The sequence below is a fragment of the Rothia sp. HMSC076D04 genome (genome assembly GCF_001814645.1).
Taxonomy (GTDB): domain Bacteria; phylum Actinomycetota; class Actinomycetes; order Actinomycetales; family Micrococcaceae; genus Rothia; species Rothia mucilaginosa.
This window is the reverse complement of record NZ_KV817360.1, coordinates 71493-126606: the sequence shown is the minus strand read 5'-3', so window position 1 is coordinate 126606 and position 55114 is coordinate 71493. Positions and strand designations below refer to the sequence as shown.

Annotated in this window: 45 protein-coding genes, 1 tRNA gene and 1 riboswitch; of the genes, 15 read left to right on the top strand and 31 right to left on the bottom strand. The window is 60.6% G+C overall.

Going from position 1 to position 55114, the window contains the following annotated elements; genetic code table 11:
- On the top strand, positions 1-713 hold a 713-nt coding region (locus tag HMPREF2980_RS00850; protein WP_083313490.1), incomplete at its 5' end, for an IS3 family transposase.
- A gap of 166 nt (positions 714-879) precedes the next feature.
- Here the strand turns inward: HMPREF2980_RS00850 and HMPREF2980_RS00845 are convergent.
- The 10 genes from HMPREF2980_RS00845 to clpB all read right to left on the bottom strand — a co-directional run bounded on the left by HMPREF2980_RS00845 (position 880) and on the right by clpB (position 14586).
- Complete coding sequence (locus HMPREF2980_RS00845) at positions 880-2073, bottom strand: bifunctional glycosyltransferase family 2/GtrA family protein (RefSeq protein WP_049346066.1); 1194 nt, start codon at positions 2071-2073, stop codon at positions 880-882.
- Positions 2070-3140 (bottom strand): phosphodiester glycosidase family protein, encoded by a 1071-nt coding sequence (locus HMPREF2980_RS00840; protein WP_070507162.1) that lies wholly within the window; start codon positions 3138-3140, stop codon positions 2070-2072. The genes HMPREF2980_RS00845 and HMPREF2980_RS00840 overlap by 4 nt, the downstream gene beginning before the upstream one ends.
- 319 nt (positions 3141-3459) lie before the next feature.
- Positions 3460-3669 carry a DUF3073 domain-containing protein gene (locus tag HMPREF2980_RS00835; protein WP_005504588.1) on the bottom strand — a complete coding sequence of 70 codons (210 nt, stop codon included), beginning with the start codon at positions 3667-3669 and terminating at the stop codon, positions 3460-3462.
- A gap of 392 nt (positions 3670-4061) precedes the next feature.
- Entirely contained in the window at positions 4062-5768 is a 1707-nt protein-coding gene (locus HMPREF2980_RS00830; RefSeq protein ID WP_070689776.1) for a carbohydrate-binding domain-containing protein, read from the bottom strand.
- Between the two features lie 227 nt (positions 5769-5995).
- Positions 5996-6916 (bottom strand): polyphosphate polymerase domain-containing protein, encoded by a 921-nt coding sequence (locus HMPREF2980_RS00825; protein ID WP_049346069.1) that lies wholly within the window; start codon positions 6914-6916, stop codon positions 5996-5998.
- Positions 6917-7034: 118 nt separating this feature from the next.
- Positions 7035-7757 carry a DUF4956 domain-containing protein gene (locus tag HMPREF2980_RS00820; RefSeq protein WP_070630007.1) on the bottom strand — a complete coding sequence of 241 codons (723 nt, stop codon included), beginning with the start codon at positions 7755-7757 and terminating at the stop codon, positions 7035-7037.
- Between the two features lie 314 nt (positions 7758-8071).
- Positions 8072-9118, bottom strand: a complete 1047-nt coding sequence (locus HMPREF2980_RS00815; protein ID WP_070688704.1) for an excalibur calcium-binding domain-containing protein — start codon at positions 9116-9118, stop codon at positions 8072-8074.
- A gap of 314 nt (positions 9119-9432) precedes the next feature.
- On the bottom strand, positions 9433-10650 hold the full coding sequence (locus tag HMPREF2980_RS00810) for an excalibur calcium-binding domain-containing protein (RefSeq protein ID WP_070689774.1): 1218 nt from the start codon (positions 10648-10650) through the stop codon (positions 9433-9435).
- A 201-nt stretch (positions 10651-10851) separates the two neighbouring features.
- The gene (locus tag HMPREF2980_RS00805) at positions 10852-11820 is read right to left on the bottom strand and encodes a Sir2 family NAD-dependent protein deacetylase (RefSeq protein ID WP_070689772.1); all 969 of its coding nucleotides are present in this window, start codon (positions 11818-11820) and stop codon (positions 10852-10854) included.
- 156 nt (positions 11821-11976) lie between these two features.
- Positions 11977-14586, bottom strand: coding sequence for an ATP-dependent chaperone ClpB (clpB, locus tag HMPREF2980_RS00800; protein ID WP_070689769.1), 2610 nt, complete (start codon positions 14584-14586; stop codon positions 11977-11979).
- A 264-nt stretch (positions 14587-14850) separates the two neighbouring features.
- On the opposite strand from clpB, the gene HMPREF2980_RS00795 reads away from it, so the two are divergent.
- The 4 genes from HMPREF2980_RS00795 (at position 14851) to HMPREF2980_RS00780 (ending at position 18645) form a co-directional block, all read left to right on the top strand.
- The gene (locus HMPREF2980_RS00795; RefSeq protein ID WP_070688667.1) at positions 14851-15534 is read left to right on the top strand and encodes an NAD(P)-dependent oxidoreductase; all 684 of its coding nucleotides are present in this window, start codon (positions 14851-14853) and stop codon (positions 15532-15534) included.
- Positions 15535-15552: 18 nt separating this feature from the next.
- On the top strand, positions 15553-16209 hold the full coding sequence (locus HMPREF2980_RS00790) for an HAD family hydrolase (RefSeq protein WP_049340938.1): 657 nt from the start codon (positions 15553-15555) through the stop codon (positions 16207-16209).
- A gap of 349 nt (positions 16210-16558) precedes the next feature.
- On the top strand, positions 16559-17056 hold the full coding sequence (gene dps, locus HMPREF2980_RS00785) for a DNA starvation/stationary phase protection protein Dps (protein WP_049357285.1): 498 nt from the start codon (positions 16559-16561) through the stop codon (positions 17054-17056).
- Between the two features lie 374 nt (positions 17057-17430).
- Positions 17431-18645 carry a VIT1/CCC1 transporter family protein gene (locus HMPREF2980_RS00780; protein WP_070689767.1) on the top strand — a complete coding sequence of 405 codons (1215 nt, stop codon included), beginning with the start codon at positions 17431-17433 and terminating at the stop codon, positions 18643-18645.
- Between the two features lie 163 nt (positions 18646-18808).
- On the opposite strand, the gene HMPREF2980_RS00775 is transcribed toward HMPREF2980_RS00780, so the two are convergent.
- The 4 genes from HMPREF2980_RS00775 to HMPREF2980_RS00760 form a co-directional block, all read right to left on the bottom strand.
- Positions 18809-19735 (bottom strand): amino acid oxidase, encoded by a 927-nt coding sequence (locus HMPREF2980_RS00775; protein ID WP_070689766.1) that lies wholly within the window; start codon positions 19733-19735, stop codon positions 18809-18811.
- Positions 19736-20094: 359 nt separating this feature from the next.
- Complete coding sequence (gene sucD / locus HMPREF2980_RS00770; protein ID WP_049340934.1) at positions 20095-21012, bottom strand: succinate--CoA ligase subunit alpha; 918 nt, start codon at positions 21010-21012, stop codon at positions 20095-20097.
- 29 nt (positions 21013-21041) lie between these two features.
- Positions 21042-22208 carry an ADP-forming succinate--CoA ligase subunit beta gene (gene sucC, locus HMPREF2980_RS00765; RefSeq protein ID WP_005504561.1) on the bottom strand — a complete coding sequence of 389 codons (1167 nt, stop codon included), beginning with the start codon at positions 22206-22208 and terminating at the stop codon, positions 21042-21044.
- A gap of 459 nt (positions 22209-22667) precedes the next feature.
- Positions 22668-25640, bottom strand: a complete 2973-nt coding sequence (locus HMPREF2980_RS00760) for a UvrD-helicase domain-containing protein (protein ID WP_070689764.1) — start codon at positions 25638-25640, stop codon at positions 22668-22670.
- Between the two features lie 143 nt (positions 25641-25783).
- Here HMPREF2980_RS00760 and HMPREF2980_RS00755 point away from each other — a divergent pair, with 143 nt between their 5' ends.
- A complete protein-coding gene (locus HMPREF2980_RS00755; RefSeq protein ID WP_049348934.1) occupies positions 25784-26641 on the top strand; it encodes a VOC family protein in 858 nt (285 codons plus the stop codon).
- A gap of 110 nt (positions 26642-26751) precedes the next feature.
- Here HMPREF2980_RS00755 and HMPREF2980_RS00750 read toward each other — a convergent pair.
- Positions 26752-26824: transfer RNA gene (locus HMPREF2980_RS00750), tRNA-Arg, on the bottom strand.
- Between the two features lie 119 nt (positions 26825-26943).
- On the opposite strand from HMPREF2980_RS00750, the gene HMPREF2980_RS00745 reads away from it, so the two are divergent.
- Positions 26944-27957, top strand: coding sequence for a DUF4031 domain-containing protein (locus HMPREF2980_RS00745; protein WP_070689762.1), 1014 nt, complete (start codon positions 26944-26946; stop codon positions 27955-27957).
- Between the two features lie 167 nt (positions 27958-28124).
- Here the strand turns inward: HMPREF2980_RS00745 and HMPREF2980_RS00740 are convergent, their stop codons facing one another.
- From HMPREF2980_RS00740 to HMPREF2980_RS00730, 3 genes are all read right to left on the bottom strand, one after another.
- Positions 28125-28814, bottom strand: coding sequence for a C40 family peptidase (locus HMPREF2980_RS00740; protein ID WP_070687141.1), 690 nt, complete (start codon positions 28812-28814; stop codon positions 28125-28127).
- Positions 28815-28974: riboswitch (cyclic di-AMP (ydaO/yuaA leader) on the bottom strand.
- Positions 28975-29595: 621 nt separating this feature from the next.
- Positions 29596-30300: an iron-dependent transcriptional repressor DtxR gene (locus HMPREF2980_RS00735; protein ID WP_049340926.1), complete on the bottom strand. Its 705-nt coding sequence runs from the start codon at positions 30298-30300 to the stop codon at positions 29596-29598.
- A gap of 208 nt (positions 30301-30508) precedes the next feature.
- Positions 30509-31309 carry a DUF3027 domain-containing protein gene (locus tag HMPREF2980_RS00730; RefSeq protein WP_246823619.1) on the bottom strand — a complete coding sequence of 267 codons (801 nt, stop codon included), beginning with the start codon at positions 31307-31309 and terminating at the stop codon, positions 30509-30511.
- A gap of 141 nt (positions 31310-31450) precedes the next feature.
- Between HMPREF2980_RS00730 and HMPREF2980_RS00725 the strand changes: the two genes are divergently transcribed.
- The 4 genes from HMPREF2980_RS00725 to HMPREF2980_RS00710 all read left to right on the top strand — a co-directional run bounded on the left by HMPREF2980_RS00725 (position 31451) and on the right by HMPREF2980_RS00710 (position 34710).
- The gene (locus HMPREF2980_RS00725) at positions 31451-31723 is read left to right on the top strand and encodes a hypothetical protein (RefSeq protein WP_070634936.1); all 273 of its coding nucleotides are present in this window, start codon (positions 31451-31453) and stop codon (positions 31721-31723) included.
- A gap of 74 nt (positions 31724-31797) precedes the next feature.
- A complete protein-coding gene (locus HMPREF2980_RS00720; protein WP_005504528.1) occupies positions 31798-32502 on the top strand; it encodes a response regulator transcription factor in 705 nt (234 codons plus the stop codon).
- A gap of 1 nt (position 32503) precedes the next feature.
- Entirely contained in the window at positions 32504-34003 is a 1500-nt protein-coding gene (locus tag HMPREF2980_RS00715; RefSeq protein ID WP_070689758.1) for a sensor histidine kinase, read from the top strand.
- 416 nt (positions 34004-34419) lie between these two features.
- Complete coding sequence (locus HMPREF2980_RS00710; RefSeq protein ID WP_005504526.1) at positions 34420-34710, top strand: WXG100 family type VII secretion target; 291 nt, start codon at positions 34420-34422, stop codon at positions 34708-34710.
- A 232-nt stretch (positions 34711-34942) separates the two neighbouring features.
- On the opposite strand, the gene HMPREF2980_RS09710 is transcribed toward HMPREF2980_RS00710, so the two are convergent.
- The gene (locus tag HMPREF2980_RS09710; protein ID WP_005504525.1) at positions 34943-36364 is read right to left on the bottom strand and encodes an RNase H family protein; all 1422 of its coding nucleotides are present in this window, start codon (positions 36362-36364) and stop codon (positions 34943-34945) included.
- A 159-nt stretch (positions 36365-36523) separates the two neighbouring features.
- Here HMPREF2980_RS09710 and HMPREF2980_RS00700 point away from each other — a divergent pair, with 159 nt between their 5' ends.
- Positions 36524-37528: a 4'-phosphopantetheinyl transferase family protein gene (locus HMPREF2980_RS00700; RefSeq protein ID WP_070642298.1), complete on the top strand. Its 1005-nt coding sequence runs from the start codon at positions 36524-36526 to the stop codon at positions 37526-37528.
- Positions 37529-37673: 145 nt separating this feature from the next.
- On the opposite strand, the gene HMPREF2980_RS00695 is transcribed toward HMPREF2980_RS00700, so the two are convergent.
- The 7 genes from HMPREF2980_RS00695 to HMPREF2980_RS00665 form a co-directional block, all read right to left on the bottom strand.
- Entirely contained in the window at positions 37674-38777 is a 1104-nt protein-coding gene (locus tag HMPREF2980_RS00695; protein WP_049357307.1) for an isochorismate synthase, read from the bottom strand.
- Between the two features lie 86 nt (positions 38778-38863).
- Positions 38864-39631 carry an SDR family oxidoreductase gene (locus HMPREF2980_RS00690; RefSeq protein WP_070507203.1) on the bottom strand — a complete coding sequence of 256 codons (768 nt, stop codon included), beginning with the start codon at positions 39629-39631 and terminating at the stop codon, positions 38864-38866.
- Positions 39628-40347 (bottom strand): isochorismatase family protein, encoded by a 720-nt coding sequence (locus tag HMPREF2980_RS00685; RefSeq protein ID WP_070689756.1) that lies wholly within the window; start codon positions 40345-40347, stop codon positions 39628-39630. The genes HMPREF2980_RS00690 and HMPREF2980_RS00685 overlap by 4 nt, the downstream gene beginning before the upstream one ends.
- 306 nt (positions 40348-40653) lie before the next feature.
- Positions 40654-42063 carry an FAD-dependent oxidoreductase gene (locus tag HMPREF2980_RS00680; RefSeq protein ID WP_049348951.1) on the bottom strand — a complete coding sequence of 470 codons (1410 nt, stop codon included), beginning with the start codon at positions 42061-42063 and terminating at the stop codon, positions 40654-40656.
- A 207-nt stretch (positions 42064-42270) separates the two neighbouring features.
- Positions 42271-43104, bottom strand: coding sequence for an alpha/beta fold hydrolase (locus tag HMPREF2980_RS00675; protein WP_070689753.1), 834 nt, complete (start codon positions 43102-43104; stop codon positions 42271-42273).
- Between the two features lie 27 nt (positions 43105-43131).
- Positions 43132-44136 (bottom strand): NADP-dependent oxidoreductase, encoded by a 1005-nt coding sequence (locus HMPREF2980_RS00670; RefSeq protein WP_049353947.1) that lies wholly within the window; start codon positions 44134-44136, stop codon positions 43132-43134.
- Between the two features lie 70 nt (positions 44137-44206).
- Positions 44207-44641 carry an Rrf2 family transcriptional regulator gene (locus HMPREF2980_RS00665; protein WP_049353949.1) on the bottom strand — a complete coding sequence of 145 codons (435 nt, stop codon included), beginning with the start codon at positions 44639-44641 and terminating at the stop codon, positions 44207-44209.
- A 224-nt stretch (positions 44642-44865) separates the two neighbouring features.
- Here HMPREF2980_RS00665 and HMPREF2980_RS00660 point away from each other — a divergent pair, with 224 nt between their 5' ends.
- Positions 44866-45393 (top strand): mycothiol transferase, encoded by a 528-nt coding sequence (locus HMPREF2980_RS00660; RefSeq protein WP_070593152.1) that lies wholly within the window; start codon positions 44866-44868, stop codon positions 45391-45393.
- 212 nt (positions 45394-45605) lie between these two features.
- Positions 45606-46967 carry an MFS transporter gene (locus HMPREF2980_RS00655; RefSeq protein ID WP_246824527.1) on the top strand — a complete coding sequence of 454 codons (1362 nt, stop codon included), beginning with the start codon at positions 45606-45608 and terminating at the stop codon, positions 46965-46967.
- Between the two features lie 204 nt (positions 46968-47171).
- Here the strand turns inward: HMPREF2980_RS00655 and rlmC are convergent, their stop codons facing one another.
- The 4 genes from rlmC to HMPREF2980_RS00630 form a co-directional block, all read right to left on the bottom strand.
- A complete protein-coding gene (rlmC, locus tag HMPREF2980_RS00650; protein WP_070689751.1) occupies positions 47172-48305 on the bottom strand; it encodes a 23S rRNA (uracil(747)-C(5))-methyltransferase RlmC in 1134 nt (377 codons plus the stop codon).
- A gap of 208 nt (positions 48306-48513) precedes the next feature.
- Positions 48514-50136, bottom strand: a complete 1623-nt coding sequence (gene groL, locus HMPREF2980_RS00645) for a chaperonin GroEL (RefSeq protein ID WP_005504512.1) — start codon at positions 50134-50136, stop codon at positions 48514-48516.
- Between the two features lie 370 nt (positions 50137-50506).
- A complete protein-coding gene (locus HMPREF2980_RS00635; protein ID WP_049348967.1) occupies positions 50507-51079 on the bottom strand; it encodes a LytR C-terminal domain-containing protein in 573 nt (190 codons plus the stop codon).
- Positions 51080-51340: 261 nt separating this feature from the next.
- Positions 51341-51628: a DUF3263 domain-containing protein gene (locus HMPREF2980_RS00630; RefSeq protein WP_049346119.1), complete on the bottom strand. Its 288-nt coding sequence runs from the start codon at positions 51626-51628 to the stop codon at positions 51341-51343.
- Positions 51629-51797: 169 nt separating this feature from the next.
- On the opposite strand from HMPREF2980_RS00630, the gene HMPREF2980_RS00625 reads away from it, so the two are divergent.
- Entirely contained in the window at positions 51798-52469 is a 672-nt protein-coding gene (locus HMPREF2980_RS00625) for a uracil-DNA glycosylase (protein ID WP_049346120.1), read from the top strand.
- 138 nt (positions 52470-52607) lie between these two features.
- Here the strand turns inward: HMPREF2980_RS00625 and HMPREF2980_RS00620 are convergent, their stop codons facing one another.
- Entirely contained in the window at positions 52608-54683 is a 2076-nt protein-coding gene (locus HMPREF2980_RS00620) for a threonine/serine exporter family protein (protein ID WP_246823618.1), read from the bottom strand.
- Between the last annotated feature and the right edge of the window lie 431 nt (positions 54684-55114).

Genomic DNA, 55114 nt, shown 5'->3' with positions numbered 1-55114 from the left:
CGCGAACCCCCAACGGGTGCGGTCACAGGCAGGTAGCTATGTGCCTGCGCGCGGAGGAGGGGGTGCGCATCGCCGATAAGACGGTCTTGAAGATGATGCGTCAGATGGGGTTGCGCTGCGGTATACGCCGCGAGAGGGCCTACCACAGGTACAACTCCTACAAAGGGGAGGCGGGGCAAAGTTTCGCCAACATCATCGGTCGCAACTTCAAGGCCGATGGCCCCTGGCAGAAGTTGGGTACCGATGTTACCGAGTTTAAGCTTTCCTTTGGTAAGGCCTATCTCGCTCCGGTTTATGACTTTGCCAGCAAGGAGATTGTTGCCCACTCCATCTCGATGTGCCCTAATCTTGCCCAGCAGCAAGAGATGCTTCAGGTACTCATGGATGCTAAACCTGAAGGGGTTGAACCGGTTTTGCATTCGGATATGGGTTGGCAGTATCAGCATGAGACCTATGTCAGAACGCTTGCTGATAATGGTTTTATTCAGAGCATGTCACGCAAAGGCAACTGCATCGACAACGGTGCCACTGAGCAGGTCTTCGGACACCTTAAGGACGAGTTTTTTCGTGGCCAAGACTGGCAGACCTTTGAGAGTTTCAAGGTTGACCTTGACGCCTATATCATGCACTGGAATACGGTAAGGCGCCAGGTAAAGCTTAGGGGCCTGACCCCGGTAGAGTACCGGGATCAGGCCCTGCAGGAAGCTGCATAGCGGCTACTATTTATAGCGTCCAAGTTTCGGGGCGCAGTTCATTTTCAGCGGGGGCTTTTCGTGAACAGAATGCTGCCGCTTGTGGTGCTGCAGCTTGCATCTCCCACCCACCCTCACGACTGACAGGTGGGAGAAGTTTTGTAGGTAGCCCCTAGTGAACTAGCCGCTAGGGGCGTACCTGGGAGGCGCGCACACCGGTACGGATACCGGCTGCCTCCATGCGAGCGGACTCGTAGCTCACCGCGCGCAGACCCGAAGGTGCGTTGGTGGCAATTTCCTTCGCTCGCAGCTTTTCCTGACTCTTGGCGGGTAGAAAAACCCAGCGGCGCTGGACCGCGAAGCTGACCGGAATAAGGATCAGCTCGGTCAGGATCTTGGCAACCAGCAGGGACGCGCCCAGACCGGTTAGGGCTTCCATGAGAGCCGCGTTGGCTGCGAGGATACCCACCGCCAGCACGGCGTACCGCACCAGCGAGGAAGATGCCGAGGGGCGTGCGCCTCCGTCGTGCATGAGCATTCGGTTGACGGTGAAGTTCGTCAGCGCCGAGATGATACGTGCACCGACTACGGCTGCCAGGAGCGGAGCACCCAAGCCCACCAGGATGAAGAGGGCGATAGCATCCACGAGGAAGCCGGTCAGGAAAGACGATGCCAGGAAGGCAAGCAGCGGTGCGTAAATGAGCGCCGAGTCCTGCAGGGGCCTAAAGTGGCTGGTCGGGTTGCCGGGCTCGTAGACCTTCACGATGGGTACCTGCACCAGTTCCACGTCTGCGCGGGTTGCGCGCAGCAGCATGGAGAACTCGTACTCGTACTTATCGCCGGGAATCTGCAGTAGCCAGTCCAGGATCTGCGGGGTGAAGCCGCGCAGACCGGTCTGGGTGTCTGCCACGCGGGCTCCGGTCGCCAAGGCGAAGAAGCCTACGGTTGCGCTGTTGCCAATCTTGGAGCGCAGCGGCACCTTGGTGCCTTCTTCGCCGGCGTTCGGGTCGGGCTTGGTACGCACGCCGAGGATGATGCTCCGCTGACCTGCCGCTGCGGCGGTTTCGGTGCGCACACCCACTCGGAAGATGTCCCGAGGTAGGTGCTGGCCGTCCGCGTCGGCGGTGACGATGACCTCGCCGGGGCGGTTTGCTTTCGCCCAGGCGATGCCGGTGCGCAGTGCCGCACCCTTGCCTTTGTTGGCGGGGTGGATCTGCACGGTCACGCCGTCGATGCGCAGTTCGGTAAAGATGGGTGCGTAGGTGCTGCCGGATCCGTCGTCAATCACGAGGATTTCGGCGGCAGGGTCCTGTTTGCGCAGGGCCCGGGCAAGGCGGACCAGTGATTGGTCCGGCTTATAGGCAGGTATCAGGATAATCACGATGCGCTCCCTGCAATGTAGAGGATGTCGCTGGTGCCACGTTCCTTGGTGCCACCCTGCGGGCGGTTGACCAGCTTGTTGTTGAAGACCATGGCGGAGGAGCCACCACCGTCCAGGTTGTAGGCGCTCACGCAGCCGAGGTCCTTGAACATCTGGGCGAACTCGGGCATGGTCACGCCGCGCGAGTAGTTGGTGGAGCGGCCGTCGACCACGATGAAGACCAGGTGGTTGGTGCCGAGCACGCCCACACCGGTTCGCGGCTGGTAGCCCTGGATGGAGTGGTTACCGAAGTTGGTGTCCACTTCGACGCTGTCGATGCCGTCGACGATTGCGGAGTCCTTGACCAGTGCGGGGCCGAAGGAGAGGGTGTTCCACACGCCCTCGTTGACGAGGGTCTGGGCGTTGGTTGCGGTTTCGTCGTAGAGCTTGACGGAGCCGTCGCGGTAGAAGGCGAGGCCTTCACGTGCACCGGAGTCACGGTAGACAACACCGTTTCGGATCACGATGCCGGTGGTACGGAAGCCGTAGTAGTCGCCGTTGATCGCCCAGATGCCGTTGTGTTCGGACGCCATGTTCGAGGGGGTGTCGATGATGTTCTGGCCGAACTTGTTGTTGGCGAAGGCGCTTCGCAGCAGGGTTGCGTTGTCGAGCTTGATGTCTGCTACGAAGGAGACGACCGCGTCCGAGCCGCTGCCGGTGGTGGTGGAGGTGATGGTAATCGAGCCTTCGTTAGCGGTGAGGCTCTGGCCGTTGACCTTCACGCCGGTCAGTTCGGTGGGATCTGCGGTGGCGGAGCCGGAGGCGCTTGCGTTTGCCTGGGCTGCTGCCGCCTCGTAGGCGGTGGTATCTTCGATTTCGGTGTGCTCTGCCAGGTAGCGGTTGTACGCCCAGCCTGCGCCGCCGCCAACTACTGCGAGTGCGCCGAGGCCGCCGCCGATGAAAATTCGACGGGTGAGCTTCTTCTTGGCTAGCTTCTGCTCTGCAGCGGTTTGCGCTGCGTTAGCTTGTTCCGCTGCGGTCTGGGTGGCCTGGTCAATGTTCTGAGTCATGTTCTGTTCGTTGTTCATGTCTCTAGAATGCCGGGCTATTCTCTGTGCCAGGCATTACTAAGCTGTGCAGAAGCTATGTATGCTTATTCATTCCAGGCTTTTTTATTACTGCCTGTTCCGTATTACCAGAAGATGCTATACACACCCATGTATAAACATGTGTACTGGCTGTGTGTACCAAGCAGTTGAGCACCCACCGCATCCCCACTCCCCCACGCGCACGTGGCCACTCGAAGGCACGAAAAAACCGGCTGAGCACCCCGTACGGGGCCTCAAGCCGGTTCATCATCTATGAAATACGCTCGGTCGATATGCACCGAATCATTCCGCGTATTCTTTATGCCTCATCCTCGTAGGACGCGTACTTTTCTGCGTATGCCGAGTAGTCGTCCTCGTCGTCATAGCGACGGCGGGACGAATCGGAGGACTTCGTTTTCTTCGCGCTGCTGAGCTCGCGCTCGAGTGCGCTGTAGTCGGTCTCGGGGCTGAAGTACTTCATCTCCCGAGCCTGCCTAGTTGCTTTAGCCTTCTGACGGCCGCGCCCCATGGCGTGACCCCCTCTTTCATCCTGTCCGAGGCGAACAGCACGCGCGGCGCATCGCTCTCGGATCGTTCAACAGTCTTTACTACACTATAGAGTACCCTGTTTCAGCCCTGAATGTCTCGCTCAACGGCACCTATTTTGCGTATCATGACACTTCTTCGCACCGGAACAACCGTTTTATTTTGCACCCGCGGCTTTTTTACCCCAGACGCCACACACCCTATATAACACGTAGCCCCGCACCGGATATATCACTACATCCGATGCGGGGCGAGTGTCTCTGCCTCCGGCTCACTCACAAGACCGGGTTCAGAGAGGGTACCGTGCAGGTCATGACATCCCGCACGGGGTCTAAGGGAGAGCCCCCTGCCGCTGAGCCTGCGGCGAAGGAGCTGCTAGCTTGCGGTAAAGGAGCCCAGCGAGGTGGCGTTAGAAGCCAGGGTGGTGCTGGAGGCATCCACGCTATCGGTGGTGGTGTACACGGTGTAGCTCTCGCCCTTGGTGATCTTGGAACTGGAGACCAGGATCAGTGCGGTGCTGGAGTTAGTCACCTTGTAGTTCGCCACCACGTTACCGGAGGAGTCGGTCACCTGTACGGTGGTGCCTGCGCTCAGGTTCGATACGTTGCTGATCTTCACGTAGCCGCTGGTGGAGTTGGTCGAGGGTGCCTCGAACATGTCGCCGGAGTTACCCGCGGCCACGGTCGTGCCGTTGAGCAGCAGGTCACCGTTGGTGTCCAGGGATGCGTTACCGCCGGTGAAGGGACCGTTCACGATCAGGGTGCCGCCCGAGAGGGTTGCGGTGCCGTTGGAGTCGATGCCGTCGCCGTTCGTATTCACGGTGACGGTACCGCCGGTGATGTTGATGGTTGCGTCGACGACCTCGAAGGTGCCGCCACCACCACCCATGCCACCGCCTGCGCCACCGCCAGCCGGGGGCTGACCCATGGTGCCGGAGGGAGCCTGACCGCCACCTGCAGGTGCCTGACCTGCGCTACCGCTGGGTGCCTGGGGTGCAGAGTTCTGGCCACCTTGCGCGCTCTGCTTAGTCGAGGTTGCAGTAGTCGAGGTTGCAGTAGCCGACTCAGTGCTGGTCGAGGTGGTGCTGTACGAGGCGTTGATACCGTCATCGGAGCTGGTCACGTTCACGGTGCCGTCCAGGATGTTGATGTACTGCGCCTCAATACCCTCGTTCGCCCTGGTAATGTTCAGGGTACCGCCGGAGATTTCAAGCACGCGCTCAGCCTTGAAACCGTCATCACCTGCAGAGATGTTCACGGTACCGCCGCTCAGGCGTACCCAGCCGCGGTTGCCGTCGGTGTCGTTAGTTGCCTTGATGCCGTCCTTGGTTGCGGTCACGGTGATGGTGCCGTCCAGGATATCGACGTAGTCCTTACCCTTGATGCCGGTGTTTGCCGCGTTCACTTCCAGGGTGCCGGAGGCAATGACCAGGCCGTCAGAGGTGTGGATACCCTCTTCGTACTTACCTTCAACCTTCAGGGTGCCTTCGCCCGCCAGGGTCAGGTCACTCTTGGAGTAGATAGCTGCATCGGGGCTGCCGCTGGCGGTATCCGAGTAGGAGGAGCCGTCAGAGACGGTGTTCGTGCTACCCGAGGCGGTGTAGATAACGACCTCGTCCGCCTCAACAACGTTGATAGCTGCACCGGTGGAGTTGGTGATTGTCGCGTTGTTCAGGATCAGGCGGACCATGTCACTGTCGGCTGCATCAACCTTAATCTGGCCATCGTAGGTGCCGGTGAGCTTGTAGTTGCCCGCCTTGGTGATGGTGATGACGCCGTCGCTGACGGTCACACCGTCGGTCGCGGTCGGGTTAGAAAGATCGATAGTAACTTCGCTGGAGGAATCCCAGGTCAGATCCTTCGCAGAGTAGTGGGTGTCCTCGGCGAGCTTCGCTCCGCTCTTCACGTCGGTGGAGAAGGAGTCTGCCACCTTCGACGTGGTGCCCGAAGTGCTCGAAGCGGAGGTACTGATTGCACTCGAAGCGCTGGCATTCGATGCCGAGGTTGCCGAGCAGCCGGTCAACGCCAGGGCTGCCAGGAGGGTAATGGAGGTTGCGCTCTTAATCATATTGCTCTTTTTCACGGGTTTTCCTTTGTGTTTGGGTGACCACTCGCGTAGAGCCAGCGCCACAGGGGTAAGACGTATGTGAAATGTGAATATGTGTGAGAGCGGTTATTGCCTGTGTGGGGCGAATAAGGCCGATGTTGTGCTTGGTTCGGGGGTATAGGTTAGGGGGCTGGGGACGCGGGTAAGGTAGGTGCGCTACCCTACCCGCGCATCCAGATTGTTGTTATAGCCAGATTGCCGTTTTAGGCGGCTGCGAAACGCTCGGTCAGCAGCTTCTGGTAGTCCTCTTCGGTCATGTCATCCACGTTCAGGCGGGTGCCATTGACCGGTTCCAGGTGCATCCAGTTCTTCAGGGTTTCTTCCCACTTGTTGCTTGCCAGCTGCGGGTTCAACGCCGCCATACCGGTTGCAAACTTGGAAATCTTCGCGGGGGTGATGCCCGCATCCCAGAGGTGCTGATCTGCCACGGAGGGCTCCACGCCGGACTTGGTTTCGATGATGACCGCATTCGGCAGGCCGTAGGTGGTGCCGACCAGGTTGCCGTGGAAGTTGCGGTAGTTCACGCCCGCCATGAGGATGTTCTCGGACATGGGGGTCCAGGTCAGGGCGTTATCTACGGTCATACGGGAGGCGACCGGGTTCTTCTCGCTCTGCGGCAGGAAGACCGTGGTACGGCGGTAGCCGGTGGTCAGAACCGCCTCCAGCTTGTGCACGGGGCCGGCGAGGATATCGCCGAGTGCTGCGGTGATGTACTCGTGACCTTCCGCGGTGAGCGTATCGCGGTTCTCGAAGGTGTACGGGATACGCTTCTTGACGGTCATATCCTGCTCACCGTCGGTCTTGACCTCCAGGAAGGTCAGTTCCGAGTCCAGGTAGCTACGGGTACGGATCTTGAAGGTGTCGTCGCGGCTGTAGGCTGCCGAGTGGTAGCTCTGCATCTGCGGGGTGTCGAAGTAGACCGAGTCGTAGGCGAAGTCGCGCTGGCCATCGATTTCCATGACGGAGGCGTCTGCGTCGAGCGTGGAGAGTACCTTGGCGGCGGTTTCTGCGTCGACAATGTACTTGCGGTCCACGCGGGTCTGCATGGCTGCCTTTTCGTTCATGGCTTCGAGGCTGATGCTCTTCCACTCTGTGGGAATGATGTTTGCGGCTGCGTTAGTCATGGGTCTTCGTCCTTCTGGGGTGCCGCCCCTGCGTGCTGTGCGCTGGGGGGCGGCGTGTCGTGGGTATCGGAGAGTTTGTGCAGTTGGAGTGAATCGGAGGCTTTTATACCGGCTGGTCTTACTTGCCCACCAGGGTGCGCTGGAGCGGAACCATCCGGGTGTCCAGGGTGGTGTGCGCCTCGGCTGTGGGAACCTGAGGTGCTGCCGAGTAAGCCGCAGGAGCCTGCGATGCTACCGTCTGAGCGGCTACAGGCTGAGCCGCCTCCCCTGCCGCGGGGGTGCCGCCCTCGGTGGTTTCCTTGGGCTGGTAGGTGACGGTGGCGCGGGCCAGGTCGTTCACCATGTCCAGCTCGGTGATCTTCGCCGAGGTGACGGTGTAACCCAGGCGAGCGCTCAGGTATGCCTTGAGCTCTTCCTCGTCGCTGATTGCACGATCGGCGGTAACGGTCTGAGTCTGATCGGTAGAGACCGGGGCGCTGCGCGAGTCGAGAATCGCGATGAGGCCGACCAGGGTAGCCATGAGGCCGAAGGCGATGTACGCCGGGCTAATGTTCACACCTGCAATCATGCCGACCGAGAGGGCTACGAAGTAGTAACCCACCTCGCGCTGGCTCAGGGCGGTGGAACGCAATCGGATAATCGACAGGACACCGAAGAGGCCCATACCCATAGCGGATGCGTTCGATCCGGCGGATACCAGCGCCACCGAGACGGTGAAGATGCCGGCGTTGATGACCGCGTAGGAAATCATCAGTTCGCGGTTGCGGTGCCGCACCATGTAGAGGGTGCAGAGAGCTGCGATGGCTATAGCGTCGGCGAGTGCCATGGTCAGAATAGTCATTGGGTGCTCCAGATATCGTGTCGTGATGTTCGCGGTGCTCTTTGCTGTCTGTTCTTCAGCTCCAAGCTGTGCGTTCTTTGTAGTATCTAGATTCCCGTGCAAGCCTGTGTTTACCCTGTGCTGCCCTTAACTTAGAGATAAGTGTTATATGTCTCTAATAAATACACTTATCGTGGCGCTATTCAATCGTAATTTTTCTCTTTTCTCGTGTCCTTGACGGAGCATCCCACAGCTTCAAAAAGCACAAAAAATGGGCTCCCTCCGATATGGAGGGAGCCCATAAAAGCAGCTAAAAACTTAGCGACTAGGCGTTATTATGCCTTCTTGCGCATGCGGGTTGCCACGATGGTCGCGCCACCAGCACCCAGAGCAATCAGACCCAGACCAGCAGCGGTCATCGCATCGGATGCACCGGTCTTAGCCAGGGAAGAAGAGCTCTTGGAGGATGCGTTCGAAGAACCGGAGCCCAGGTTGTCGTTCGAGCCGGAGCTCAGCGAAACACTGTCGGACTTGGAGTTCTCGTAGTTCGGCTGCTCTTCACAACCCTTTTCGTCACCGTCAGCGTCGAACTTCTCGCGGAAGTCCGGGTCGCCCTTGTAAATGGGGCCACCACGGTCTGCCCACACGTCGGCGCAGTTCTGGTACTTGTCGGTCTTCTCGCCCTTTGCGGAGGAGTCGGAAGCCTGGTCAGACTTCTGGTCTTCAGACTTCTGCTCTTCGGCGGGCTTCTGGTCCTCAGCGGGCTTGGTTTCCTTAGCGTCCTCAACTGCGGGTGCGGAGGTCTCTTCAGCAGGCTTGGGAGCCTCAGTGGTCGGATCCTGAATGGGAGCCGGGGTCGAGTCCTCGGAGGGAGCGGGGGTCGGATCCTCGGAGGGAGCCGGGGTGGGCTCTTCGCTAGGTGCGGGAGCGGGCTGCTCTGCAACCTTAATGGTCACGGTAGCTGCCTTACCGCCGCGGGGAACGTCGCCGTCCTTCAGGGAGCCGGACAGCAGGTAAATGTCAACGGAAACGCTGCCGTGCAGCTCTTCCTGCCAGGGGATGGTAACGGAGAAGTTGCCAGCCGCGTCAGCGTGGATTTCCAGGTAGTCCTGGCCATTAATCTTGACAGCACCCTTGTTCAGCTTCAGTGCCAGGACGGAACCGGAGGTGCCGTCAGCGGTCTTGAAACCCTCGCCGCCAATATTCAGACCCTGACCCTCAACCCATACGTCGGGGGCGATGAACTGTGCAGAGTCTGCGTAGGTGTGGACAACCTGAGGCGCACCTTCAACAGCGAAGGTCGCGGGGACGGAAGTAGCAACGAGGCCACAGCCGATGAGGGCGGTGGCACCAATGCGTGCGATGTTGTTTCGAATATTCATGCCACCCATTCTAACGAGCGAAGCTTGGGATACCGGCTCCCAAGACGCTAATTTGCCATGACCTGACTCACAAAACATATTTTTCTTGAAGGTTTATTGAAGGCATGGTTGAACTATATAAGCCTTTTGCACCGCCGTGCACACCTAAACTCTCAACCCGACGTTGAAGAAACTAACAGGTACATACCCCATCCCATCAGCACAACCCAATAGCAAAAACCACCCCGTTAAACGCGAAAATCCCCTCCCCCGAACACTCGAAAGCATTCAGGGGAAGGGACCCTCATGCACACCGCACCGGGCGGCAACAGTTTTTAGGAGTTCTTGCGCTTACGCACAGCAGACACGCCAGCAACACCCAGACCCAGAGCTACCAGACCCATACCAGCAATGGTGAAGGCGTTAGAAGCACCGGTGTTAGCCAGGGAAGAGCGCTGAGCACGGCTCGAAGTGTAGCTGCTCGAAGAGGAAGAGCTGCCGCCCAGGTTATCCAGACCACCAGAGTTACGGGACGAAGAACCCGAGGAGCTGTTGGAGGAGGAACCGTCAGTCACCTCACTGTTAATGACCTCGCAACCCAGGCCGTTACCGTCGTTATCAAACTTCTTGCGGAAGTCCGGGTGGCTTTCGTGCATGGGCGCCAAGCCAGCGGCCGCAACCTCTGCACAGTTCGCGAAGCGAGTGCTCTCAGCCGAAGCGGTCACCTGCTCGGTAGCGGAGGTGGAATCACCCAGCTGATCCTTCGCCTCGTTCGCAACGGCTGCGTTCTGATCAGCAGAAGCCGAAGCGGAGGGGGTAGCCACCACAGAAGCCGATGCGGTAGCCGAGGGGCTCACCGAAGCGGTGGCGGAAGCCTTCTCCTCGGCGCGGTCCTTAATCTTTGCATCCACGGAGGCAACAACCTCATCAGCGGCAGTAGTCGAAGCAGAAGCCGAAACAGTCGCAGAAGCCGAGGGGGTAGCAGATGCGGAAGGCGCCACCAATGCGGAGGAGGTAGCAGAAGCGGAGGGGATAGCCACCACAGAAGCGGTTGCCGAAGCAGTTGCCGAAGCGCTCGCAGAAGCGGAGGGGGTTGCTTCCTGAACGGAACGAGCCTCAATCTTCACGGTTGCAGCCTTACCGCCGCGGGAGGTGTCGTTGTCCTTCAGGGAGCCGGAGAGCAGGTAGACGTCCACGGAGATGCGATCGTCCAGGTCGCTCTGCCAGGGAATGGAGACGGAGAAGTTGCCCTTCTCGTCAGCCTGAACTTCCAGGTAGTCCTTGCCGTCAATCTTGACGGAGCCCTTGTTCAGCTTAATGGCGATAACGGAACCGGAGGTGCCGTCCTGAGTCAGGAAGCCCTCACCGGTAATCTTCAGGGTTTCGCCCTTGTACCAGACCTCAGAAATGTGGGAAGCAGCCTTGTCAGAGTAGACGTGGGTGACGGACTCTTCACTGTTCTGAGCGAAAGTTGCGGGGATTGCGGTGACCGCCAGACCGCAACCGATCAGGGCGGTGGCACCGAAGCGAGTGATAGTGTGTCGAATGTCCATCCCATCATTTTATCCCCGCACGATGGGTGTATCCGCCTGTCCAGGGGCTATTTGCAATGACTTGCAACACAAAATAGCACTTTCGTGCACTTAACTTTGGGTCAGTGCACGCGCGGCAAAATTCGCCAGAGAAACAGCATTCACTGCAGAAACAGCGCCGTCTAGACCTCTGCAACATTCCCGGCAACGCTCCCTGCAACCTTAAACGTCAACGGCGTCGAGCATGAGTTCCAGTGCCTCACCCACGCCGCTGCGCCACAGGTAGGTTGCTTTCGCATCCGCACGACCCGGACCGCCATTGATGACGGCGACCGGCTTGCCGGCGCGCAGAGCCTCCAGCACAATCTTGTAGCTGCTCATAACCGCCACCGAGGAGCCCACCACCAGTAGCGCCGAACATTCAGCGAGCATGGCGTCCTTGAGTGCCTTACGTTCGGCGGGCACGGACTCGCCAAAGTACACGACATCCGGCTTGAGGCGGGTCGAACCGCAGGCGATGCAGGGCACCATCTGAAAATCGCGGATATAGCGCTCGTCCAGCTCCACGTCACCGTCAGGGTTCACCCGCAGGTCTTCGTCTTCAAGGCGCGCCAGGTAGCCGGGGTTCGCCGCGTCCAGGCGTGCATCCAGGCTTTCGCGGCTCTCGTCCTGCCCGCAGTCCAGGCACACAATACGGGAGAGGTCACCGTGCAGTGCCAGCAGGCGGCAGCTTCCAGCGCGGGCGTGCAGACCGTCCACATTCTGCGTAATCACACCACTCACGGCACCCAGCTGCTCCAGCTCAGCGAGCGCATAGTGGGCACGGTTCGGCTGGGCGCGGCGCATGCGGCGCCAGCCCACGTAGGAGCGCGCCCAATAGCGCTGACGCGCGGCGTCATCGTAGCGAAATTCCTGGTAGGTCATGGGACGGTGATCGTGCAGGGAACCACCCGGGCCGCGGTAGTCGGGGATGCCGGATTCGGTGCTCACGCCCGCGCCGGTGAGCACGAGAACCTTACCCGCCTTGAGTAGCTCGGCAATACCCGCGGCGGCGTACCCCTCGTCGTGCGGGGTGGCGTTCTCGGAGACGACTCGCTGAATGGAGCGGATTGCGGCACGGTGCACGGAGGCGATTTCTTCGCGCTGTTCACCGGCTGCGGCAAAGTTCTGCTGGTCAGTCCAGCGGTCCATTCTTCTCCTCTATGCTCTGTGCTCTCGTACGTTGTTCTCGCACGTTAAAGGGCTGTGGGGCACCCCCATTTCGAGGGTACCCCACAGCCTATTTCTTATGGTTTCGAATGTGCAAACTCAGCCACAGGCTAAGTCCGCCCAGCCAACCGGTTGAGCTTAGTTCTCAGCCTTCTGCTCACGCTCGGAGGTCACCGACAGGCCGTCGCTGGCAACGTCCGGGTTCACGTCCACGGTCACGGTGTCGCCGTCGTGGATTGCACCGGAGAGGATGCCTCGAGCCAGGCGGTCGCCAATCTCGCGCTGTACCAGGCGGCGCAGCGGGCGGGCACCGAATGCCGGGTCGTAGCCGGTTTTACCCAGCCACTCCAGGGCGGCGGGGGTGACGTTCAGGGTGAGGCGGCGGTCCTCCAGACGCTTAGCCATGCTCTTGACCTGCAGACCCACAATCTGACCCAGGTTCTCAGCCGACAGGGGCTGGAACATGATGATGTCGTCCAGTCGGTTGAGGAACTCGGGGCGGAATGCCTGGTGCACAACCTCCATGGCCTTCTCGGATCGCTCGTCGAAGGGCAGGTCCTGGTTGACCAGGTACTGCGAACCGAGGTTCGAGGTCAGAATCAGGATGACGTTGCGGAAGTCCACGGTGCGGCCCTGACCGTCGGTCAGGCGGCCGTCATCGAGTACCTGCAGCAGGATGTCGAAGACCTCGGGGTGTGCCTTCTCAACCTCGTCGAGCAGGACCACCGAGTAGGGGCGACGGCGTACAGCCTCGGTCAGCTGACCGCCCTCTTCGTGGCCGACGTATCCGGGAGGGGCACCGACCAGGCGAGAAACGGTGTGCTTCTCGGAGTACTCGCTCATGTCGATACGTACCAGGGCACGCTCGTCATCGAACTGGAACTCAGCCAGTGCCTTAGCCAGCTCGGTCTTACCAACACCGGTCGGGCCCAGGAACAGGAAGGAACCAATCGGGCGGTCCGGGTCGGAGATACCGGCGCGGGCGCGGCGCACAGCGTCAGAGACAGCGACCACTGCGGCTTCCTGACCAATCAGGCGGGCACCGATGCGCTTCTCCATTTCGAGCAGCTTCTCGGACTCACCCTGCATCATGCGACCTGCGGGAATGCCGGTCCAGGAGGAGATCACCTCGGCAATATCGTCCGCGGTAACCTCTTCGGAGACCATGGACTCGCTCTTGGCGGTGTCCTCGGCGCGCTGTGCTTCTTCCAGCTCAGCCTGCTTCGCGGGAATTTCACCGTAGAGCAGGCGAGATGCCTCGGCGAGGTTACCCTCGCGCTGTGCAACCTCTGCGCGGGAGCGCAGCTCGTCAATCTCAGTCTTGAGGTCACCCACGCGGTTCAGGTTCGCCTTCTCGGCTTCCCAACGGGCGTTGAGGGAGTCGAGCTGTTCCTTCTTGTCTGCCATGTCCTTGCGCAGCGCTTCCAGACGCTCCACGGATGCGGGGTCGGTTTCGCCGGCAAGTGCCAGTTCCTCCATGGTGAGGCGGTCCACGGCGCGGCGCAACTGGTCGATTTCCTCCGGTGCGGAGTCAATTTCCATGCGCAGGCGGGATGCTGCCTCGTCAATCAGGTCAATTGCCTTGTCAGGCAGCTGACGGGAGGGAATGTAACGGTTGGACAGGGTTGCTGCAGCAACCAGCGCGGAGTCAGCAATCTGCACCTTGTGGTGTGCCTCGTAGCGTTCCTTCAGACCACGCAGAATACCGATGGTGTCCTCGACGCTGGGCTCGCCCACGTACACCTGCTGGAAGCGGCGCTCCAGGGCGGGATCCTTCTCGATGTTCTCGCGGTACTCGTCCAGGGTGGTCGCACCGATCAGGCGCAACTCGCCACGGGCAAGCATGGGCTTGAGCATGTTGCCTGCGTCCATGGAGCCTTCGGAAGCACCAGCACCAACGACGGTGTGAATCTCGTCGATGAAGGTCACGATCTGACCCTCGGACTTCTTGATTTCTTCGAGGACTGCCTTCAGGCGTTCCTCGAATTCACCGCGGTACTTTGCGCCTGCAACCATGGAGCCCAGGTCCAGGCTGATGAGGGTCTTGCCGCGCAGGGATTCGGGCACGTCGCCGGAAACCATGCGCTGTGCCAGGCCTTCCACGACGGCGGTCTTACCAACGCCGGGCTCACCAATCAGCACGGGGTTGTTCTTGGTACGGCGGGAAAGCACCTGCACGACGCGGCGAATCTCAGAGTCACGGCCGATGACCGGGTCAAGCTTGCCTGCGCGAGCAATGGCGGTCAGGTCGGTGCCGTACTTTTCGAGCGCCTGGAAGGTGCCTTCGGGGTCGGGGGTATCCACGGTGCGGTCTCCTCGGACGGTGGGGATGGTCTGTGCAATGAGCTCTGCGGTAGCGCCGAGCTTGTGCATTGCTTCAGCTGTGCTATCGGTGCCGCTGGCAATGCCCAGCAGAATCATTTCGGTAGAAACGTAGGTATCTCCGAAGCCCTGGGCGCGGGTCTGTGCCGCCTGCAGAGCGGAAAGCGCGGCACGGCTGAGGGAGGCGTTCTGCACGGAGGCACCGGATGCCTTCGGCAGCTTCTTGATTTCGGCGGATGCGGCCTCGGAGATAGCGTCTACATCCAGGCCTGCAGCCTTGAGGACTGCTACGGCGACGCCTTCGCGCTGGTCCATGAGGGCCTTGAGGATGTGCGCGGTTTCAATAGTGGGGTTGCCGGCGGTTTGAGCATTAGTATTTGCCGCCGAGATGACTTCTTGACTCTTGGTGGTGAACTTGTTGTCCATGATGTTCCTTTCGTGTTTCGAGGGGCTTATCCTATGCGCCCCCGCATTACATAACTTGAGTCTACTCCACTCAATTATGTTTCGCAAGCCTCCTGTAAAAAATTTTCGTATTTTTTGCCCCACCTCACACCCCCTGCCCCCAAACAAAAGCCCCGGACAAAAACCCCAGTCAAAACCGCATTGTTATACTGACCGGACTGGGTACTTGCGAGGCTGGGCGCTTGCGGGCTCCCGCAACAATCACAGTCACGAATGGGGACCCACATGAAAATACTGGTTCTAGGTGCAACCGGCCGCACCGGTTACCTCTTCATCCGCAAATCCCTAGAGGAGGGGCACACCGTCACCGCCTACGTGCGCAACCCCGACAAGGCGCTAACACTTTTGGGGGCACACCAAAATCTCACTATCATTCCGGGAGCCCTGAACGATGCCGAGCAGCTCGCCGCAGCATCCTCCGGGCAAGACGTGATGGTCAGCATCCTGGGTCAGAAAGCCACGGTGCGAGAATTTCTCTCCTCCACGTTCATGCAGGAGCGCCTGCCCCTCATCATGGAGGCGGTCACGGGTGCAGGCGTAAAGCATTGCGTTCTGATGAGCGCCTACGGTGTCGGCGATACGATGCGGACCGCGTCCCTGCCCATGCGCCTGGTATGCAAGGTCATCATGCGCGGCATTTTTACCGACAAGGTTAAGGCGGACGCCCTGGTTGCCGAATATCAGCCGTATATTTCGCGTGCACATCCGGGCAGGCTGACCGATAAGCCAGGTAAGGGCGGGGTGAAGGTGTTTGATATGGCGAGTGTCGAGCGAACTCCAGGCATTCCGACGATTGCCCGTGAAGACGTCGCCGATGCGCTACTCACTATCGCCAAGAACCCCCAGAACGCGGGCACAGATTTTTTGGTGACGATTGGGGACGTTACCCTACGCTCGCCCCAGAAATAAACCGGTAGGCTTAATGACATGACGACTACGAACACCTTCCCCGCCGCCATTCTCTTCGACCACGACGGAACCCTCGTCGATACCGAACCCGTATGGGCTGCCGCAAAGGTTGCTCTCACCGCAGAATTTGGCGGCACCTGGACCGAGCAGGACACCCTCGACTGCCTGGGCCTATCCATGCAGTTCACCCTGGATCGCCTGCGCGAGCGCGGCGTAAACCTGCCAGACGAGGAGATTAACGATCGACTGGTGGCGAAGGTGCGCGAGGCCCTGGCGCAGCAGCCGGTCGAGTTCCTTCCTGGCATTGAGCGTTTCCTCTCGGAGGTTCACGATGCACAGATTCCGGCCGCCATCGTCACAAACGCAACCACCTCCGTGGCTCGCCGCACCGCAAACGCGGCACCCGAGGGCACGTTCTCGGTGGTTATTGGCAACGATGAGACCACCAACCCCAAGCCGGACCCGCAGCCCTATCTTTTGGCGGCGGAGCGTCTGGGTGTTGACCCGACTCAGTGCGTGGCTCTCGAGGATTCCCCTTCGGGCGTGCGCAGTGCGACCGCGGCAGGTATGCGTGTCATTGTTGTACCGGGCGAGCTGGAGGTTCCGGCGGAGCTGGGCACCGCACGCCTCAAGCATGAGGAGCTGACCCTGGAGGCGGTTCGCGCGCTGGCGTAGCCGCCCGATTCGCACGCGGGAAGCCCTACAGAAAGGCCGGAAGCTCTGTAGAAAACTGAATACGCTTCACCATAAAGGGTGGGATGCGCGATATGAGATACCGCGCGTCCCACCCTTTGTGCGTGCTTGGGCGGTGAGCCACGCGGGCATTTGGGGCTGACACGTTTAAGCAGCGCCTTTTGAACAGGGGCTTTTAAGTGTGGCGCGACACATAGATGACAATTTATTACGAATTACTCAAAATAACCTTGACAGCGGTTCCTTAAAATGATTTACTCATAATAACGATTCGGCGGGGCGACAAATCCCACCGAACCACAAACATCACAGCATCATGAAGGAGACCATCATGGCATTTGCAAACTACACCGCACCCGGCCTGACCCTCGAAGAAGGCAAGGGCATTTCCGAGGTTCTCCAGGCACGTCTGCACGACCTGAACGACCTGCACCTGCTGCTGAAGCACGCTCACTGGAACGTGACCGGCCCCGGCTTCATCGCCGTTCACGAAATGATTGACCCCCAGGTCGACACCGTCCGCGAGTTCGTCGACGCCATCGCAGAGCGCATGGCAACCCTGGGCGCAACCCCCAACGGCCTGGCTGGCGCACTGGTCGCACAGCGTACCGTCGAGGATTACCCCGTCGGCCGCGCACGCGTTGCTGACCACCTGCACGCTCTGAACGACGTGTACACCCGCGTGATTGAGGCTCACCGCAAGGCGATTGCATTCGCTGGCGAGTCCGACCCCATCACCGAGGACCTGCTGATTGGCCAGACCGCTGAGCTGGAGAAGTTCCAGTGGTTCATCCGCGCGTTCCTGGAAAACGGCGAAGGCAACATCTAAGCCGCAACCATCTAAGTTGTGGCCTCTAAACTGTAGCCTACCTATAGCGGCACGTCATGTAGGCGTTAGCTTTTAGAGTCACAAGCCGGGCGGGTGCGCTCTCCTTATGGAGGGTGCACCCGCCCGGCTTTTTACACTCGAAGCTGCCCCGCTTATTCCCAACCACTTTTACCTTTCCCGGCACTTGAGTCCTCGCCCGTGCGGTATCACAAAGTACGTTGAGGCGAACAATAACACCGGGTTAGGCCGTCCTAGATTTTCTGTTCGGAGTGCTCTACAGTGGTTCACTGATCAACTCAGAACACACAGATTAAACGCATGATTGCGCGCCCGGGAGATACCCGGCGCGACCCGCATCCGGCGGAAAGAGAGATATGAGCACGCACGCCCCGAACGAGCACGGCGAAGACACGTACGGCGAGCAGACCGAGAAGCTTCAAGCTGACGCGGCCGAGGCCGAAAGGACCGCAGCTGAGGCGACCGAGCACAAGCCGACCCGCCACAGTGCGGTTACTTCCCCCTCCCCCGCGCAGATTAAGCGTTGGCGCCGCTACCTGGCCGACGAGGAGTCGGAGGCACGCATCTACCGTTACCTGGCTCGCCGCGCCGAGGGCACCGACCGCGAAATCTTGCTGCAGGTTGCTGAGGCGGAGAAGCGTCACCAGCAACATTGGCGTGACATGCTCGGCGAACACGCGGATGTTCACGTGCGCCCGTCCCTGCAATCTCAGCTACTGCAGTTCTTGGCGAAGAACTTCGGTTCGGTGTTTATTCTGGCGATGGCGCAGCGCGCGGAATCCCGCTCCCCTTACGCTGAGGATCCGGACGCCACCGAGGAAATGGCGGCTGACGAGGCGATTCACGAGGAAATTATCCGTGCCCTGGCGACCAGTGGCAGGGAGAAGCTTTCGGGTAATTTCCGTGCGGCAGTCTTTGGTGCTAACGACGGTTTGGTGTCAAACCTGGCGCTGACTATGGGTATTACCGCCTCGGGCGCATCCAGCTCGATGGTTCTACTCTCGGGTATTGCGGGTCTGCTGGCGGGTGCACTGTCGATGGCGGCGGGTGAGTTCGTGTCGGTGCGCTCTCAGCGTGAACTGCTGGATGCATCCCAGCCGACCCAGGTGACCCTGCGTGTTGCGCACGATTTGGATTTGGACTCGAACGAGCTGGAGCTCATTTACCGTGCCCGCGGCATGGATCCGGACGCGGCGCATCACCGTGCGATGGAGCGCTTCGGCTACCTGGATTGTGACTGCGATCCGTCGCTGTCTCACCGCGAGGATGGGGATCGTGAGGAGAACGTGGCTTTGGGTACCGATATTGGTGCCGCCGCTGCTTCGTTTGCGTTCTTCGCTTCGGGTGCGTTGGTTCCGATTCTGCCCTATATCTTTGGCTTGTCGGGTGTGTTCGCGATGGTGCTGTCTCTGCTATTTGTGGGTGCGGCGCTGGGCTTCACCGGCGGCGTGGTGGGTCTGCTTTCGGGCACTTCCCCGCTCAGGCGCGGTGTTCGCCAGATTCTAATTGGCTTTGGTGCGGCGTTCGTGACCTACCTGCTGGGTTTGGCGTTCGGTACGACGGTCGGCTAATCAAGAACCCCATAAATAGGCTTTCAACAAGTGTATATAGCCGCTCGGGCATGTTCCGCGCTCTCCCCTGCGCCGTGCATCCCGAGCGTAGAAAACCCCCGGCGGGTGAGTCATCCGCCGGGGGTTTTCTATATGTTCTTACCCTGCATGAGGGGTTGATCTATTACGGGTGAATCTCCGCGGTGGTGGCCTGACCGGAAACGCTCTCCGAGCCGGTCGCGCCGTTGCCGGAGTAGGTCAGGTTTGCAACCTGCACGCTGGAGGTCTGCTTGTACGAGACCCAGCCGTCGTTTGCCGGGAATCGCAGCTGTGCCGGCATGAAGTTGGTCTGGCTGTAGTACTTGGTGCCGGACTGCTTCATGGTGTACGCCTTGCTGGTGGTGTAGACGATACGACCCTTGAAGGTGTAGGTGCCGTCGGAGTTCTTGGTGACGGTCGGTACTTCTGCGGTCCAGGTGCCGGCGGTCTGCGCCACGGACAGGTACTTTGCCTGGCCTGCGGAGGCTACCAGTTCGGTGGTCTTACCGGTCAGCTTGCGACCGGAGGGGGCCCATGCCTGGCCGTTGATCTTACCGAACTTAAGGAGCGACTGGGCGCTGGCGGCGACGGTGTACTCAACCTCGGTCACGAAGGTCGCGCCCGCCGCGAGGGTGACGCTGCTGCCGGGGATGTAGCCGGTGCCGGTTGCGGTGTCCTTGGTCGGTACGGACCACCAGAAGCCGCTGGAGGACATGTAGGCGCCGTTTGCGCCGGTCTGGGAGTTGGTGACGGGGGTGAACTTACCTTCGCCGTTGACGTAGGTTGCGCTCTTGGGCTTGGAGGTTGCGTCGTCCCAGTTGATGTCGGAGTCGGGGGTGCCGGAGGCAGTGAAGTGTGCCTCGGGGCTTGCCGGGTTGATGGTGCCGGTGTTGTTGGAGGATGCGTAGCCGACGTAGCCGCCGTTGTTCTGCACGCTGACGTACACGCCGTACTGCACGCCGGGGGTTTCCTTGGATGCGGCGTAGGCAGGTACTGCTGCGGAGGCTGCGACGACGGGTGCGGACCAGACGCCTGCCTTTGCGATGGTGCGGCGAGAGATGGGCTGAGTCATGAGTGTAGTGATCTCCTGTGAGTGTTTGGTGTTTCTTAGAGCCGCTCAGAATGGTTCTGACTAGGCTCAATGCACTCCAGTATACAAAGGTTGAGGTTATATCTGCACCTTATGAGGGCGGATGTGCACAATCTTACTTTCTGTCGCAAGTTCTACCGCTCTGGTTCAAACATCTCAAAAGCACCCTCAAATCCCAGCACTGTTCGACAGCTGGAGCGGCTCTATCCCTCCTCTTTTCCCCAGCGCACTCCCCCAGCGCCTCTGAGCGTTCTTCGGCACTGTCTCTGTTGAGTTCCCGGTTAAAGCACAGATGCCGGTAGCCTCATGGACTACCGGCATCTGCCGCAATACTATGCTGTTTACTTCGCTGCGAAGATTTCGCGCATCAGGTTTGCAGCCTCGGAGGGGGTCTTACCGACCTTCACGCCTGCTGCTTCCAGAGCTTCCTTCTTCGCCTGAGCGGTACCGGAGGAACCGGAGACAATAGCGCCTGCGTGGCCCATGGTCTTACCCTCAGGAGCGGTGAAGCCTGCAATGTAACCAACGACGGGCTTGGTCACGTTTGCCTTGATGTACTCTGCAGCACGCTCCTCAGCGTCACCACCGATCTCACCAATCATGACGATTGCTTCGGTCTCGGGGTCAGCTTCGAAAGCTTCCAGAGCGTCGATGTGGGTGGTGCCGATGATGGGGTCGCCACCAATACCGATAGCGGTGGTGAAACCAATGTCGGACAGTTCGTACATCAGCTGGTAGGTCAGGGTACCGGACTTGGAAACCAGACCAATCTTGCCCTTGCCGGTGATGTTCGCCGGGATAATACCAACCAGGCACTCCTCGGGGGAGATGATGCCGGGGCAGTTGGGGCCAATGATGCGGGTGATCTGCTTGCCGTTCTCGTCCACGGATGCCTTAGCAGCTGCCCAGAACTCTGCGGAGTCCTGAACCGGAACGCCCTCGGTGATGACGACGACGAGGCCGATCTTAGCCTCGATAGCCTCGAGAACTGCTGCCTTAGTGAAGGCCGGGGGAACGAAGACGATGGAGACGTTCGCGCCGGTCTTCTCCATAGCCTCAGCTACGGAACCGAAGACGTCCAGCTCGATGTCGGAGCCGTCCTTCGCCTTGTGGGTGACGGTGGTACCAGCCTTGCGAGCGTTCACGCCGCCCACAATGTTGGTGCCTGCTGCGAGCATGCGTGCGGTGTGCTTGGTACCCTCGCCACCGGTGATGCCCTGAACGATGACCTTGGAGTCCTTGTTCACAAAGATAGACATATTACTTCCTTGAAATCCTTTGCTGGCGATTACGCCTTGTGAGCGAGCTCTGCTGCCTTGTCAGCGCCGGAGTCCATGGTCTCAGCCAGAACAACCAGCGGGTGGTTCGCCTCGGAGAGGATGCGGCGACCCTCAGCAACGTTGTTGCCGTCCAGGCGCACAACCAGGGGCTTGGTTGCTGCGTCGCCCAGAATCTCCAGAGCCTTCACAATGCCGTCTGCCACTGCGTCACATGCGGTGATGCCGCCGAAGACGTTCACGAAAACGCTCTTGACCTGCTCGTCGCCCAGAATGATTTCCAGACCAGCAGCCATAACCTCAGCGGACGCGCCGCCACCAATATCAAGGAAGTTTGCGGGCTTGACGTTGCCGTGGTTCTCACCAGCGTATGCAACGACGTCCAGGGTGGACATAACCAGACCTGCACCGTTACCAACGATGCCGACCTCGCCGTCCAGCTTCACGTAGTTCAGGTCGAACTGCTTTGCCTTAGCTTCCAGCGGGTTCTCAGCGGACTTGTCCACGAGAGCCTCGTGCTCGGGCTGGCGGAATTCTGCGTTGTCGTCCAGGGAGACCTTGCCGTCCAGGGCGAGGATGGTGCCCTCGGGGGTCAGAACGAGGGGGTTAACCTCAACCAGGGTTGCGTCTTCCTTGGTGTAGACTTCGCCCAGCTTAACGAGAACGGGAACAACCTTCTCCTGCAGTTCTGCGGAGAAACCTGCTGCCTTAGCAATTTCCTCAGCCTTAGCCTGGTCCAGGCCAACCAGCGGGTCAACCTCGATCTTTGCCAGTGCCTCGGGGCGCTCAGCAGCGAGCTGCTCAATTTCCATACCGCCTTCTACCGAGCACATTGCCAGGTAGGAGCGGTTTGCACGGTCCAGCAGGAGGGAGAAGTAGTATTCTTCGGCGATGTCTGCGCCGTCAGCGACCAGCACGCGGTGAACGGTGTGGCCCTTGATGTCCATGCCGAGAATTGCCTTAGCGTGCTCGTAAGCTTCTTCGGGGGACTTTGCGAGCTTAACGCCGCCAGCCTTACCGCGGCCGCCGGTCTTAACCTGAGCCTTAATGACGGTCAGGCCGCCAATTTCCTCAGCTGCTGCCTTTGCTTCTTCAGGGGTGGTCGCAACAATGCCCTTGAGCACGGGTACACCGTGCTTTGCGAAGAGCTCGCGCGCCTGGTATTCGAAAAGGTCCACAGGTGTCCTTCTTCTTCGAAGTGGTGCCGAGTACTGGTGCACTCGGCCTGGTCATTAGAGGAGGTTCCCCCGTGTGGTCAGTACGGTGCGATAGGGGTCTCTCGCACCCGGCGCACACGCATCATTGACGCGGGGAATTTCTCTCGTCTCTACTCTATCGGATTCGGCGTGAGCTCGCACTCACAGAGCCCCAAATCTGAGATTTTAGCGACTCAGCTCACAAATATTTTGGGTATGTTCTACCCAAAGGGTGTGTACCGGGCAACTAACCCGAACTCGCACTCCCCCATCCGCCGCGAAATACCGGCGAACATGCGGCGTTTACCGCCGTGCTCTGCAAAGCCCCGGCCACCTTCTCAGCAGGCGGACAACACGCCCGGTACAGCGCACAAAAGAGAGGCGGGCACCCTCAGGTACCCGCCCTTCCATCTGCGTTGTTAGGTTCGCACGCCTGACGCGTTAGCCCACCTTCTCCAGCGGCGCATAACGCAGTAGCAGACGCTTCTCTTCCGAACCGAAACGGACCTTCGCCACGGTCTTATCGCCGCTACCCTCAACGGCGAGCACGCGGCCCTCACCGAACTTGGTGTGGCGCACGGTATCGCCGACCGCCAGAGTCGGGATCTCCTTGCTCTGGTGCACGCGGGAACGGTTCGTCACCTTCGAGGTGGCCGCCGCCAGCCCGTAGCCTGCCGAGCCGTTAATATCCGCGGTGGACGGCTCAGAACGGCGTGCGGGGCGGGACTCGTAGGGATCGTATGAGCCGCGCGAGCCAGCGGAACTGTAACCGCCCGAGCCGTAACCACCCGAGTAGCCGCCGGAACCATAGCCGGAACGGGAACCGCCCGAATAGCCGCCACCGTACGAGTTACCGTAGGAGCTGCCGCCATAGGAACCGCCACCGCGAGCGCCGTACGCACCCATGCCGGAGGTGCCAAAGCCCGAGAAACCGGCGGTGCGCTTCCACTCAATCAGCTCCTCCGGGATTTCCTCCAGGAAGGGCGAGGGCGGGTTGAACTGGCTCTTACCCCACATGGTGCGGGTTTCCGAGCGGGTCAGGTACAGGCGCTCCATGGCGCGGGTCAGACCCACGTACGCCAGGCGGCGTTCCTCGCTCATTTCCTTCTCATCGGTCAGGACGCGCTGATGCGGGAACAGACCGTGCTCCATGCCGGTCAGGAACACCACGGGGAACTCCAGGCCCTTGGCGGTGTGCAGGGTCATGAGGGTGACCATGCCCTGCGCCTTCGCCTCAGCGGCTTCGGCGGCAATCTGTGCGGCGGAGGCGTTCTCACCCTCTGCGCTGGCGGGGCGGTTCGGAATCGAGTCGGCATCGGCGACCAGAGCCACGTGTTCGAGGAACTGCTCCAGGTCGGCGCCGGGGTTCTCGGTCTCGAACTCGACCATGGCGTCAAGCAGCTCGGAAAGGTTTTCCACGCGCGACTCGTCCTGAATGTCCTTGGAGGCGCGCAGAGCCGCCAGGTACCCGGTCTGCTCCAGGACCGCTTCCAGGCAGGTTGCGGCGGGTTCGGTGCGGGCGATCTGCGCCAGGTCGTCCATGAGGCGCACGAACTCGGCGTACTTCTTGACTGCGGCGGCCCCCAGGCCGGGGATGTCGGCTGCCTGGCGTGCGGCGGCGTAGAAGGAGATGCGGTTCGCACTCGCGTACTCCGCCACCACGGACTCAGATTTGGCACCGATACCGCGCTTGGGTTCGTTGAGGATGCGGCGCACGTTCACGTCGTCATCGGGGTTGCTCAGGGCGCGCAGGTACGCCAGCGCGTCCTTGATTTCCTTACGCTCGTAGAAGCGGGTACCACCGACCACGCGGTAGGGCAGGCCGGCACGCATGAGCATGTCCTCGAGGGTTCGGGACTGCGCGTTGGTGCGGTAGAAGATTGCGACGTCACCGGGCTGCACGCCGTGCTCATCGGCAAGGCGGTCAATTTCGCGGGTGATGTAGCGCGCCTCGGCGTGTTCGGATTCGGCGACGTAACCGATGATTTTCGCACCCGCGCCGGAGGCGGTCCACAGCTTCTTGGGGCGACGGTCGGGGTTGCGTTCAATGACCGCGTTCGCCGCCGAGAGGATGTTCTGCGTGGAACGGTAGTTCTGTTCCAGCAGGATCGTGTGGGCGTTCGGGTAGTCCTTCTCGAAGTCCGTAATATTGCGGATATCCGCGCCACGGAAGGCGTAGATGGACTGGTCGGAGTCACCCACCACAGTCAGCTCGGCAGGGGGCACGGCGTCCGGGTAGGGGCCGCGGTCAGCCGGTGCCTTCGTGTGGGCGCCGACCAGTTCACGCACCAGCTGGTACTGGGCGTGGTTGGTGTCCTGGTACTCGTCCACGAGGATGTGGCGGAACTTGCGGCGGTAGTAGTTCGCGATTTCGGGGAACTTCTCGAGCAAGAAGACGGTGCGGCCAATCAGGTCGTCAAAGTCGAGGGAGTTGGCGGCGCGCAGACGCTGCGTGTAGACGGTGTAAATCTGCGAGATGGTCTTCTCGTACGGGTTATCGCTCGCCACGCGGGATGCGTACGCTTCGGCGCTGACCAGCTCGTTCTTCAGCGCGGAGATACGGTTGCCCACGGCTTTGGCGGTGAACTTCTTGGTGTCCAGGTTGAGCTCTTTAATGATGAGGCTCAGCAGGCGCTGCGAGTCGGTCGAATCGTAGATGGTGAAGGTGGACTTCAAACCCAGGGCGGCGGCCTCACGGCGCAGCACGCGCACGCAGAAGCTGTGGAAAGTAGAAATCCACATGTGCTTGGCGCGCGGGCCAACCAGTGCCTCAATACGTTCACGCATTTCGGCGGCAGCCTTGTTGGTGAAGGTGATGGCGAGAATCTGGCCGGGGGTCGCGCGGTGGGTTGCGAGCAGGTAGGCGATGCGGTGGGTGAGCACGCGGGTCTTGCCGGAGCCGGCGCCCGCGACAATGAGCAAGGGCGAGCCGGAGTGCAGCACGGCTTCTTCCTGGCGTTCGTTGAGCCCTGCGGTGAGTGAGGTAGGGTCCACGGCGTTGAGGCTGTGGGCGCGTTCGCCGTAGGGGTCGGCGGGGTCGAAGTCATCGCCGTAGCCACCGACGCGGTAGGCGGGCGGCATGAAGTCGCCGAGCGGGTCTGCGGCGGTGAAGGCTGCGGGTGCGCCGGGTTCAGGAACGGGCGCGCTGGTAGCAGGGGTACCGTAGGCGGGCATGCCGGTGGGCAGGGCGGCGGGTACGTCCTGTGCGGGTTCCTCCATCACCGGAGCATTCATCACTGCGGCGTCCATGGGAGGGGCGTAGTAGTCGTCCTCGGCAGGGGGCACGTCGTAGTAGGGGTCGAAGGGCGGCTCGTCATCCGCTACCGGTGCTGCGGGGGTGACGAGTTCGGCGGCGAACAGGCCGTCCTGTTCGGTGAAGGGCTGCTTCTGCTGTTCGGGCTTGTCGCTCATCATCTACCTCGCTGCCTAGAATACACGTTCGATATTCCATGCTACCGCATTTGCTCCGCGGCTCCCACCCGCTCGGTCATCCGCCGCACGTCCTATATCGGCAACGGCACACCGGTGGCGCAGAATAGTCATGCTAGGATGACCGCATGACCCAGACCTTACCTCCGAGCCTCTCAATAGCCCTATGGTGCAATGGCTCAGCCGACGAAGCCGCACAATTCTATACCAGGGTTTTTCGCGATGCTTCCATCATGGAACAGGTGCCCGGACTCACGACTCTAAGCATCCATGGCTTCCAGCTCTCGCTCATTAACGGTGATGACCGGTACGTCCCGAACCAGTCCATCAGTTGCATCCTAAACTTTGACCCGCTCCTCTTCGGTGGTGAGGCGCAAGCGCGAGCATACCTCGATGAACTCTACGAAGAGCTAAGTACCGGCGGTGTGCTGATGGAACTGGGTGAGTATCCTTTCTCCCCACGCTACGCCTGGGTGCGTGATCGTTTCGGCATGACCTGGCAGCTGATGCTTACCAATCCTGCAGGCGACCCGCGACCCTTCGTCGTGCCTTCTTTCATGTTTGGCGGCACGAATCACGGCAATGCAGAGGAAGCCACCAACGGCTGGATTTCCATGTTTGATGATGCCCGCCGCGGCACCCTGTACCACTATCCGGAAGGTAGCCCCTTTGAGGCAGATGCGGTCATGTTTACCGACTTCAACCTGCATGGCACCTGGATGGCGGCTACTGATTCCGGTACTTTCCACGATTTCACATTCACGCCGGGGGTTTCGGTAGTTCTTTCGTGCCGTACTCAGGAGGAGATTGATTACTATTGGGAGCAGCTCTCGGCTATACCTGAGGCGGAGCGTTGCGGCTGGTGTGTAGATCGCTGGGGTATTTCTTGGCAGGTTGTCCCGCACAATATTGCTGAGCTGATGGCGGATAAGGCCGCTCGCGAGAAGATCCTGCTGATGGGCAAGATTGACCTGTCTCAGCTATAACAACGTGTTTTCTTGAGTGCTCGTTACGTGCCGAAACAGAGAAACCGCCCGCGCCTGCCAATGCAAGCGACGGGCGGTTTTCTCGTACCGGCGTGACTACCGATTCTGTGTGCCCCCGAGACGATTCGAACGTCCGACACCTTCTTTAGGAGAGAAGTGCTCTATCCCCTGAGCTACGAGGGCGTACCTATCCAGTATAAGGCACCCCGCACCGCGAGTCCGCACAGCCTGTGTTCACCGCCCTGTGTTCACCGCCTGAGGACACCCGCACCCGGCGGCAGAACCGCTCCTACAATGTACGAATGAGCATCTACATTGACCCGCCCATCTGGCCCGCGCACAGCACCGTCTTCTCGCACCTCATTTCGGATGTGTCCCTGACGGAACTGCACGAGTTCGCCGCAGCGGCGGGCATCAGTGAGCGTGCCTTCGACCGCGACCACTACGACGTTCCGGCGCACCTCTACGAGGATCTAGTACGGGCGGGCGCGAAGGAGCTCAGCGGCGCGCAGCTGACTCGCACGCTCATTGCGAGCGGTCTGCGGATTCCCCTGAAGGAGCGCCCCGAGAAGATTCGCCCGCGTCTGCTTCGCGCCTGGGAGGCAGCGTTTACACCCCGCCTCAAGCGCATGGAGGTTCCTGCCGAGCTGCGGGCTCAACTCACGGCGCAGGTAGCGGAACTGGGTGAGAGCCTGCTACAGGCGTGGGAGCAGCCGCACCGCGCCTACCACCACAGCGGGCACCTTTCGCAGATGCTCACCGATCTGGACCGCCTCTACGCACACCGCACGCAGGGTTCTACTCCCCTGGCGTTGGTTCTGGCGGCGTGGTTCCACGACGCGGTCTATGAGGGTGCACCGGGTGAGGATGAGCGCCGTAGCGAGCAGCTGGCGAGCACCTCCCTGGAGCCGCTGGTTACCGCGGGTCTGCTCACCGGGCACGAGCTACAGATGGTGAGCCTTCTGGTGCGTGCCACGGCAACCCACGAGTTGCCCGAGTCTGTCGACCTACCGGCGGGCTATGAGCCGGCGGATATTCAGTTTTTCCTCGATGCCGATATGGCTATCCTGGCGGCTGATTCGGCACGCTACCACCGCTACCTGCGCGGGGTGCGTAGCGAGTACTCCCATTTTGACGATGAGGCGTTCCGCACCGGTCGTACGACCTTCCTGCGTTCGACCCTGGGGCGTAAGCGTATCTTCCTCTCCGAACAGGCTCTGCAGCTCTGGGAGGAGCCCGCGAGGGCTAATCTGAGTGCTGAGCTCAGCGAGTGGGCTCAGGACCCGCAGGGGCTTCTGCAGGCTCTCGCGTCCTAGCCGCATACACCTAAAACACATACCGCCGAGAATGCGCCCATACTAAGGTGCGTTCTCGGCGGTATTTTCACGGAATCTCTCGGGTACGCAAAAAGCGCCCACCCCGTGCGGGGTAGGCGCCTTTTGAGAAGTATGTTGGGCTAGGCCCAGCTCTTATGCGCTAAGGCTTAGAGAGCGGTGTAGTAGCCGTCAACGGACATCCAGGAAGTGGGGTGCACCAGGGTACCGTTGGTGGGGTTCAGAGCGGAAATCATCTTGCCGTCGCCCAGGTAGATACCAACGTGGCTGTAGCCGTTCTGGAAGACGATGTCGCCGGGCTGGGGGTTAGAGGTCGGGCGCAGCTCGTTCTTCATTGCGTAGGTGAAAGCGGTCAGCTTGATGCCGTGCTGAGCGAAAACCCAGGAGGTGAAGCCGGAGCAGTCCCATGCACCGAAGGTCTTGCCGCCCCAAACGTATGCGCCGCCCAGGCCGCTCATTGCGGTTGCAACGATTGCGTCGCGGGAAGCGTTACCGGTGGAAGCGGAGGAAGCTGCGGGTGCAGCGGGAGCCTCGGTTGCAACGGGTGCAACGTAAGCCTGCTGGGTCTCAGCCTGGGGTGCTACGTAGGCGGTCTCAGCTGCGGGTGCAGGAGCTGCTGCGGGAGCAACGTAGGTCTGCTGTGCCTGAGCCTGGGGTGCAACGTAGGTGGTTGCGGGGGTGTTGTAGCTGGTGTAGTCGAACTCGTAGTTGGTGTAGTCGTAGGACAGATCAGCAGCAGCGGGGATCTGTGCAAATGCGTTCGCGGGAACGGTCGAGCCGAGCAGGATTGCGCCTGCTGCGAGGGTTGCACCTGCGGTACGTACGATCTTCTTAGCCATTGGTAATTCCTCCATTGCCTGACGAGGTGAGCTGTCGGGCTCGAGCATGGATTCGCTCGGCCACCGAAGTGACTTAGCCCCGAGGCTTCTCGATTGAGATGCCGTATCCCAGCTTGGGGATTGGGTCCCCCGCTTCTGCCATATTGGGTAGACGTTCATCGAAGCGTTGGCAGAACTCAGCGGAACCGCTTCGACGGTGCCCTCTTACGATGAGGATTTGGGCACAGAAACGAGAATACACAGAAAACTCCCAGTTGTCACTTCATTCGGGCTTAAATTTTGGACTTTCACCCTGGGGGGAAAACTTGGCACTCCAGGCGTTTGACCCCCTCTCAATGGAACCAACAGGTACCGTTTAAGGCTCTTGACTAGGTGTTTCACAAGGATGCACATTCGCTTTTAATGCACCAGCACCCCTTAAGGACAGGGTTCAAAACTCTTAAAAATGACCCTTATCTCTTAAATGTCCGTTCTCAGAGATTGCTCAAACATCGGCGTTTCCCTCAGTTTCAACCTTAGATTTAAGCGAAAAACCCGAAAAATGCACTCAAGCGCAGTTGCTAAAACTCTGAGAGAGGAGTATATGCGCCCGCGCACATGACCAAACTCTGAAATACCCCACCCACTAGGCACCTCAGCCTCCCGAAGCCTCCCCCGCAAGCCTCCCCCGCAAGACCGAGCAGCCCTAACACGTGCACAAAAACGGTGGCACCGCCTCCACAAAGGAAGGCGATACCACCGTTTAGCATGAACTGGGTTAGCAGACTCTCAGAATTAGAGCTTAGAGGTTGCCGCCGCGCTTGACCACGATTGCGTTTGCCACGTCCATATCCAGGGAGAGGGTGTCCTCTTCGCCATCAGCGTGAACAATCACGTCATCGTTCTGGCCGGCAACCACGGACACCGAAGCGCCGTAGACAATACCTGCGTCAGCCAGCAGCTTCAGCAGCTCAACGTCAGTCTGAATGGACTCAGGGAAACGAGAGATAGTGAAACGGTCCTCGGGACCGGAGTCGCGTGCCGCCAGGGACATGGGCACGGTACGCTCGTCGTTCTTCTCACTACTGTGGCCCAGATCCTCCAGGCCGGGGATAGCGTTGCCGTACGGGGAGAACTTGGGGTCCTTGAGCATCTCCAGGATGCGCTTCTCCACCTTGTCACTCATGACGTGTTCCCAGCGGCATGCTTCTTCGTGCACGTACTCAAGTTCCAGACCAATAATGTCGGAGAGCAGACGCTCAGCCAGGCGGTGCTTACGCATCACCTCGACCGCCTTGTGGCGGCCTTCCTCGGTCAGTTCGAGGTGGCGGTCCGGCTCAACGGTGAGCAGGCCGTGCTTCTCCATACGTGCCACAGTCTGGGAAACGGTCGGGCCGGAGTGCTCGAGTCGTTCAGCGATGCGCGCACGCATGGGGACAATACCCTCTTCCTCCAGTTCGAGGATGGTGCGCAAATACATCTCTGTGGTATCGATGAGGTCTGTCATATATCTCTCCCAGCTTTCACCGCAACAGTACTTAGATAGCACTGCCTAAGTCGTTACTTATTCAATAATCTATTATGTACTTTTTCAGCGGCTTTTGCCACGGCTTAAGTTATTGAGTCGTCCAATGAAAACTCATTGGACGACTCAAGACACCTTATATATACGCTTTTGCTAACCCACCCCTTATTAAGAGGAGTAGACGGTAGGCTTACTCTGCGGACTCAGCCTCGATAGTTTCTTCTACAGCGGATTCGTTCTCTGCAGATTCGTTCTCAGCGGACTCAACAGACTCACCAGATTCAGCAAATTCAGCAGACTCAGCAGATTCCTCTGCCTCAGTATCCTCAGCAGAGTCTGCGTTTTCCTCCACGGCGTTCTCCTGCAGGTCCTCGGGGCGAACGCGGTCAGCCCACGGCACCCAATCCGGCGCAATGAGCGCGTCGTCGCCGGGCAGCAGGCCCACCTCGCAGATCGTTGCCACGCGGGAGCGAGGCGCACGCGAGAGGGTCGCGAACCAGAACCAGCCGCGGTAACCGGGCAGGGTGCACTCGAAAAGGTGAGTGCTCAGACGCTCTTCCTCGGCGCGCACGTGGTGCACCAGGCCGATAGCGTGTGCCGGGGCGATTTCCTGAACGCCCTGCAACGCCACATCCTTGGCGGCGGCAAGAATCTCATCCACCTTGGAGGTGCGGCGCAGCTTGTGCGGAACACCCAGGGAGGGGGCGCCCACCTCTTCATCCAGCGGGGTGAAGGGGTCGGGGGTGGAGTCTTCGTTCTGTGCGGTTTCTTCGGCAGCAGATTCCTCAGAGGTATATTCCTCGGATGCAGATTCCTCAGCGGGCGTATCAGCCGCCTCAGTCTCCTCAGCGTTCACGGAGGGCTGAGTCTCAGCAGGTACAGCGCTACCCTCGTCGGTGCTCTCAGGCGCGGCAGAAGGCGCAACGGACTCTGCAGGCGCGTCAGTAGCGGGCGTAGTTTCGGGGAGCAGTTCAATAACCTGTTCAGACATACCCCTATTAAAGCATCTCGCGTGCGCAAACATTGCGGCGCCCGCCCCAAGCTTCGCATACGCTGTGAATTTGAGTCTCAAACCGCTAAATCTGGGGCTTCGCCCATTAACAGCTGTGTGTGAGCTGATACGGTTAAATTTATGAGTAATGAACCCGTACAGGACACGCGCAGTACCGCAGACCAGGCGCCCGCTCCCCTTCCCTACGCCGGAGCTATCCGTTGGCTCGGCGCGGCAGGTGCGCTTCTCGCCCTGATTTGCCTGCTCACCGGAGTCGCCATGCTCGTGATGAAATGGGTTGGGGTAGCGCCGCCCGCCCTCATGAGCCAGATTCCGCTGGTCCTCCTACCCGTCGCCTTTATCGCACTCATGGCCGCACTCATCCTGTCGGTCATGCGCCGCAACAAGGCATAAAGATTTGAGCCGCAAGCTCACACACATCATTCACTTATCAAGTACAGCCTGCCATTCAGAGAGAAAGATAGAGTATGTCTGCTGAAGCAAAACTCCTAGTCGTCGATGACGAGTTCAACATTCTTGAATTGCTCGCCACCTCCCTGCGTTTCGCCGGTTTTGAAGTAGTTACCGCCGGCAACGGCCGCGAAGCCCTCGAAAAGGCGCACGCCGAAAACCCCGACCTCATTGTCCTGGACGTTATGATGCCCGGCATGGACGGCTTCGAGGTGACCCGCCGCCTGCGCGAAAACGGCACCACCACCCCCGTGCTCTTCCTGACCGCAAAGGACGCCACCGAAGACAAGGTGACCGGTCTGGGTGCCGGTGGTGACGACTACGTCACCAAGCCCTTCTCCCTCGACGAGGTAATCGCCCGCATCCGCGCCATTCTGCGCCGTAGCCGCAGCGTCCAGGAAGAGGACGACGCCGTACTGCGCGTTGACGCCCTCACCCTGAACGTGGACACCCACGAAGTGTTCCTCGGTGACGAAGAGATTGACCTCTCCCCCACCGAGTTCAACCTGCTGCACTACCTGATGCTCAACGCCAACCGCGTGCTGTCCAAGGCGCAGATTCTCGACCACGTGTGGGAGTACGACTTCAACGGCGACTCCTCCATCGTTGAGTCCTACATTTCGTACCTGCGTCGCAAGATCGACAACAACCGTGAAAACCACGAACCGCTCATCCACACCAAGCGCGGTGTGGGCTACATGATTCGCGGTTCTCGAGGCTAACGTGGCGCTCAAACCCCTCGACCGGATCCCCCAGTCTCTTTCCCTTCGCACCCAGCTGGTACTCATTACCTCCATGCTCATCGCCCTCTCCATTGCGGTGACGAGCCTGGTGGCGATTTCCGCTCTGCGCGCCCAGATGGTGCACCAGCTGGACGAAGAGATGAAGAACAGCGCCCCCTCACTCGTGCAGCTGGCGACCGTGCGCCCCTCCGGCAATCAGGAACAATCCCTGAGCACCTACCGCCTGTACCTGCTCGACAAGGACGGCAACGTACTGTACTCGCTCAAGTCCGAGGACAGCGAACAGTTCAGCGAGCCGGCGCTGCAGGGCTGGACCGAAGAGAAGGTTCGCAAGCAAAACGAGGAGGCGGTCACCGTCAATTCGGTGGGCAGCTCCTCCGATTGGCGCGTGCTCGCCGTGCCCATTGAAGCCAACGACTCTTCAGGCTTGCCGGAGGCGGCTTCCCTCATCATTGCCATGCCGCTGAAACAAACGAACCAGGTGGTCGCCCTCGTGGGCGTGCTGACCTTCGCGTTTGGTTTGGCGACTCTCGCCTCCGCGATTGCGATGACCTGGGTGATTGTGACCCGCACCTTCGAGCCGCTGGCTCGCGTGGAGCAGACCGCCGCCAAGATCGCTGCCGGTGACCTCTCTCAGCGTATTGAGGACTACAACCCCAGCAATGAGATCGGTAACCTCGCGGTTTCGCTGAACACGATGCTCACCCAGATTGAAATGCTCTTCAAAGCCCGCGAGAAGAGCGAGGCAAAAATGCGCCGCTTCGTGGGTGATGCTTCGCATGAGCTGCGCACCCCGCTGGTCAGTATTCGAGGCTACTCGGAGCTGTACCGTCAGGGCGCGCTACCGACCGATGAGGCCGTCGCTACCGCGATGAGCCGCATCGAATCGGAGTCCAAGCGTATGGGTCAGCTCGTGGAAGACCTGCTGACCCTGGCGCGTATTGATGAGCGCCGTGAATCCAAGCTGGCACCCTTCGACCTGTTCAACCTTGCGGTGGACGCAAGTAACGACGCCTACGCTACGGCACCCGACCGTGCGGTGTCCCTGGTGGGTCTGAACGAAGAGGTGGCACCTACCTCCGCAACCGTGCTCGGCGACGAATCGCGCCTGCGTCAGGTCGTGGCGAACCTGCTGACCAACGCCATGCGCTACACCCCCGACGGCTCTCCCCTGGAGATTGCGGTGGGCGTACGCGAAGAGGTTCACGGCTTCCCGCTGTCCGTGCTGGAGGTGCGCGACCACGGCCCCGGCATTCACGGCGAGGACCGCGAGCGCGTCTTCGAGCGTTTCTACCGCACCGATGCTTCACGTTCGCGTGAGACTGGTGGTACGGGTCTGGGTCTGTCCATTGTGGCTGCGATTATCGAGCAGCATGAGGGCAGGATTCACATTGAAGAGACCGATGGTGGCGGCGCTACCTTCGTGATTTCTTTGCCGTTCTATCCGCCGCCCGTCTCGGACGATCAGCTGATGAAGTAGTACTGATGCATAAACCCCCGGATTGTGGAACTTGAGTGTTCTGCGGTTCGGGGGTTTTGCTGTGCGCCGGAGGCGGGACTATATCGCGGCGGGGCGATAACTCGCGGCAGTGCGAGTGAGGAGAGCGCGGGGAGGAGAAGCTGCGCGGCTCAAGAACAGCGGGGGCAACCTCGTGTGCGTCATGGCGGCGTCATTTTCGGGAGGGTTTTCGATTTTTTCGAGGTTCTGGAGTGAATCTGGCGGGTTTATCCACAGATTTATCGAAACATCATTTTTTAGCTTATTTGATGCATTTTGAAAGATATAGTGATAACAAGCTTCCGGTCAGGAACTCAACCCTTCCAGAGATCCACACCCCAAGCGCCACCACGGGGCAACCGCCCCACCTATCTCACATATCTCAAAGGAGAAAAACCATGGCACAGTTCAATGTCGATTCCGAAGTCATCGCAGCCAAGAGCGCACAGGCACGATCCTACGTCGCATCCATCACCGCAGACGTCAACGGTATGACCGCATCCCTGCACGATTTGCAGAGCTCCTGGACCGGCTCTGCATCCGCTAACTTCCAGGGCGTACTGGACCAGTGGCACGCAACCCAGCGCCAGGTCGAAGCATCCATCACCCAGATCAACGAGGCACTCACCCGCGCAGGCGTGAACTACGCAGACACCGAGCAGGCTAACGCCTCCATGTTCGTCGGCTAAGGGGTCAGGGCGGCAAGCCCAAAACCCCACCCGCAGCCAGGCAGCAGGCCGGGTGGTTTAAAGGTCCCGGACGCACGGCACACCGCCCGCCAGATTTGCCAGAAGGCGGCGAACATTTATTGAGAAAACCCCGGCGCATCCTCGCAATTGAGGATGCGGCGGGGTTTTATTGCACGGAAATCTTTGGGCTCAAGAGCCCATTCCTTAGGAGCTGAGCTTTAGGAGCTGAGCTTTAGGAGGCGGGGGTCTCCTGGCGGAAACGCAGACGCCACAGGCCGCGCTCAGCATCGTAATGCCAGATACTTGAACGGCTCACGCGGCCGCGCGCGGTGGCAACCGCCGCCATAACCAGCACGCTGGAAGAATCCAGCACCTGCATACCCTGCTTGAGTGGGGCACCCTGCTGGGTGAAGGCGCGTTCGCGGTACTGCAGCACCGAGGAGCGGGACACCGACTTACCGGTGGCGGTCACCCACACCAGACGCTCGTGCAGCATGGACTCCAGCTGCGGTGCCTCCATGACGGAGCCGCGGCTTTCGAGTAGCTGTTCTGCGGCGGCGGCTTCCTCGGGGTTCAGAGCGGGTGCCGCGGGTGCCGCAGGGGCAGAAGCGGGTGCGTCCTTCACGGGTGCCTCAACCTGAGCGGGCTCTACGGTCTGTGCGGGCGCCGCGGCGGGCTCTACCGCCTGCTCTTCTGCGTGCGCTTCCGTCTCGCCCAGCAGTTCCGCCGGGTCAACATCGTTCGGGTCCAGACCTGCGAACTCTTCCAGACCGGTCAGGTCATCCTCTTCTTCCGCCTGCGCGGCACTCGATGCCTGCTGAGCGGTCTCCTCCTGCTGGCGTGCCAGTGCCTTTGCGTCACGCTCAGCGGCACGCTCTGCCGCGAGCGCCAGCTGTTCCTTGCGGGTGCGGACCGCCTCCGGGTCGGGGGCGTTCACCGCGGAGGCGGGGCGCAACAGACCGGACAGGCGCAGGCTCTCCACGCCGCGCTGGGCGTTCTCGATCTCGGCTGCGGTGAATTCCTGCATGGGCAGGTGGGCGTCCGCGGAAGACTCGGAGGGCGCCGAATCAGAGAGCGCAACGTCAGAGAGGGCAGGTTCTGCAACCGGAGCGTTCACAATCGGCACTTCAACAGCCGGAGCCTCCACAGGCTCAGCCGCAGTAGTGGGTTCAGCAGCCGCACCGAAGCCGGGGCCGTGCGCGGGTTCACGGCCCTCCTGGTAGGCGCGCGCGGCACCGTTCGCCAGGGAATCCGCCTTCTCATTGAGCGCGTGACCCGCGTGGCCCTTCACCCAAATAAACTCGTAGTCGCGGCCGGTCAGCGCCTGATCCAGCGCCTCCAGAAGGTCGCGGTTGAGCACGGGCTTGCCGTCGGATTTCTTCCAGCCCTTCTTCTTCCAGCCGGGCATCCACTTGGTCAGCGAGTTAATGACGTACTGGCTATCGCAGTACACGCGCAGCTTCGCCTCCGGGCGGGATGCGGTCGCCTCGAACAGGTCCAGGACAGCCTTGAGCTCACCCATATTGTTGGTGCCGTGCGCCCAGCCGCCGCTCGCCCAGTGGTCGTCATCGATATACCATGCCCAGCCCGCCGGTCCGGGGTTGCCCAGCGCCGAGCCGTCTGCGGCGGCAATGATCTCTTGCGTGCTGTTCACGGTACCTTCTTTCTGCGCCGCCGCTCTATTGTGCGGGCGGCAGTCCGTAATGATGTCTGTGATGACTTTACCGCACCGGCGGCGAGGGTGCGTAGCGCGCGGTCACGGCTGTGGACAACCTATAGGAGCCCACCATAGCCGGGCGGGTACACTAAACCTATGAGCTATTCTGCCCCCGAAACACCCAGCGCACAGCGCCCAGAGCGCCCTACCGCCCGTCCGAGCGAGCGCGTGCAGATTTTCGCTCTTCCCACCCGCACGATGTACGGTTCCCTGCGTTTTAGCTGGTTGAGCTACCTGGGGCTTGCTGAGCAGCAGCATGCGGCGCAGTTGCCGACCTCCACGGCGGCGGTCAGCTACCTGAGCACTCAGGCGCTCATGCGTGCCATGGCGGCGGCACGTTTGGATGTTCCCTCGAGTGCTGCTTCTGAGATTGAGGTGGATCGTTCCTGCACCCTGTGCACCAGCGGTAAGAAGCACGGTAAGCCGCGGATTGCGGGCGTAAATTTCAACATGTCGCAGGTGAACCCGCTGGTCGTGGGCGCTTTTAGCCGTAACCCCTCGGCGGTGCTCGGTGTGGATGTTGAGACTCTGGATGCGCGCCTGTTCTCGGGTTTTGCGCGCCTGGCACTCTCCGATGAAGAACGTACGTTCTATGAGCGGGTGGCTCAGGAACGCCCCGCACCCGTACTGCACCTACTCTCGGTGGCACTGTGGACAGCTAAGGAGGCGGTACTCAAGGCGACCGGTCACGGTCTGAGCGTGGTACCTTCCCTGGTCCGGGTGCAGCTCACCGATGACCAGTTGGATGCGCTCGAGTCTGCCATGAACGAGGAGGTTCCGGGCGACCTTCTGGACGGCAGCACCCCCGAGCCGACCGCCCTGCGCGTACTGACTCAGGACAGTTTGACCACCCGCGCGACCTTTAGCGCACCCGCGACTCAGGGCGGCGGTGAGGCTATCGAGCGTAGCTTTAGCCTGCAGTGGGTGCCCGTGGCGCTACCCGATACTGAGAACCCCGAGCACGCGCAGAAGATGCTCATCGCCCTGGCTGTGGAGAACCCTGCCCAGAGCGAGCCAGCCCAGGGTGAGCCCGCGCAGGTTGAGGCTCAGCTTCTGCCGGTGGCTACTCCCCTGGAACTCAAGCGCCTACTCACCGATTAGCCGCGCTCAATCCCTCAACAACTCATACAACAGCTCATAAAACGGCTGAACGCGCCCGCCATGGCAGCGAGCGCGTTCAGTCGTTTTATTCTGCTGTTTTATTCTGTCGTTTTATTCCGCCTCGTCAAGGCGTTCAAGACAGAGCCTAGGGGGTATCCTCACCCAGGGTATCCACGCCCAGTGCGCGGCCGAAGCTACCGAGCTTCGTGCCGGTCTCGGTGTGCTCCAGCTCCGGGTCGGACTCAGCCACAATACCCGCACCGGCGTACAGGACCGCCTCATCCGGGCTGACCTGGGCACAACGCAGGACCAGCGCCCACTCGCCATTACCCTCGGCGTCCATGTAGCCAACCAGGCCGCCAAAGTAGCGGCGCTCGAAAGACTCCAGCTGGCGAATCAGTTCCAGCGCCTTCTCAGTGGGGGCACCGCAAATCGCGGGGGTCGGGTGGATCGCGCGGGCACCGTCCAGGCAGGTCAGCCCCTCCTTCAGCACGCCGTCGATGGGGGTCGCCAGGTGCCACAGCTGCGGGGTTTGCAGCAGCGAGGGCACCTGCGGTACGTTCAGCTCCTCGGCAATGGGGGCCAGGCGCTTGGCAATGTCGTTAATGACGTAGGCGTGCTCGTGGCGGTCCTTCGGCGAGGCGAACAGGCGGTCACGAATCGCCTCGTCCTCGGCGCTACCGGGCTCGGCAATGCGCGGGGCGCTACCGGCAAGCGGGTGGGTCTTGAAGGCGCGGCCCTCGGTGCGGAACACCAGCTCCGGGGAGGCGCCCATCAGGTAGCTTCCGCTCATGCCGCGCTCACCGTCGGGCAGGCGCACCGCAAAGTTGAATGCGGAACGCTGCTGGGCGCGCAGGTTGTTGTACAGCGCCTCCAGGTTGAGAGCGCCGGGTGCGTAGCGGGCGGTGAGCACACGCGAAAGCACGATCTTGCTCAGCTCACCCGCCTTCATGCGCTCCACGGCGGTCGCAACGGCGGCACGGAACCGGTCGTTCTGCCGGCCGGTGACCGATACCGGCTCGGCAAGCGCCACGGTCTGCTCGGGGACCGGCACCTGCTGCTCCTCCAGGCGTTCAGGCACGAAGAGGTAAGCGGGCATATCAGGGTCAAAAGGAATCAGACCCACGACGGCGCTACCGGTGCGTTTTGCCTCGTCCAGGGCATTATCGAAGGTGACAGGGGTCATCGCACCGGATGCGCGCAGGACGCGGGTGCCGGTGGCAAAGATAAAGTCGGGAAGGTTCGTCATCGTACTTCTATCAGTGGTGTGTGGGTTCGCGCCAGAAGCATTTAGGATATATGCGGGCGCGGGTACAGTCCGGGCTCGGAGTACCGTTAGAGGGTCGCACCGCCGTCGGCGACAATCTCCTGCATGGTGATGTGGCGGGCCGCCTCCGAGATGAGGAAGGCGTTGACCGCCGCAATATCCGCCGGGTCGGCAATACGGCGCAGCGGAATGCCCAGGCGGAAGGTTTCCGGGTTACCGGCAACCGGCAGGGCGGAGCGGTCCTCGCCCTCCCAGGCGTCAGTCACCATAGGGGTTCGGGTGGTGCCGGGGCAGACCGAGTTCACGCGAATACCGTGCGCGGCAAGCTGCAGACCGAAGCTGGAACTCACGCGCGCCGCCGAGGCCTTCGATGCACCGTAGGCACCAAACTCCGCGCGGGGCACACGTGCCGCGTTGGAGGCGACCGTCACCAGGGAGCGGCTGTTCGCCGGGTCGCTCTCCTGCTGGTCAATCATGATGCGCGCGAATTCGCGCAGACACAGGAACACGCCGTCGGAGTTGACCGCGTGCAGACGCTTCCATGTGGCGAAACTGGTTTCCAGTAGCGGCTGGCTGTGGGCGATGCCCGCGGCGAGCACCGCGCCGGTGATGGGTTCGTCGAGTGCCGCTACAGCGTTGGCGAGGGCGGTGACGGACTCTTCGCTCGTAACGTCTACGGCGCGGTAGCGGAAGATCGCGTCCCCGTAGGTACCGAAGGAGGCAATGGGCTGCTCCGCGAGGTCAGCCGCAAACACCGAATAACCGTTCTTGATGAGCTGGTGGACGGTTGCCTCACCAATACCGCCGTTCGCGCCGGTCACAATGACCCAGCTCATGCGCGCGCCTCCTCAGCAGTCTCAGCCTTCTCAGCAGTCTCAGCCTTCTCAGCACCTTCTGCAGCATGCAGGTCGGCAAGTACATCGGCGGTGTTCAGCACGCGGGCGCAACGACCCGAAGCGTACTCGCACGCTATGCGGTGCTCCTCCTCCGAGAAGTCGGCGAGCGCATCCGCAACCATGAACGGCTGAATGTCACGCATGAACGCCTCCAGGGCGGTGGTCAGGCAGCCAATGTGCGCGTACACGCCGCCGATAATGAGCTGATCGCGGCCAGACTCCTTGAGCAGGTCCTCGAAGGGGCTGCGCACGAACGCGGAGTAGCGCCACTTGGTCAGCACGGTGTCGCGGTCGGTGGGTGCCAGTTCGTCGAGGATGCGGGCGGACTCGTCGTTCTGCAGGCCGTCGCCCCAGAAGTCGATGAGCAGACGGCGGTCTTCGGGGTTCTGGCGCGGCGGCTGTGCGGTGTAGTAGACCGGGATTCCGGCGGCGTGGGCGGCGTCAATGAGGCGGCGCAGGTTCCGAATGGCGATGTTAATCTGGGCGTCCGGGTTGTCGTTGCCCTCACCCAGGTTGGCCCCTTCGAAAGCCTGGACGAAGTGTACCTGCATGTCGTGTACGAGCAGTACAGCGCGGGAGGGGTCCACGGGCCAGCTCACGCGGTTGCTGTGTTCACGGTCGACGTAGGTGTAGGGCTTGATTTTGGGCAGTGCCATGATTCTCCCGGTTCGTGCCTATGGTTTTCGGTTGTATGCGCGGCGCAGGCGGTGCGCTGTGGTGGGTGTAGCAGCGAGTGGGTGTCTCCTCCGAGCCCTCTCGCGCTGACCACCCAACCGGTGAGCTTGCGCTTATCTCATAACCATCTTAGGGCATGCTTAGCTACTAGGTATATATGAGCCTTAACAAAAATGCTTCCCCACCCGTACCTCCGTTGACAGCACAACGGGCGGAACGGGCAGGGAAGCACTCAGACAAGCAGAAACGCTATACGAACCGCGAATCCAGACGCGATTCTAGTTCAACTAGTTCACGGGCACCGCGACGGCAAGAACCTCATTCAGACCCTCAGTGATCGAGGGGTGAGTGTAAATCTCATCGCGCAGCTGCGAAGCAGTAATGCCGTGGCGCATCGCCAGAGCCACCAGGTTAATAACCTCCATGGACTCGATTACCAGCAGCTGGGCACCCAGAATCTGGTCGGTCTGCGCGTCAATCACGAACTTCATGATGCCGCGCGGGTTCTCCATAGTCTTAGCGCGCGGCATCGCAGCAACTGCGGCAACCGGCTTCGAAGCAACCTTCACCTTGTGGCCAGCCTCGATTGCCTCACGCTCGGTCAGACCCACGGAAGACAGCGGCGGGTTCATGTAAATGGTCGAAGCCACTGCCTTGCGGTCCTTAGTGGAGCGGGAACCGTCACCGACCAGCTGGGAGAGTACCACGCGGTAGTCATCCATGGAGATGTAGGTGAACTGCGGGCCGCCGTTCACGTCACCGAGCGCAAAAATGTTCGGCACGGTGCTGCGCAGGTGCTCATCCACGACAATTGCGCCGCGGTCATTGGTTTCGATGCTGGTGTTCTCCAGACCCAGACCCTCGGTGGCGGGCTTGCGGCCGGTCGCAACCATCACGTAGTCCACCTCCAGCTCCCGGGCAGCGCCCTCGGAGTCGAGGTAGGTCACGGTCACCGAGTCAGCGCCGTCCTTGAAGGACTGCACACGCACGCCGGTGTGAGCGGTAATGTCCTGGTCTGCGATAATCTCGCGGGCAACCTGGGCAACATCCTCGTCGTAGCGGCCGAAGAGGGCGGGTGCGCCATCCAAAATGGTCACCTCGGTACCGTAGGAGGAGAAAATACCGGCAAACTCAACACCGATGGGGCCGCCACCGATAATGCCCAGGCGCTTGGGGCGCGGGGTGAGCTTCTGCAGCTCGGTGGAGGTGAGCACACGCTCAGATTCGCGGATACCCTCAATCGGCGGGATAACCGACACGGCACCGGTGTTGACGATGAAGTAGTCGGCGGTAACGCGCAGGGTGTCCTCACCCGCGGTGACCTCAACCTCGGTGTCGGAGATGAAACGTGCGTGACCGTCAATGAGCTTAGCGGTCTCGTTGGACAGCAGGATCTCGCGGTTCTTGGCGCGCATCATGCCAGTCAGCTTGTCACGGAAAACCACGGCGGATTCGTAGGCGGCGTTTGCCTCTTCAAGGGTGCGCTCGCCGCTGGCGCGGAACTCGTCGGCGCGGTGCACGAGCGCCTTGGTGGGTACACAACCAATGTTGATGCAGGTGCCGCCGTACATGCCGGTGGACTGTTCGATGAGGGCAACGTTCTTACCGGTCTTGGCGTATGCGCCAGCGAGGGTCTTGCCGCCCTTGCCGAAGCCGATGACGACCATGTCAAAGTGCAACTGAGCGGGGGTGGTCATAATATTCTCCTGTGAAATTTAGATGATGATGTCTTCACAGAGTTCAACGGGAAGAAGTGAGTATTATTCCCGCGCGCCACATTTTTTCTTGATCCCACCCACCGTTAGGGCATGAGCAAAGCCCCTACCGCACTGCACTGGGCACACTGCACAGGAGGCGCTTCACAGAAGGCACTGCACAGGACGGTAGGGGCTTCATATGGGGCGCTAGCTCAGGAACTTCAACAGGTCCTCAGCGAACTCATCTGCGTACTGGAAGAGAGCACCGTGACCGGAACGGCGGTACATCTTCAGCTCACTCTGGGCAACCTTGCGGTGCATATCGTAGGAGTTGACGCTGGGCACCATCATGTCGGTTTCACCGTTGACGATGAGGGTGGGCTGGGCAATGTATGCCATATCGTCCTGCGGCTGCTTGCCCCAGCGGCGGATAGCCGCCAGCTGACGCAGGAAGCCGACAACCTTCATAGGGGCACCGCGGTGCGCCTCGGTGCGGGCATCCATGCGGTCCAGCACGCGCTGCGCCTCAATGCCGCCCTGCGCGTCGTGGGTGTAGAAGATGTAGCGCTTGGGGCTAATCTTCTCGCGGGCTGCACGCGCCATGTAGCCGAAGGTGGTTCCGGTGACGGCATCGATTCCAGCGCCACCGCGCGGGCCGGTACCAACCAGCACCAGGCGGTTGACGAGGGGGGGGTAGGCTCGTACAACTTCCTGGGCGATCATACCGCCCATGGACAGGCCCAGCAGGTTGACCTTCTGGTAGCCGAGGGCCTGAATAATTTCTGTTGCCTGGTGAGCCATACCGGGGATGGTGGTCGCAACAGAGCCTTCGCTGGAACCCACGCCGGGCAGGTCCATCACAATCAGGTGCTGGTGCTCAGCGAGCAGGTCAAGTAGCTTGGGGTCCCAGTCGTCCATGGTGGCGGCGAGGTGCACGAGCATGACCAGCGGAATGTCCGAGTTGCCTTCGCCGAGTTCTCGGTAGGCAATCTTCTGGTTGTTGACGGTGATGTGGCGGGGGGGAGTTTCGAGGTAAGACACGATTCTTCTTTTCGTTGAGTGAGGCGCTTATGCGGTGAAGGAGATGACGGTCTTGCCGTTGGAGCGGCCGTTAGCGACCTTGTCCAGGGCGGCGTTGACGTCTTCGAAGGGGAAGACAGTGTCGATGGAGGGCTTAATCTGACGCTCAGCGAAGATGTCAGCAACCTGCTGCAACTGCGCGCCGTTAGATTCGACGAAGATGAAGTGGTAAGTCACGCCGTACTTCTGCGCCTTGCGGTCCATGGTGCGACCTGCCGCACCGAAGAGCAGCTGCTTCCAGAAGGGCATTCCCATGCGCTGTGCGAATGCCTTGTTGGGCATGCCGCGCAGGGAGACGAGCTGACCGCCGGGCGCCATGATGCTCATCTGCTTTTCAGTCTCGTCGCCGCCGAGGGTGTCGAGGACGTAGTCGATATCGCTGAGGGTTTCAGCGTAGTTTTCGGTCTTGTAGTCGATGAAGCGGTCAGCGCCAAGACCCAGCACGCGCTCCTTACCGGAGGCGCTACCGTTAGTGATGACGGTCAGGCCCTTAGCCTTTGCCAGGGGAATTGCCATGGCACCCACACCACCGGTACCGCCGGAGATGAAGATGGTCTTGCCGGGCTGGGCGCCCATCAGGTCGAATGCCTGCATGACGGTCAGGGCGGTCAGGGGAACGCCCGCCGCTTCTTCGTCGCTGAGGTATTCGGGTACGCGAGCCAGGGCGGCCGCATCCACGGCTACGTATTCTGCGAAAGCGCCGATGCTGTTCAGCGGCAGGCGGGCGAAGACGCGCTCGCCGACATTGAAGGAGGTGACGCCTTCGCCGAGGGCTTCTACGCGGCCGACGATTTCGTTGCCTGCGATCTGGGGCAGTGCGTAGGGGGTGATGAGCTTGACTTCACCGCGGGAAATCATGTTGTCGAGGGGGTTGACGCCTGCGGTGCTGATCTTGACGAGTACCTGCCGTGCGGCGGGGCGGGGTGCGGGTACGTCGGTGACGGTGAGGGCGATGTTGTTCTTGTTGTAAGAAACGATCTGTGCTGCCTTCATGGGGGGGGTCCTTTCGGGTGTGGTGTTATTCGGTAAGTTCTGGTGCCGGGTTTAGCCGTGTTTGAGCCGGTTATGCGGGAGGGGTTTTTCCTGCCGCGGTGTAGAGGTTCGTGATGACGTTGCGCAGGCTTTGCTGTGCGAGGTCTTGAGCCAGGTGCCGCTGGGTTTCTTCGAAGATGGGGTTGACTGCCTGGAGGATATGGGCGCCGACCGGGCATTCTTCGTTCGCGTTGTGGTGCGTGTGGAAGAGGTTGATGCTGCGGCTTTCCTGGACGGCAAGGTAGATGTCGAGGAGGCTAATGTTCTCTGCCGGGCGGGTGAGCTGGTAGCCGGGTTTGCCGCGCTGGGAGCTGAGGATGTCTGCCTTTTTGAGGAGGGTGATGATTTTGCGGATGTAGCTGGCGTTGGTGCCAACGCTATGCGCGAGGTCCTCGGAGCTGAGCGTTTTTTCGCTTTCGCTGATCATCGTTAGGACGTGTAGTGCTACCGAGAATTTGGTGTCCATGTCCCCTCCTGGGTTGTGTGCCGCATACCTTAGTTGTATCCGTATTGGATACAAGTACAACTATGGCAGTAAAAAGTTACACCGTCAAGTTTTATCTCTAGGACGTGCGCCATAAACACAAGAACCCCTCTCTCTTCTTCCACAGCCACCCCTCAGAGCCCGCGCGGGCGTAGACTAAAACTACCCGGCTCCCTACGAACAGCCAACTTTTTCAGGAGGATTCCATGAAAACCCACGATATTCTGCACGACGCCGCCAGCCGCCCCGGCATCGAAGCCGCCGTAGCCGTCAAGGGGCTATCCCCCGAGGCTTTGAACGCACATCCGGGTGGGCACCCGAACTCTATCGCCTGGCTCCTCTGGCATGCAGGACGACAAATGGACATGCAGCTTTCTGCTCTGAATGGTCAGCCGCAGGTCTGGGAGACTCAGGGTTTCAGGGAGCGTTTCAACCTGGGCGAGCTCGGCGACACCATGGGCTACGGTCACACCGCCGAGCAGGCACGCTCCATCGTGGTTGAAGATTCTGCCCTGCTGGTGGAGTACCTTGTGGCGACCGGCGAGGCGCTCGCCGACTACGCGCAGACACTGAGCGAGGCTGATTTGAGCGAGATTATTGACCGTTCGTGGACTCCGCCGGTAACTCGCGGTATGCGCCTGGTCAGCCTGATTGACGACGCAACCCAGCACGTGGGTCAGGCGGCGTACGCGGCGGGTATTCTCGCGGCACAGGATTTCGCGGCGCAGGGATAGAATTTCACGCCCGCTAGAGGGGAACGAAAAAGCGGTGGCGCCTCGGACACAACCAGCCCGAGACGCCACCGCCCGGTTGCGGGCAACCCCGATAACACCGCGAGCAGATAATATTTCGGCGAGAAGATAACGGACTGTTATCTGCTCGCGCATCTTGTGTCTTGTTTCGCCTCGGTTACAGCGTTCTTACCCGTGATAGAATCCACAGTATTATGAGACGCACCACAGACCCTTCGCCTGAGCACCCTGAATCACCTGCGTCGCGCATTCCAACAAACACACCAGACGCGACCGCAAAACCCACATCAGCAACGCCGCTGAACGCACGCGGGCAGCTCACGCTCCTGACCGCGCAGGTTTCTGATGCTCTTGCGTCCAGTATCCAAGCTATCGCCATGCCCCTGCTGACCTACGGCGCCACCGGCGACCTCGCCCACTCCGCTATCGTCATGGTCGTCGAGGCAGTCCCCGTCATCCTCTTCGCACCATTCGCAGGCGCTATCGCCGACAAATTCAACCGCAAAACCCTCACCGTCAGCTTCAGGCTCGCCAGCGCCGCCCTACTCATCGCATCCCCAGCCCTCTACGCCGCCGCAGGACTACCCGCCTTCCTCACCATCGCATTCCTCGTCTCAACCTTCGGCACCTTCTCATCCCCCGCAGCCTCCGCCGCCATGCCCTCCCTGCTCGGCGACGACTACCAAAAATACATGGCACGCCGCGGCAGCCTCATCTTCCTCGCCCAAACCCTCGGCCCCACCATCGCAGCCGCCGTCGCATCCTTCACCACCCCAGCCCTCGCCGTCGGATTCGCAGGCACCCTCAACCTGCTCGCTGCCCTCACCGTCGCCACCATACGCAACTACGACCTCACCCACGCCGAACGCACCGCCACCGTGCAGGAACACCACACCGGCAGACTCCTGCGCGAAGGCGCCGCCTACACCGCACACAACCCCATCGTGCGCGGTATGCTCACCTTCTGGTTCCTCTCCATCGCCGCCGTACCCATCACCACCCTGCCCATGCTCGAATACCTCACCCGCGGCCTCGGGCACGACTACACCGCCTTCGGAATCGCAACTTCCGTCTACGCCGCCGGATGCGTGATCAGCTCCTGGCTTTCAGCCAAACTCGGCGTCGGTACAGGCGCCGGGCGGGTGCGTATGACCAAACGCGGGTGGATGTGCATCTCCGGACTCGGCTACGGCGCCGTTTGTCTGAGTATGGGACTACACCCGGCGCTGTGGGCGGTACTCGTGCTCTGGTTCATCTGGGGCATGTTCTACGGACCCGAAGAAGTGCTCGGGCAAGTCCTCTTCGCAGACGCTATCGACGAACACATGCGCGGGCGCGTCTACAGCTTCATGGGTGTGGTTTTCTCCCTAGCGGGTATGGTCGGGTACCTCATCACCGGATGGGCGGTACCAGCGTTCGGCGCGATCAACACCATTGTTACCGGAGGGGCACTCTTCATCATCGCCACCGTATTCACGTTCATTCTCGGCCCGACTGCGCGAGCGATACGGGCGCAGGAATCGCGGAATGAGGCAAAGAGCCGTGCGGGTGCATGACTGTGCTCTGTATATCGCCTCGGGGCATCATCGCCTCACCTCCGCCACGTTGCGGGCAACCCTGATAACACCGCGAGCAGGTGATTTTTGGCCGAGCATGCAGGAAAAATACTACCTGCTCGGCCAAAAATCACCTGCTCGCGCCCTAGTGTTATGTATCTGCTCGCGGACTTGGGATAGGAATGAGCGCTTGACCCGAGAAACCTACCCGCGCTTCAGCAACGTCATAACCTCATAGTGGTCCGTATGCGGGAACATGTCCAGCACACGGCCCTGCACCGGCACATACGAGGGCATGCGCCCCAGATCCTTCGCCAAAGTCACCGCATTACAGCTCGAATACACCACACGGTCAATACCCGAACCCTCAATCCACGCGCACAAGCTCTCACCAATACCGCGGCGCGGCGGGTTCACCACCAGCATCTGCGGCACCGTGCCCGAAGACACCGCGAACTCCGGCGCGTCCTGCGCCGAAAAGTTCACGCCCTCCAGCCCATACTCAGCCACCGTGCGCTGCGCCGAAGCGACCGCCTCCGCACTAATCTCAATACCCGTCACCGAACCGCCGTCCATCACCGAAGCGGCATGCAGGGCAAAACCGCCCACGCCGCAGTACAAGTCCCACAGTGAGCGCGGAGCCACCTCACGCACCCACTCACGGCCCTGCGCATACATCGCCTCAGCGACCTTCGTGTTCGTCTGGAAGAAGCTCTGCGGACGCAAATGCAGGGTCAGGTCATTCACCTGCATCGGCAGGGTCTGACGCTCCGAGAGAATAATCTCCTCATCACCCTCAACGCGCGCCACCGGCTCACGCAGCAGGTTCACCGACAGCACTGCCAGGTTCGGCAGCCGCTCCTGTAGCCAGCCCATCTGGCGGCGAATCGGCACCAGAAGCTTCTTCGAACGCAGCACGAAACGCACCATCAGCTCACCCGCCGCCGAAGCAGTCACCAGAATATTCTTCAGCTCACCGCGACGGTTCGGAATGTCATAAGGGGTCAGGTCTGCACGCTGAATCAGCTCACGCAGCACCGGTATAGCCGCCTGAATCGGCTCCATATAGAGCGGGCATTCGCCAAGATCAGTGGAGGCACCCGTGCGGTAATCCACGATGCCGAGGGTCGGGTTCTTCGCCGAACCGCCCACCACGAGCTTCGCCTTGTTGCGGAAGCCCGCCTCTGCACTGGTCACCGGGTCCAGCCACTGCAGCTGCGGGTAGTTAGCGAGCAGGGCGCGGGCGTGCTCCTGCTTCGCCTGCACCTGCGCGGTGTAGGCGGTCTCAATGCTGGGGCAGGAGGAGCAGAGGTCATCACGAAAATAGGCGCATTCCATAAGGAGCCATTCTACCGCCTCCACCGGCGGGACAGGACGCATGGGCACACAAAAGCGGGGGCAGCCACCCTTCATGGGTAGCCGCCCCCGCCTCATACGGATACGGTGGGATTATGCCGGGTTAGCTTCCAGCGGCATCTCACCACCGAAGGTCACTTCGTGCCCTTCGGATTCCATAACTTTTTGCCCCATCAGGGACAAAAAGTTATTACATCATGCCTGCCATGCCGTCCGCACCGGGAGCAGCCGCACCAGCGGGCTCCGGCTTGTTGGCAACAACAGCCTCAGTGGTCAGGAACAGACCAGCAATAGACGCAGCGTTCTGCAGAGCCGAACGGGTCACCTTCACCGGGTCAGCAATACCAGCAGCCATCAGGTCCTCGTACTCGCCGGTCGCAGCGTTCAGACCGGTACCAGCAGGCAGGGAACGAACGCGGTCAACCACAACGCCCGGCTCCAGGCCAGCGTTGGCAGCAATCTGCTTCAGCGGTGCGTCAATAGCCACGCGCACGATGTTCGCGCCGGTAGCCTCGTCGCCGGTCAGCTCCAGCTTGTCGAAGACCTTCACGCCAGCCTGAATCAGAGCAACGCCACCACCGGGGACGATACCCTCCTCAACAGCAGCCTTAGCGTTACGCACAGCATCCTCAATGCGGTGCTTGCGTTCCTTCAGCTCAACCTCAGTTGCGGCACCAGCCTTCAGCACAGCAACACCACCGGCGAGCTTAGCCAGGCGCTCCTGCAGCTTCTCACGGTCGTAGTCGGAGTCAGAGTTAGCGATCTCTGCGCGAATCTGAGCAACGCGACCCTCGATAGCCGCTGCGTCGCCTGCACCCTCGATGATGGTGGTCTCGTCCTTGGTCACAACGACCTTGCGAGCGGAACCGAGCATGTCCAGGGTTGCTGCGTCCAGGGACAGGCCAACCTCTTCGGTAATGACCTGGCCACCGGTCAGGATAGCGATATCAGCCATCTGAGCCTTACGGCGGTCACCGAAGCCCGGAGCCTTCACAGCCACAGACTTGATGGAGCCGCGCATCTTGTTCAGCACCAGCAGAGCCAGAGCCTCACCCTCAACGTCCTCAGCAACGATCAGCAGCGGCTTGCCGGACTGCATGACCTTCTCCAGGACGGGGACGAGGTCCTTAACGTTCGAAATCTTCTGGTTCACAACCAGGATGTAGGGGTCCTCCAGGACTGCTTCCTGACGCTCCGGGTCGGTCACAAAGTAACCGGACAGGAAGCCCTTGTCGAAGCGCATACCCTCAGTCAGTTCGAGGTGTAGACCGAAAGTGTTGGAGTCCTCAACGGTGATGACGCCTTCCTTGCCGACCTTCTCCATTGCCTCAGCAATGAGCTTGCCAATCTCAGCGTCGCCAGCGGAAATAGACGCGGTTGCAGCGATCTCTTCCTCGGTCTCAACTTCCTTTGCGGAGGAGAGCAGAGCCTCGGTCACAGCCTCAACAGCCTTCTCAATGCCGCGCTTGAGGCTCAGCGGGTCAGCGCCAGCAGCCACGTTGCGCAGGCCCTCGCGGACCAGTGCCTGAGCCAGAACGGTAGCGGTGGTGGTACCGTCACCTGCGATGTCGTCAGTCTTCTTAGCAACTTCCTTGACGAGCTCCGCACCAATCTTCTCGTACGGATCCTCCAGCTCGATTTCCTTCGCGATCGAGACACCGTCGTTGGTGATGGTGGGGGCGCCCCACGCCTTCTCCAGCACAACGTTGCGGCCGCGGGGGCCGAGGGTCACCTTCACTGCATCGGCGAGGGTGTTCAAACCGCGCTCAAGGCCGCGGCGTGCCTCTTCGTCAAAAGCAATGAGCTTTGCCATAAGTGTCCTCCTGGACGATCGGATTTTTTCCTTCACCCCTGCGGGTGCGGTACATCTAAAATCGGGTGGCTACCCCTCCACAACGCCCCCGTTACGGAGGCGCGGGCAGAGCAGGACATAAAACACCCGAACGCTACATCAATTGTGGCACCCGTACCGGCATGGAGCAAACGTTTATGCCCAAGGTTGAAGGGTTAATCGCCCAGTGCTTAATCTGCGCTCATCAACCCCGTCAAAAGGGGCGTTACCGGTGTGCCCGCCGGGAGTGCGAGAGGGGTGTTAAAAGCATCAACCCCGCCCTGTGCATCGGTGGGATCGCACGGGTGGGGTTGATGAAAGTTTGTAATTACAAAGCGGCGGATGCCGGGGCCTAGCCGGTGTAATCGGAAGCCAGCACCACAATCACCTCGTGGTTGCCCATCTGCACATCGGAAGTTGCCTGACGCACCTGCGAAATGTCCAGCTTCGAGGCGATGCTCTGCGCCTGCGACTGGTAGCCCTCAGCGTAGTAGACCACGCTGGTTGCCGGTGCCACACCCGTGTAGTTTGCCGTCTCGTTGATGGTGTAGCCGGTCAGCAGAGCCGCCGCACGGGATGCACTACCCGCCGGAGCCGCCGCATTGTAGACCGCCACAGAGATGGACTCAGCCAGACCGGTCTTCGTAGCACTTGCCGAGGCGGAAGCCTTAGCCGGAGCAGAGGACGCAGAGGCGCTTGCGGGGGCGGAGCTACTCTTCGCAGTGGACGCCGAATACTGTGGGGAGGCGGTGCGCGGCGCGTACACGTACATTGCACCGCCGATGAGCAGACCAACTACGCCTGCAGCTACCAGGGGGATAGCACCCTTGGGGCTCTTTGCCGGGTCAGCATTGACCGCGCGGTAGGTTCCGCGGCGGGCGGTATTTTCGTCTACCTCGTCAAATTCGTCGCGGGGGTAGCTCATTTATCCTCATTTCACGGGTCTCTGTTTACCGGCTGGTACCGTACCGCCCTACCGGGCGCGCGGGCGCTGCTGCGGAAGGTGCGGTCTTGGTGTTCTAGTACCTAGAGTACCGGCTCAACTAGCGAGAACCAACGTGAACGCCCCGCAACCGGCTGTGAAAGAGACGGACACCGCACAGTGTTCAATCTCTGGTTGAACTTGAGGTGCGCGGGGTTGAAAGCAGGAGTTGGAAAGCTCGCACGACTCCTCCAGTTTGAGCCCCTAGTCAGCGTCTCGGCGGGCGCGCAGAACGTCAATCATCTGCGGCGCTGCGGCACGTACCCGCTCATCGTCCAGCATCACGTTCAGGCGCTGATAGTAGGCAATCGGAGTAAATCCGGCGGCGATAATCGCCTTCTCTTTGGAGCCCTGGTGTTTGAAGCGGCGGCGCTCCACCTCAAGGATGCGGCGCTCCACCGGGGTCAGGCCACCGGGTTGGTTCTCTACTTCCGGCTGGTTTTCTACTTCCGTCTGGGTCTCAGCGGTTTCAGCTCGTTCCTGTTCTGACACGTTCCCTCCTGTCTGTAGCTCGCCTGCCGCGGCTGGCGTCTCCTAGCGCGTGTATTCGTCATCCCCTAGTCTAGAAGAGAAACTCAGTCTAGAAGAGAACCATTCATCCCGCACCCGGCCCCGTCACCGTCCGGGTTGCATCAGCACCAGGAGATTCCCGAGGAGATTTATGAACCAGCCCCTCAGCAGCATTATGAGCGAGGATTGGGCGGCAGCACTTGCCCCCGTCGAAGAGCAGATTCACGCCATGGGCGCTTTCCTGCGTGAGGAGCACGCGGCGGGGTACCGTACTTTCCCGCCTGCTGCCGATATTTTCAATGCGTTCCGCCGCCCGATGAGCGGGGTGAAGGTCCTCATTATTGGTCAGGACCCCTACCCTACTCCGGGCAATGCGATGGGTCTGTCGTTCTCGGTGCACCGCGGTATGCCGTTGCCTCGTTCGCTGAACAATATTTACAAGGAGCTGCAGGACGATTTGGGTATTGCCCCGGCTGATCACGGCGACCTGTCCTGTTGGGCTGATGAGGGCGTCATGCTGCTCAACAGGGTTTTGACGGTGCGCGAGTCTGATGCGGGTTCGCACCGCGGCAAGGGTTGGGAGGAGATCACCGAGTGCGCTATCCGTGCACTGGTGGCGCGTAACCAGCCGCTGGTGGGTCTGCTGTGGGGTGCGGATGCACGCAAGTGCGCACCCATGTTGCAACCGTACCCGAGCGTGGAGTCAGCGCATCCTTCGCCGCTGTCTGCTCGTCGTGGTTTCTTTGGTTCGCGCCCGTTCTCGACCGTGAATTCCCTGCTGGTGCAACAGGGCGCGGAGCCGGTGGACTGGACGGTTCGCTAGGCGCAACATAAGAGCCAGTGTACGAGCTGGCGCAATAGGCATAGTGAAGGGGCGGCGGCTACGAGTTCACCTCACAAGCCACCGCCCCTTTTGCATCACAAGTATATGCAATATTGGCTATATACCCTTGAAAAAGGGCTAAGAATCCGCCGGTTCCACGTTTCGCGGAGTCGTAAAACGCTGTAGCGCATACTGCATCGTGTAATTACCCAACGCAACACCCGAAGCCATCGCCACCACAATCGAAACCGCCGTAATCATATTCTGCATACCCAGAATCACGTCCGTCTCAACCGTCAACAGATACATGCCGCGGAAGAACGACAGACCCGGCAGCAAGAACGTAATCGCAGGAATCGAGAAGATCGCCTGAGGCACATGCAGACGGTACGCAAAATACGTGCTCAACGCACCAATCACAACCGCCGCACACGCCGTCGGACCGCGGCCCGTACTCGGGCCAGCCAGCAACTCATAACCGTAATACGCCGCCAGACCGCAGCCCGTAATGACCATCAGCCACCCGACCTTCACCAGCTTCGTCTGCAAGGTAATCGCAAAGGTCGCAATCGCCACCAGGAAGAAGAACGACGCCACCAGCGGGGTCGTCGGCTCAAAACGCAGCTGCTCAATATCCAGGGTCGGGCCGTTGAAAATATTGATCGCACTCACCGCGGTCGCAATGCCAACCACCAGACCCAAGAAGCTCATGCCCGTAGACACGAAACGACCCGCAGCCGTCACCGGGAAGCCATTAATCGCGTCCTGCACGGCACCCACCAGGCGCGGAGTCGGCAAGAACATAATCATGCCCGCAGCCACCACCAGAGGCGCCGAAATCGCCTCCCCCTGACGCTGCAACACCGAAAGAATGGATCCCTCACCGCCCAGCCAAATCGCCAAGAAGGTCATCAGACCCGCACTAGCAGCCATACGGAAGAACGCCGGAATACCAATTGAACTCAACCACTGAATCAGCAGGTACACCGGAATAAAAATAATCGCCGCACTCAACGCCGTCGCAAAACTTGCACCCAGCGCCGCCGTCAGGGTTCCGGCACACGCCAGGTTCGCCAACCACACCACCAGAGGCGGGAACGGCTTGGGTCGGTGCGTAATCTGGTTCAGCTTCAAATCGGCGATTTCCAGGGTCATACCGCCCCGAGTGATCTTGTAGATCAGGCCGTACACTTCAGAAAGCGCCTCGTAGTTCTCCGTGGAGGAACGCACCACACGCACCAGGGTATGGGTAAAGCGCTCCTCAGCGTTCGCATTGCGCTTGGCGATGCGGGATTCCATGTAAATATCGGGGTCCGAAGTGTAGTTGATGGTCACCGACTGGTTCGTAATGTCGACTTCCACCGAATCCAGCCCGTACGCCGAAGACACCGCAATAATCGCCGAGTCCACATCCATTGCGTCCGCACCGTAGTGGAACATCGCCTCCGCCAGGCGCAGGGTGAAGTTCAGGGTATCGCGTGCGTACTCCTTCTCACGGCGGAACGCCTCACGACGCTCATGCTCGTCAGACCGGATAGTCGGCACGAACTGGCGCTGCGCAATGCGCTGGGCACCGCGCGGGGCGGCGGGTGCCGCCTCCTCAGTGCGCACGAAGGAGCGGAAGCGACGTGAACCCCAGCGACCACCGCTACCGCGCCCAAATAGGCCGCGAGAGCCGCCCTCAACCAGCGGTACGGAGGTGGTGGGCATCGAGACGGGCCCGGTCTTCGGCATTGCGGTAGGATCCGCACCGTAGCGTCGGGCTGCGTGAGAGTTAGGCACCTGCGGAATCATGCCGGTCATGGGCACCGGCTGGGAGGGGCGGGTCAGCGCCTCCTCGGTCACCATATTGCTGGAGGTGACGGGAGTCGGGTCCTCACGGTACGCGTCCAGCTCATAATCAGGCACAAGGGAGGGGTCAATGACGGTACGCGCGCCGTGGCCGTTAGGGGTCAGTTCGGGGTCGCAGGTGGGCTCAACCGGCTCCTGCGCGGTGATACCCATATCCGCTGCGGCCTCCTGCAGTACCTCGCTGACAGCTTCTGCAGAGACGGTACCCTCCTGGCTTGTCGCGGAGGTAGCATGCTGAGCCAGCACGCGGCGCAATTTCTCGTCGGTGACCTGGTCTAGTGAAACCAGGGGAAAACCGCGTTTACCGGCGATGTAGCCCGCGGTGGTATTCTGCTCGCTTCCTTCCGTTGCGGCAGTGTTCACTTCGTCTGCATGCGAAGCTTCCCGCGATGTGGGGGTCGCGGGGGTGTTCCTCGATTCTGCCAATGTCCCTCCCAGATAGACAGTGCCTTTTTAGTCTAACAAGGGCACGATTCTGCGGTAGCACTGGAGAGCAGAAATATCACTTTTCTGCCCGGTGATTTTGTGAGCAAAAAGCGCTCTGCGGCACTTACGGCAGAAGGCTTCATTGATATGAAGAGAAATCCAGGTCATTACTGCTCAGAAGATATTTTGGGAGATATTTCTAGAGCTATTTTCGAGGAAAAATAAAGGTTATATATACATTAAGATTTGCATAGAAATATCCCCCACTCGCACCTCAATAAAAAAATGAATTATTCATAACAAAAAATATCCCGCCACCGAAGTGACGGGATATTCACGCCTTAAGGCTATTAGCCTTCACAGCATCT

Bases quoted from the DNA above. Each gene is read 5' to 3' on its own strand.
- HMPREF2980_RS00840 (WP_070507162.1), bottom strand. From the start codon at position 3,140: ATGAACAACGAACAGAACATGACTCAGAACATTGACCAGGCCACCCAG.
- HMPREF2980_RS00835 (WP_005504588.1), bottom strand. From the start codon at position 3,669: ATGGGGCGCGGCCGTCAGAAGGCTAAAGCAACTAGGCAGGCTCGGGAG.
- HMPREF2980_RS00825 (WP_049346069.1), bottom strand. From the start codon at position 6,916: ATGACTAACGCAGCCGCAAACATCATTCCCACAGAGTGGAAGAGCATC.
- HMPREF2980_RS00820 (WP_070630007.1), bottom strand. From the start codon at position 7,757: ATGACTATTCTGACCATGGCACTCGCCGACGCTATAGCCATCGCAGCT.
- HMPREF2980_RS00815 (WP_070688704.1), bottom strand. From the start codon at position 9,118: ATGAATATTCGAAACAACATCGCACGCATTGGTGCCACCGCCCTCATC.
- HMPREF2980_RS00810 (WP_070689774.1), bottom strand. From the start codon at position 10,650: ATGGACATTCGACACACTATCACTCGCTTCGGTGCCACCGCCCTGATC.
- HMPREF2980_RS00805 (WP_070689772.1), bottom strand. From the start codon at position 11,820: ATGGACCGCTGGACTGACCAGCAGAACTTTGCCGCAGCCGGTGAACAG.
- clpB (WP_070689769.1), bottom strand. From the start codon at position 14,586: ATGGACAACAAGTTCACCACCAAGAGTCAAGAAGTCATCTCGGCGGCA.
- HMPREF2980_RS00795 (WP_070688667.1), top strand. From the start codon at position 14,851: ATGAAAATACTGGTTCTAGGTGCAACCGGCCGCACCGGTTACCTCTTC.
- HMPREF2980_RS00790 (WP_049340938.1), top strand. From the start codon at position 15,553: ATGACGACTACGAACACCTTCCCCGCCGCCATTCTCTTCGACCACGAC.
- dps (WP_049357285.1), top strand. From the start codon at position 16,559: ATGGCATTTGCAAACTACACCGCACCCGGCCTGACCCTCGAAGAAGGC.
- HMPREF2980_RS00780 (WP_070689767.1), top strand. From the start codon at position 17,431: ATGAGCACGCACGCCCCGAACGAGCACGGCGAAGACACGTACGGCGAG.
- HMPREF2980_RS00775 (WP_070689766.1), bottom strand. From the start codon at position 19,735: ATGACTCAGCCCATCTCTCGCCGCACCATCGCAAAGGCAGGCGTCTGG.
- sucD (WP_049340934.1), bottom strand. From the start codon at position 21,012: ATGTCTATCTTTGTGAACAAGGACTCCAAGGTCATCGTTCAGGGCATC.
- HMPREF2980_RS00760 (WP_070689764.1), bottom strand. From the start codon at position 25,640: ATGATGAGCGACAAGCCCGAACAGCAGAAGCAGCCCTTCACCGAACAG.
- HMPREF2980_RS00755 (WP_049348934.1), top strand. From the start codon at position 25,784: ATGACCCAGACCTTACCTCCGAGCCTCTCAATAGCCCTATGGTGCAAT.
- HMPREF2980_RS00745 (WP_070689762.1), top strand. From the start codon at position 26,944: ATGAGCATCTACATTGACCCGCCCATCTGGCCCGCGCACAGCACCGTC.
- HMPREF2980_RS00740 (WP_070687141.1), bottom strand. From the start codon at position 28,814: ATGGCTAAGAAGATCGTACGTACCGCAGGTGCAACCCTCGCAGCAGGC.
- HMPREF2980_RS00735 (WP_049340926.1), bottom strand. From the start codon at position 30,300: ATGACAGACCTCATCGATACCACAGAGATGTATTTGCGCACCATCCTC.
- HMPREF2980_RS00730 (WP_246823619.1), bottom strand. From the start codon at position 31,309: ATGTCTGAACAGGTTATTGAACTGCTCCCCGAAACTACGCCCGCTACT.
- HMPREF2980_RS00725 (WP_070634936.1), top strand. From the start codon at position 31,451: ATGAGTAATGAACCCGTACAGGACACGCGCAGTACCGCAGACCAGGCG.
- HMPREF2980_RS00720 (WP_005504528.1), top strand. From the start codon at position 31,798: ATGTCTGCTGAAGCAAAACTCCTAGTCGTCGATGACGAGTTCAACATT.
- HMPREF2980_RS00710 (WP_005504526.1), top strand. From the start codon at position 34,420: ATGGCACAGTTCAATGTCGATTCCGAAGTCATCGCAGCCAAGAGCGCA.
- HMPREF2980_RS00700 (WP_070642298.1), top strand. From the start codon at position 36,524: ATGAGCTATTCTGCCCCCGAAACACCCAGCGCACAGCGCCCAGAGCGC.
- HMPREF2980_RS00695 (WP_049357307.1), bottom strand. From the start codon at position 38,777: ATGACGAACCTTCCCGACTTTATCTTTGCCACCGGCACCCGCGTCCTG.
- HMPREF2980_RS00690 (WP_070507203.1), bottom strand. From the start codon at position 39,631: ATGAGCTGGGTCATTGTGACCGGCGCGAACGGCGGTATTGGTGAGGCA.
- HMPREF2980_RS00685 (WP_070689756.1), bottom strand. From the start codon at position 40,347: ATGGCACTGCCCAAAATCAAGCCCTACACCTACGTCGACCGTGAACAC.
- HMPREF2980_RS00680 (WP_049348951.1), bottom strand. From the start codon at position 42,063: ATGACCACCCCCGCTCAGTTGCACTTTGACATGGTCGTCATCGGCTTC.
- HMPREF2980_RS00670 (WP_049353947.1), bottom strand. From the start codon at position 44,136: ATGAAGGCAGCACAGATCGTTTCTTACAACAAGAACAACATCGCCCTC.
- HMPREF2980_RS00665 (WP_049353949.1), bottom strand. From the start codon at position 44,641: ATGGACACCAAATTCTCGGTAGCACTACACGTCCTAACGATGATCAGC.
- HMPREF2980_RS00660 (WP_070593152.1), top strand. From the start codon at position 44,866: ATGAAAACCCACGATATTCTGCACGACGCCGCCAGCCGCCCCGGCATC.
- HMPREF2980_RS00655 (WP_246824527.1), top strand. From the start codon at position 45,606: ATGAGACGCACCACAGACCCTTCGCCTGAGCACCCTGAATCACCTGCG.
- rlmC (WP_070689751.1), bottom strand. From the start codon at position 48,305: ATGGAATGCGCCTATTTTCGTGATGACCTCTGCTCCTCCTGCCCCAGC.
- groL (WP_005504512.1), bottom strand. From the start codon at position 50,136: ATGGCAAAGCTCATTGCTTTTGACGAAGAGGCACGCCGCGGCCTTGAG.
- HMPREF2980_RS00635 (WP_049348967.1), bottom strand. From the start codon at position 51,079: ATGAGCTACCCCCGCGACGAATTTGACGAGGTAGACGAAAATACCGCC.
- HMPREF2980_RS00625 (WP_049346120.1), top strand. From the start codon at position 51,798: ATGAACCAGCCCCTCAGCAGCATTATGAGCGAGGATTGGGCGGCAGCA.